Raw genomic sequence first — 55,190 nt, 5'->3', positions numbered from 1 at the left:
CCGTCGCTGTCGAGGAGGAGGCGGGTGTGCACGCCCCAGCCGCCGTCGGGGAGCGGTCCGGCCCGCAGCGTCCCCCCGTAGGCGGCGCAGCGCTCGCGCATGCCGGGGATGCCGTGGCCGGACGCGGCGGCCCCGGCCCGCCCGGCGGAGGCGCCCCCGGGGCGGCAGGCGGGGCCGCTGTCGGTGACGTCCACGGTCACGGTCGCGGCCGAGCACCGCACCCGGACCTCGGCGCGGGTGCCGGCGGGGGAGTGTTTGAAGGTGTTGGTCAAGGCTTCCTGCACCAGGCGGTAGACGGTCAGTTGGGCGGTGGCGGGCACGTGGGCGTGGCTGCCCCGCAGTTCGACCCGGGTCGCCATCCCGGCGGCCCGCATCCGCTCGGCCAGCGCCTCCAACTGGGCGATGCCGGGCAGCGGGTGGCGCTGGGCGTCCGGTTCGTCGGTGCGCAGGATGCCCAGCGAGCGCCGCATGTCGGTCAGGGCCTGACGGCCGGTCTCGGAGACCTGGACCATCGCGGCGGTGGCCCGGCCGGGCGAGCGGTGCTGCGCGTGCACGGCGGCGTCGGTGAGCGCGACCATGACGGACAGGTTGTGGGTGACGATGTCGTGCACCTCGCGGGCGATGCGGGTCCGCTCCTCGGCGACGGCCAGGCGCGCCTGCTGGTCCTGCCGGCGTTCCAGGTGCGTGGCCCGTTCCTCCAGCGCCGCGAGGTAGCCGCGGGTGGTGCGCGCGTTCGCGCCCAGGGCGGTGGCGGCGACGGCCGCCGCGCTCAGCGCGACGAAGGGCGCCAGGAACGCGCCCTCCGTCGCCCAGCGCAGGCACGCCAGCAGCGCCCCGCCCTCCACGACGGCGCCGGCGAGGACCGCGTCGCGCTTGCCCGCGTGCGCGGCCACCGCGTGCAGGGCCACCAACAGGCAGACGTCCGCCGGGAGTTGGACGCCCACCAGCCACTGGACGGCGGCCGCGCCGGCCACGGCGCCGAACACCGCGCGCGGGGCCCGGCGGCGCCACACCAGGGGCAGCGCGAGGGCCACCGTGAGGGCCGCGGCCACCGGGAGTTCCCGTGGCGCGCGGGTGGCCGCGGCATGGAGCAGGAGCAGCGCCAGCGGCAGCGAGTCCCGTACGGCGGGCGGTGGTCGGAGGCCGCGCAGCCGCGCGCTCCCCACCGCTCGCACCCATCGGCCCGTACCGGACCCCACGACCGCCCCGGTCATCCCCACGTCCCTGACGTCCCCGTCGATCCTGTCGATCCTGCCGAACGCGCCACGCCTGCTGAACGCGCCCCGCCACGGTAGGCGGCGGAGGCGGTGGCGCACATGAGTCCGCCGTCTGACGGCACCACCGACCGTGTACGACCACAGGAGGAGCCCGGTACCTCCTGCGGTCGCAGGGCACCCGCCCGTGCGGTGTGCCCGGCTGCGACCGCGGTGGCAGGCGAAGGCGGCCGGGGGGCGACCGGGGGTCGATGCGGCGTGCCGTGCCCCGCCCCGACGATGACGGCGTGACCGAGACCATCACGGGACTGTCCATGTCCCCTCCCGAGTTCCTCGCCGTGCTGGGCGCCCTCGCGCTGGTGGTGGCGCGCTGGCTTCCCGCCGCCGCCCGACCGCGTGTCACGATCGCCGCGGTGGCGGTCCTCGCCCCGTCCACGGCGGTGCTGGGCGTGGTGGGGATCCGCTGGCAACTGCTGCCGGTGCTGGCCGGGGCCGCCCTCGCGCTGCCCTTCGCCCTTGCCCCTCTGCTGCGACGGCTCCGCCATCACCTCAACCGCCCCGCCGCCGCCCCCGGCGACCCCGCCGCCCCCGGCCGGCCCGGGTGGCGGGCCCGGTGGTGGCTGGCGCTGCCGGGCTCCGCGGCCTGCGCCGGCCTGATCGCGGCGGGGCCGCTGGCCGCCTGGGTCTTCCCGGTGCCCGTGTTCCCCGAGCCGTCGGGCCCCTTCGCGGTCGGCACCCGGGTGGTGCAGTGGACCGACCCGCAGCGCCCCGAGACCTTCACCGCCGACCCCGACGACCGGCGCACCGTCGTCGTCCAACTCTGGTACCCCGCAGGCAAGAGCCCCGCGGACGCGCCGCGGGCCCAGTACCTCGGACGCACCGAGCAGGAGGCGCGCACCGTCTCCGACGCCCTCGCCCACGGCGTCGGCCTGCCCGGCTTCCTGGTCGACGGCGTCCCGCGGGCCCGCACCCACGCGGTCTTCAACGCCCCCGTGTCCGGCGGGGACGAACGCTTCCCGGTCGTCCTGTTCTCCCCCGGGGCGGGCGGCGTCCGCACCCAGAACACCGCCTGGGCGGAGGACCTGGCCAGCCACGGCTACGTGGTGGCCGCCCTCGACCACCCGTACGACTCCGCCGCCGTCGTCCTCGACGACGGCCGCACGATCCGCACCGCGACCACCTCCACCGGCGACCGGGACGCCGACGAGCGCCTCGCGGCCGACTGGACGGCCATCCGGGCCGCCGACCTCGGCTTCGCCCTCACCCAGCTGGAGACCCTGGACCGGGGCGGGAGCACCGACCCGCTGGCCGGACGCCTGGACACCGGCAAGGTCGCCGCCACCGGCCACTCCATGGGCGGCGCCGCCGCCCTCCAGGCAGCACGCCAGGACCCCCGGATCGACGCCGTCATCGACCTGGACGGCTTCCCCCACGGCCCCGCCGCCCCCGCCCTCCACCAACCGGTGCTCGCGCTCACCCAGGCCGTCACCCCCAGCACCGACCCGCGCTACCTGCCCCGCCTCACCGAGGCCCTCGCCCTCGACACCGCGACCAGCTACCGCCTCACCGTCCCCGGCGCCGCCCACCTCACCTTCATGGACGGCCCGCTGTACCTGCCGCCGGTGCCCCAGGTCGTCGGCTCCCTGGGCCGCACCGCGAGCCCGCGCCTCGTCGCCGCGACCACCCTCGCCTTCCTGGACACCACCCTGCGCCACGCGCCCGGCGACCTGGCCGGCACCCTGTCGGCCTACGGCAGCCTCGGCGTCCACCGGCCGGACGACCACCCCTGACCACCCCTGACCGTGCCGCCCGTCCCGCCGGTGCCGCCCGTCCCGCGTCCGTGCCGCCCGTCCCGTACGGACGTCGCCGTTCTGCTGCGCCGTTCGCGCGGGGCGGGGCGGGTGGGCCGCCGCCGAGGCGTCAGTCCGCCTCGCCCCCGGCGCCCCCGGCCGCCCCGTACTGCCGGTGCACGTCCAGGAAGGGCAGCCGCACCCGCTCCCGCCACTCGGCCACCTGCGCGTGCGCCGCCGGCCGCACCGCCGCCGCCTCGGCCGCGTCCTCGGCCCAGCCGTACGGGTACGGGCTGCCCAGGGCCACCGCCGCCACGGCCAGGTAGCGGGCCATCGCCGCGTCGTCCGCCACCGCCAGGGTCTCCACCTCGCCCCGGTCGAGCGCGATGCCGATCTCCCAGGCCCCCCGCGCCGTCCGCCGCGCGTCCCAGCCCCGCACCCACTGCACCTGCTCCGCCGTGACCTCACCGCCGGGCCGGGGCTCCAGCCCCGCGTCCCGCAGCGCCGGCACCACGGCGGCGGGGGAGTCCCAGGGGATCGGCAACCCCGCGCTCACCGCCACCCCGAGCACCGTGCGGCACGGATACGGCGTACCGCAGCACGCACAGCTCGGCTGCTCCGAACCGGCGCCACCGCCCTGCGCCCGGGCGGGCTCGTGCAACTGCACCACGCCACCCAGCAGGTACTGGTGCCGGCCGACCGGCTGCCCCGCCTCCTTCACGTCCCGCAGGAACAGCTGCAACAGCCGGTGGAACAGCCGCCCGGCCTCGTAGCCGCCCAACGGCGGCACCGGCACCTGCACCGCACCGTCACTTCCCAACCCGTCACGACCCATGCGGGCGAGCCTAGAACCTCCACTGTCGTGCCACGGTGCTGTACTGCTGCGATGAGCACCGCACACGACATCGGCCAGGTCATCGCCCACCGCGAACTGCTGCACACCGCCCCGGACGGGACACGGCACCCGGTGCTGCTCGAACTCGGCGCGCCCCACCGGGACCCGCAGGGCCCGGACTGGTCCTGCCCCTACCGGATCACCGGCCACCCGGACATCAGCGACCGGGTGACGGAGATCTTCGGCGTGGACCCGCTGCAGGCCCTGCAACTCGCCCTGGCCCGCTTCCCCGCCGAACTGAACGACGCCACCGGCCTGACCTTCCTGGGCGGCCCGGACCTGATGCTGGGCGACGGCACCCCGGCCCCCTGACGGCACCCGTGCACCTCCGGCCCCCGCCCCGACGCGCCCGCCCCCGGCGCGCTACCGGCTGACCGCGCCGGCCGCGCCGGCCGCCTCCAGCACCTGCGTCACCAGGGGCACATCGGCCTTGGGAATCAGGATCACGTGCTGCGCGCCGTCCGCCACCAGGTCGAAGCGCGCCATCTTCGGGTGCGGGGACCGCTGCTCCGACGCCGACAGGGCGAACGGCCCCCGGAGGGCGACGTCCTCGCCGGTGCGCCGGTTGCGCCAGGCCACCGAGCCGGCCGTCAGGTACAGGTAGCCGGAGGCCGTGTGCGCGACGGTGCGCCCCTTGCCGACCGACAGCATCCTGACCGTGCCCAGCGTCGGGCTCGAACAGGCCACCTGCAAGGTGGTGCCCGCCCGGAGGTCGGCCAGGTCCTGCTCCGCGCTCGGCCGGCGCAGGCCCACCATCGACAGCAGGACGTCGGAGAAGGTTCTGGTGCCCGCCGCGCGGCGGATGTCGGTCGTCATGGCGCAGATCCTCCCAGGTGGCACCGGCAGGCCTGTGACCAGGGGGGTTGTTCGTTCCGGCGGACGGGGACGGGCCGTCACGCGAAGCGGGAGCTGCGCACCGGCCCGGCGGAACGCACCCGGTCGCGCGGACCGGCGGCAGGCCAGCCGGCCGCGCGGGCGGCGAAGGCCGTGAGGACGTCGTCCGGGTCGGCCGGAGTCCCGCCGTCGCCCTCCGGCGCGTCCGGGGCGGCGGCCAGGATCGCCTCGGCGAGTTCCTCGGCCGAGCGCGGGTCGGGCCCGGCCTCCGCCGGTTCGCCGTCCTCGTCGAACTGCAGACCCGGCTCCCACGGCGCGTTCACGATCTGCCCCAGCAGCGTGGAGACATCGGCCGTCACGGCGGGCGGGTCCGTCCAGCAGGTGGCGTGCTCGAAGAGCAACTGGCCCGCCACCCGCTCGTTCAGCTGCGCCACCACGGCGGGATCGCACTCGTTCAGGTCGTACGCGACCACCAGCGCACCCGGCGTACCCGGTCGGAACGGCGCCGCCGGCACCCCGAGCAGCTGGGCCGCCGCCAGTCCGAGCGCCCGGCTGCCCCGGTCGGCCAGCAGCGCGACCGAGTCGGGCCGGCGGCCGGTGGCGGCCAGGACGGCGCGCAGCCGCTCCAGACCGTGACGGCAGTGCCCGAAGTCGTCCTGGAGGTAGGCCCAGCGGCCGGTCATGCCCTGCTCGAAGCCGTGCGGCGAGAGGGTGGTGAGCAGGCCGCCGGTGAGCACGTAGTGCCAACCCCGCAGGTCCTTCCCGTCGACCGGCGGCAGCTGCGCGGCCCGCTCCAGCATCCGCCCGACCCGCTGCCCCGGCCCCACCCAGATCCCCTCGGGGGCCGACATCGCCCCGAACACCTCACGCGCCAGCGCTGTTTGACCGTCCATCAGCGCGTTGTAGACCGTCAGGTACCGGTCCGGCCAGTCGCCGAGCCGCTCGTCGTGCTCACGCAGCACGGCCAGTGCCTCGCCGTGCCGCTCGCAGCCCTCCAGGGCCGAGACCAGCTCCAGCAGCACCTTGCGCAGCCCGAGCTGCGGGGCGGCCTGCGGCTTGGCCTTGCGGCGGAACAGGCCGGTGCGCGCCGCGGCGGCCGGCGGCGCCTGGACCAGCCGCAGCGCCTCCCGCAGCGCGGGAACGGCCAGCGCGTCGATGCCGCGCTCGACGCAGGCGTAGCCGTAGTCGTAGAGCCGCTCGGCCTCCCCGGGCCGGGCCGCCAGCGCCGTCGAAGCCTGCGCCAGGTCCTCGAAACCGGCGCCCCGGGCCAGCCGGGCCACCAGCGGCGCGACCTCGGCGGGCGGGAGCCGGTCCGCGGCGGAGCGCAGCACCCGCATCGATCCCTGCGAGTCGCCGGACTCGAGGAGCTCCCGGGCTTCGGACAGTTCGCTGGTCATGTGTCTCCGGAGGTCAGAGGGCGTGCGGGACCCCAGGATGATCCTCGACCGACCACCACCCGGGCAACCCGGTTTCCGCTGCCCGCCGCCCTACCGCCGCCCCATCGCCCGAGGAGGGCCCGGCCAACTTCCCCCCGGGGCTAGCCTGTTCCGCATGCCGACCAGCCGGCCCGCGAACCCGGGCCCCACCGTCCGTGACCGTCTGCTCGCGTTGGGCTCGCTGCCCGCGGCGGCGGCCGTGCTCACCGGCGTGAACGCCCTCTACCTGCTGCTCGTGGTCTTCGGGAACGTCACCGACTTCGCCACCAACCAGCACTTCGTCCAGCACGTGCTGGCGATGGACACCACCTTCCAGGACCGGGACCTGATGTGGCGCTCCATCACCTCACCCGGCCTGCAGAACGCCGCCTACGTGGCGATCATCGCCTGGGAGGCGCTGAGCGCCCTGGTGCTGACGGCGGGAACGGTCGCCTGGTGGCTGCGGCCGGAGCCGGCCCGCCGCCTCAGCACCCTCGGCCTGCTGCTGATGCTGCTCCTCTTCGGTGCCGGGTTCATCGGGATCGGCGGCGAGTGGTTCGCCATGTGGCAGTCGAAGGCCTGGAACGGCCTGGACGCGGCGATCCGCAACGTCACCCTGGCCGGGCTGGCCCTGGTGGTGGTGAACCTGCCGCACCACCGCGCACCCGCCCCGCCGGAGTGAGACACCCCCGTCACCGTGGCTGACGCCCGTACGACCGGCCCAACCTGCGTGGAAGCCGTCGGTGGCACCCCATAGAGTCCTTCTGGCGTTCTGGACTACTGGAAGAGGCATGGCGGGGTTGTGGGTGTGTTCGTGACGACGGTCGAGGAGCCGGTGGCCACCGGCGTGCGCGGGACGGGCCGCGAGGGGGAGCGGGCCTGATGGACCGCAAGACGTACACCACCGAGCTGGCCGGCCTGCGCGAGCTGCGCACCCGGATCACGGCCGCCGAGAAGCAGGTCGCGGCCGCGCAGAAGGAACTGGACAAGCTCACCGCCCAGCGCGCGCGGCAGGTGGCCGGGCTCGCGGGGTACGAGGGCGCCCAGGCCGCGCCGATCGCGAAGGCCTCCGGGCTGTCGGTCGGCGACATCGTGCGGATCGCCCCGCTGCTGGACCCGACCCCGGCAGCCGTCCGCACCGCCAAGACCGACGACCGGGCCGACGACCGGGCCGCTGCCGCTGCCGCTGCCGCTGCCGCTGCCGCTGCGCCCGTGCCCGCTGCCGCGCCCGCGCCCGTCGAGGTGCCGAAGCCCGCCCCGGTCGCCCCCGCCCCGGTCGCCCCCGCCGCGCCGCGCCCGGCGGCCGAGGCCGGTCCGCGTGAGCTGCCCACCCTCCCCGAGGGCCCGGCGGGCGCCCGGTTCGAGGCCGTGACCACCGGCCTGGCCTCCAAGCGCCCCAACTTCACCCAGCAGGCCCGCTCCACGGTGTTCCTGGACGCGGCGACCGGCCAGCTGGCCGTCCGCGACCGGACCGTGCGACTCGACCTCGGCGCCCGCACCCCGGGCGAGATCCTGGACGCCGTCCTGGCCGCCGCGCCCGGAACCGAGCGGATCTACGTCACCGCCGGCGCCCCCTGGCACGACGGCGCCGAACGCTACAGCACCCTCAAGGACGCGGTCGCGGCCTGGCTCAACACCCCGTCCGAGCGGTGGACCACCGCCGTCGGCTCCGGCCGCGACAGGCTCGCCGGGCACTTCGTCCACCAGCGCCAGCCCGTCGGCCGCTACGCCCCGGCCGCCGCCCCGGACGGGCCGGTCACCGAGCTCCGTTCGATGGGGGAGTGGTTCGACCCGGACGGCGCCGACGTCGTCACCTGCCGTCAGGCGTTCACGCTGCTGTGGCAGGCGCTGCGCCGGCACTGGGACGACGCGGTGCTGATGGGCTCCCCGAGCCAGACCGGCCGGGACCTGTGGTCGCGCACCGTCCCGACCAGCGGCAAGTGGGCCGGCGGCTACCCGGTGCTGTCCGAGGAGCTGCGCGGCCTGCTGCACGCCACCGGTGGCCAGGGCCGCACCGAGCTGATCCTGCCCCCGCGCGTCCCGGAGCAGCTGCCCGCCCTGGTGGAGTACGACCGCACCTTCGCCTACGCCAAGCACCTGTGGAAGTCGCCGGTCGGCACCCCGCGCCGGATCACCGCCGCCGCGTTCGCCGCGATGACCGAGCAGGAGCAGAGCAAGGCCCTGATGTCCTGCTCGCACTGGAACGTCAGGGTCACCGTCCCGGCCGGCTGGGACCACGTCGGCCTGCTGCCCGCCCCCGTCACCGGGGACCGCGCCTGGGTCTACCCCGCCGAGCCGGGTGCCGCCTTCACCACGTGGGCGGGCGGCGCGGAGGTCCACCTCGCCCTCGCCAACCACCTGGCCCCGTGGCGGATCGAGGTCCTGGGCGGCCTGCTGTTCGAGGACGGCAAGCCGTTGGACGAGTGGGGCAAGCGGTTGAAGGCGGCCTGGGCGGACCTGACCAACCTCTCCCGCGTCCACGGCGACGAGCGGCAGCGGCAGGCCGCCCACCTCGCCTCCCGCGCCGTCCGCAGCGTGCTGCTGTTCGGCCTGGGCGGTTTCGCCCAGCGCCCGCGCCTGGTCTCCGGCACCACACCCGTCGGGGAGGCGCTCCCGGCCGGGGTGGAGATCCTCGGCCAGGACGGGACGGTGGTGACCTGGCAGCGTCAGGCCGGTTTCTCCCGGGACCCGTACGCCCACCCCGAGTGGGCCGCGTACGTGTGGTCGGGGGCGCGGGCGGCACTGCTGGACATGAAGTACCGCCAGGGCAAGGAGGTCGTCGGCCACGCCGGCGCCCTCCACGCCAGGCCCGGCACCGTCGTCCACTTCGGCACCGACGGCATCGCCCTGACCGAGCGCCAGCCCTGGCCCTACCGGGGAGAGCCCGGCGACTACCTTCTCAAGGGCCACCTCACCGGCCCCGTACCGCACCCCACCAGCCAGGAGCAGTACCTGGACCTGCGCGCCCGGGGCCGCGCCGAACTCGCCGCGGAGGGAACCGAGCGCCAGTGAGCCCGGGCCGGGTCCTCGGCGCGGGCCGCTCGTTGAAACGGCGTGGAGGACGACAAGGACGGCGAGCGGGACCGGGCGCCGATGGTGTGGGCGCTGGCGGTGCGCGAGGCGGCGCAGGGGCCGCCGTTCGCGGAGCTGATCGTCGAGGTCGGGCCGGACCTGTACCCGGAGCTGGTGGAGGCCGCGCTCGACAGCGGCTTCACGCTCGCGGCGGGGGAGCCCCCGGACACCAGCGCGGCCGTCGAGGTCGGCGACGGCCGGGTGAAGCGCCTCGCGCTGGTCGGCGGGCGCCAGAACTGGGAGCCGGACACGCGCGTCGAGACGTCACCGGGCTGGCTGGCCGCCGCCGAGGACCGGAGCGCCGCCGTGGTGATCCTCGTGCCACCGGACACCTGGCCGCCGGGTCTGATCGAACTGGGCCCCGTCGGCCTCGACGTCTTCGCTCAGCGACTCGAACAGGAGCGCCGGGCCGGCCACGTCCTCCACGGAACCGCATCGGTGCAGGCGGGAGGGTTTCGCTCCTGACGGCCGCCGGCGACCGCGTCGACGAGGCGGCCGAGCAGGCCCGCTCCCGTCCCGACGGCGGCACCCCTGCGCGGCCGCGCACGGACGTCCTGGTCAGCGGTGGAGACGACCGCGCCGACGGGTGAGCCGAAGGCGTGGGGACGGCAGGAGGAAGCCGACGAAGCCGGCTTGGAACAGGATCAGGCCGATCAGCCACCACCAGCCGCCGAAGAGCCCGAAGAGTATCGCCGGTCCCGACAGCGCGACGGCGAGCACGGGCCTGTGATACTCGCCCTCCCGTATCGGGGCGGACAGCAGGAGGAGGACCAGCGACGGGAAGCCGACAAAGAACAGCAGGGCCAGTCCTAGAGCGGCGAACTCCCCGTCCACCCCTCCGAGGAGAGCGAACCCGCCGACCACCGCTGCCCAGCCGCACGCGAGGGCGATCAGGTATCCGGCTGCCGCGCGAAGGAACCACACCAGGACGCTCTCGGCTCTCAGCACCATCCCCATCGGTACCTGCCCCCTTGTTCCCTCCTGCGGGCGATATCGTCGCAGGAATATTGAACGCGTTCAATATTAGCTCGCCTCTGCTCGCGGGCGCCAGTGCGCGAGACGTGAGCCCGGGGCGGCGGCGTTCGTCGGCCCCCGGCATGCTCCGCCACTCAATCGAGGGGTCCTATCCATGGGGAATGGAAAATATCCATTCCTCATGGATAGGATGCGTGGCGTGGTGTTCAGTACGTTGGAAACCCTGCGGCTCACCGTCGCCGCGATCAGGCAGCGCACCGGGGAGAGTCAGCGCGAGCTCGCCGACGCCGTCGGGCTGACGCAGGACAAGGTCTCGCGCCGTCAGTCCGGGGCGCAGCCGTGGACCCTGGACGAGGTCGACGCCCTGGCCGGGCACTGGGGCATGGGGCCGCTGGACCTGCTCGCCGGCCCGACCCACGCCGCCCAGGCGCTCACCTGGCCCCGCCCGGCGGCACAGCCGGAGGTGACCGGTGAGTCCCGCTGACCCGTCCCGGCCGAACGAGGCCGCCCTGCTGACCCAGCAGCTGATCGACCAGGGCTTCACCAAGCGCCAGGTCGCCGGCCTGCTCGGCCGCGACGCCTCGCTCGTCTCCCAGTTCTTCACCAAGGGCAAGGGCGCGAGCATGGTCGGCGCGCTGCGCCAGCTGGTGCACGCGGTGCGCGGCGGCGAACGCGACCCCGAGGCACTGGCCGCCATCGCCGGGGCGAACACCACCCGCCGCCGTACGAAGGCCGGGCAGAAGGCGAGGGTGCGGGGCAAGGACACCGTCGGCGAGGCCGGCGGGTCGATGGCCGGCCGGGCGGGGAAACAGGCCATCAGGTCCGGCGCCTCCCACCTCGCCCCGGTCGTGCACGAGACCGGCCGGGCCGGCGGCCGCCTGGCCTTCACCGTCCGGATGAAGGCCGACCAGTACGTCTACTCCGCCGGATCGGAACAGGACTCCGGCGGCATCCGGCGCGGCTTCGTCCCGCGCTCGGACGGCACCGAGGAGCGCACCTACGGCAGCTCCTCCACCGGCGGCTTCGACGCCGCCGAGTGGTCGAGGCGGGTCGCCGACCACCACGGCGACGTCACCGAGGCCATGAAGGCCTGGCTGGTGGAGACCGGCCGCGCCGTCGCCGACGCCGACATCGCCTACCTCGAAGTCCGCGCCTGGGTCCCCGAAGAGCGCCGATGAGCACCGGACGCGAAGACGAGACAACACCGTGCTGAACCCGCTGCCGCTGCACCGGTTCCAGAAGGACGCGGTCGCCGCCGCGGTGAAGGCCGTGCGGGCCGGCGGACGGGCGACGCTGGTCGCGGCGACCGGCTCCGGCAAGACCCTGATCGCCGCCGGCTGCGCCCGGCGCCTGGCGGCACGCGGCTCGGTCCTGGTGCTGGTGCCGACGATCGAACTGCTGGAGCAGACGGCGCAGTCCTGGTCGCTGCGGGGCGGGCGCCGGGGCCTGGCGGTGGCGGCGTGCTCGCGGGAGGAGGCACTGGAGAGCGCGGAGGCCGGCGGCCGCGTCCACGCCGAGGTGACCACCCAGGCGGCCCGGACCGTCGGCCTGATCGCTGCGGCGAGGGCGGGCGAGCCGGTCACCGTGTACGCCACCTACGCGAGCCTGGAGCGGATCGTCCGGGCCCACCAGCTGCACCGGCTCCCGGCCTGGGACCTCGTCGTCATCGACGAGGCGCACCGCACCGCCGGCTCCGAGGGCAAGGCGTGGGCCGCCGTCCACGACGACGACCGCGTCCCCGCCGCCCGCCGGCTCTACTTCACCGCCACCCCCAGGATCGCCGACGACCGCCGGGCCGAGGACGGCCTGGCCGACCTCACCGCCGATACCGACGCCGAGAGCACCGAGGCGCTACCGGCGTTGTGCTCCATGGACGACGAGCGCGTCTTCGGCCCCACCGTCCACACCTGGACCCTCGCCCAGGGCATCGAGCACGGCTACCTCGCCGACTACCGCGTCCTGGTCCCCGTCGTCACCGACGAGGACCTGCGCGACCTCCTCACCCTCCCCGCCGTCGCCGACCTGCGCTCCCAGCGCACCAACGAGGAACTCCTGCGCCTGGCCCTGCAGATCGCCGTGCTGCGCGCGGTCGCCGACCTGGAGCTGCGCCGCGTCATCACCTTCCACTCCCGGGTGTCCGGAGCGCGGGAGTTCGCGAACACCCTGCCCGCGGCCGCCCGGCTGCTGCCCGACGCGGACCGTCCGGAACGGATCCGGGCGCGGGCGGTGGCCGGCACCGACCGCCTGCGCGAGCGCCGCGCCGCGTTCGCCGAGTTCCGGGCCTCCACCGGCGAGGACGGCGAGGAGTGCGGCATCCTGTGCAACTCCCGCCTGCTGACCGAGGGCATCGACGTGGCCGCCGTCGACGCCGTGTGCTTCGCCGACCCCAAGTCCTCGGTCATCGACATCGTCCAGGCCGTCGGCCGGGCCCTGCGCCAGTCCTACCGGCAGGGCAAGGTCAGCTGGGTCGTCATCCCGGTCTACCTGCCGACCCCCGCCACCGTCGACGACCCGGCGGCCGCCGACCCGGCCGAGGCCGAGGCCGAGGCCGACGCCGAGATCGAGGCCGAGATCGAGGCCTCCTCCTTCCGTACCATCTGGCGGGTCCTGCGGGCCCTGGCCGCGCACGACGCCCGGGTGGTGGGCCGCATCACCGAACTGCGCGCCCACCGTGTCCAGGCCTGGCACACCACCACGACGCCGGCCGGCGCGGAAGGCGCCGGCGCCGCCGGGGCCGAGGAGGCCGAGCGGCCGGCGCCGGTGGAGCCGACGGCGGGCTGGCTGCGGATCGACGCCCGGCGCCACGCCAAGCGGATCCTGCGGACCGTCAGGCTGCGGGCGTTCAACCCGCGCGCCACCGAGTGGCAGCGCATGCACGCCGTCGCCGCCGCCTTCCACACCGTCCACGGCCACCTCGACCCCACCGACCGCGCGAAGCACCCGGAGCTGATCTCCTGGCTCGCCCGCCAGCGCCACCTGGCCGGCCAGGGCCTGCTCGACGCGGCCCGGACCGGCGAGTTGGACGCGCTCGGCATGATCTGGTCCAAGCACGCCAACGCCTGGGAACGCGGCCACGCCCACGCCGCCGCCTTCCACCGCGTCCACGGCCACCTCGCGATCCCCGCCACCGCGAAGCTGGACGACTACGCGGTGGGCGCCTGGATGCGCCGCCAGCGCAAGGCCGAAGGCCTCACCCCCGACCAGGCCGCCGCACTCGACGCGCTCGACGAACTGTGGCGCCTGGAACCGGACTGGAACCGCTCCTACCGCCGCCTGCTCGCCTACCTCGCCGCCGGCGGCACCCTCGACGGCCCCGCCAACCGCACCGGCCTCGGCGACGACCCCGCCTTCCGTCCCGGCAGCTGGCTGCGCAAGCAGACGGCGGCCCGCACCGCCGGCCAACTGACCGACCAGCAGACCGCCCTCCTGGACGCCCTCCCCGACCGGGCGTCCGGCCACGGAGCCTCGTGCCACATCGGGCTACGTCCGCCCCGGTGAACCGGTCGGTGGCAGAGGTGATGTGACGGAGGTCTGCCCGGGGGCTCTCACTCGAAGTTCCGGGCAGCGGTGAGGCCTTCGATGAAGGACCGGAAGTCCGGGGCGAGGGCGAGCTCGGTGGCGAAGTCCGCATCGAACCAGGCGACGGAGGGTTCCCCGTGTCGGCCGCATGCTCGGTAGTCGAGCCCGATCCACCAGTGCCCGTCTCCCGAGAACAGCACCAACCCGGCTGGAAGTCCCCATTCCCTGACCAGGTACGGACTGTCGAGCAGGGAAGTCGTTCCCTCGCGACGGCCGATGCCCAGCATGCTGTCGAAGGGGACGTGGTCGGTGCTCCAGGAAGTCGGCCGGCTGGTGGGGAAGGCGTTCCAGTCGTCGGCGATCTCGCCGCCGTTCCGATGGCGCAGGAGGTCGAGCAGGGAGCTGGGGAGCGTGACGTCGAGCAGTCGCTGGGCCTCCACGACCGCCCGGTCGGTCAGCGCCGGCTGCACGGTGTACTCGGTACTGGTGTCCCACAGGGAGCGCTGGAGATCCTCAAAGCGTGCCATGGCCAGCATCGTAGGAGTGGAGTCCCACTGTTCCCCTCCCGCCCGCACGGGGCGCGGCACCTGTTCGCCGCCTACGGCCTCGCCGAGGACCAGCTCCACGGCCACGTCAAGGCGACCGAGAACCGGTCCAAGTTCCTGGAGTTCTGCCGCTGCCTGCGCTCGCTGCACCCGGCGGGCGTACGCACGCGATCAGCTGTGGCAACTGCTCGCCGCATCTGACGGCGAGGCGGTGCCGGCGGGTCGGAACGTGGGCTGCGGCGAACAACGCCGAGATCGCCTGCACCCCGACCAACAGCTCCCGGCTCAACCGGATCGAGGCCCGGTTCACCGCCTGCGCCACTCCGCCCCCGGCGGCACCGACCACCCCAGCCACAGGGCTCAGGGCAGCATGATCCGCCGCTACATCATCCGGCGGGGCGAGCACGCCGCCGACGAGCGCCTGTGCGAGGTCGTCACCAGGGCAAACGTTGCCTGATGCGGCACCAGTGGTCCCCGCCGCCCCGGCCGCCCGCTTCCTGCGGGGGAGGGACGACGGGGCGACGCGCCGCCGACGGTGCGGGGGCTCCTCGGTGGTGGCGGTCAGCATGGCCGGCATGAAGACCGTTCTGCGTTGTGCGGCCGCCCTCGTGCTGGCCGTGGGCCCGGCCGGCCTGGCCGCCCCGTCGGCCCGGGCCGACGCCGTACCGGACTGGGCGGTGCTCGCGCCCGGCGTCGGCTACCGGGAACTGACGGTGCGCACCCCGCACGGGCAGGCGCGGGTGTACGCCGTGCGGGCCGACCTGCGCGGGCCCGGTGTGCGGGCGGACCTGCTGTTCCCCGGCGCGGTGGCCGCCCGGGCGCCGCTGACCGCGCTGGTGGGCGCGAGCGGCGCGGTGGCGGCGGTCAACGGGGACTTCTTCGACATCAGCGAGGAGCAGCACCCGGGCGTGGCGGCCACCGGCGCGCCGTCCGGGCCGGAGGTGTACCGGGGGCGGGCGTTGAAGGCGGCGGTGCCGCAGGCGCAGCGGTTCGGGTGGCGGCCGCCCCCGGGGGACACCGACCGGGACGTGCTCGGGGTCGGGGCGGACGGGGTGGCCCGGCTGGGGCGCCTGGTGCTGCAGGGCACTGTGCGGGCCGCGGGCGGCGTGTGGCCGGTGGGCGGGCTGAACCAGTACGCCCTGCCGGTCGGTTCGATCGGGGTGTTCACGCCCGAGTGGGGTGAGGTCTCCCGGGCCCGCGCGGCGTGCGGGAACGACGAGTCCCGCGGGGCCCCCTGCACGGCGGACACCTGGGAGGTGACGGTCCGTCAGGGTCGGGTGGCGGCGGTCTCCCCGACCCCGGGCGCGGGCCCGATCCCGGCGGGCAGCACCGTGCTGCTCGGCCGCGAGGCCGGCGCCCGGGTGCTGGCGGGCCTGCCCGTCGGCACCCCGGTCGCGGTGGACCACCGCCTCGTGCCGGACGGGCCGGTGCCCTTCCGCTTCGCGCTGGGCGCCTACCGGCTGCTGCGGGGCGGGCAGGAGTCGGCGGGTCTGGACGCCAGGACCGTCGAGCCGCGCAGCGCGGTCGGCCTCGCGGACGGCGGGCGGGTACTGACGCTGCTGTCCACGGACGGGCGTGAGGGCACCTCCACCGGCCTGACGCTCACCGAGCTCGCCCGGGTGCTGCGCGAGCTCGGCTGCCCCGACGGCGCCTACCTGGACGGCGGCGCCTCCGCCACCCTCGTCACCCGCGACCCCGCCACCGGCGGGCCCACCGTGCGCAACCACCTCGACCACGGCCTGGAACGCAGGATCCCCAACGCCCTCGGCGTCTTCGCCGGACGGCCCGGCGTGCGGCCCCCTCCCGGGGGCGTGTCGCGGGCGGCCGGTAGCGGCGGCTGACTAGCAACTGCCGTGGGTCACGGCCGCCCCGACGGCCTGTGTCGCCGCCTCCGCGTCGGCGATGCGGCCGCGCAGCATCGCGTCCATGACCGCCATGTACCGCTGGGTGCGGGGGCCGCCGAGGAGGAAGGGGTTGGCGGCGCCGGGCGGCTGGTGCCGCAGTTGCTCGGCCCGTTCCAGACCGTGGTCGTTCGGGTGGTTGGAGAGCTCGACCTCCACGTTGGCCCGGCGCATGACGGCCCGGAAGGAGTGGACGGAGGCGAGGAAGGTGCGCAGCTCCGCGACCGTCGAGGGCGGGTTGAGGCCGCCCCACAGCATCGCGCTGTGGTGCCGGCGGCCCGCCCGGACCGGGATGACCGGGGAGACGGTGCCGGGGGTGTGGCCGGGGGTGTGGTGCAGCTCGATCGTCGTGCCGCCGAGGGTGAGCTGCGCGCCGTCCGCGATGTCGAGGCCGCGGGCGGGGGCGTCGGCGGGGCGGGTGCGGGCCAGGAGGTCCCAGTCGGCGGCGGACATGTGCACCCGGGCGCCGTAGCGGTCGGCGAGGGTCTGCGCGCCGCCGAAGTGGTCCGGGTGGCCGTGGGTCACCACGACGTGCCGGATCGCCGCCGGGTCGGCTCCGACCGCCCGCAGCCCGGGGACGATGAGGCCCTCGGCGTCGGCGGGTGAGGTGAGCGCGTCGATCAGCACGATGCCGTCGTCCGTGAGCACCGCCATCGCCGAGACCCAGCCCGCGCTCAGCAGCACGAGGTTGTCGAACAGCTTGACGGGCGCGGGCGCGGGCAGTCGGGGGAGGGCGGAGCCGGGCGTCAACGCCGTCACCAGGGCCCGCAGCACGGGGTCGTCACCGGCGAGGCGGCGCGCGCGGTCCTCGTGCGCGCGGGCGGCGGACGGCGCCTTCGCCGCGGGGCGCGGGTTTGACGGCGCCTTCGCCGACGAGCCGGTGGCGGCCGAGGCCGGGCCCGGCAGGGCGGCCGGCGCGGCCCCGGCGGCGAGACCGAGGGCGGCGAGCTGGGCGAGCCGGCGCCGGGTGAAGTCGGCCTCCGTGGCGGCGCGGCGGGTGGGGCGGATCATCGGGGTCGGGCTCCTGGTCGGTCGGGAAGGGACGCTCCTGCGCACGTCAGCCGAGGGTGCTGACGACGGTCTTCGTCGCCTCGGCGATCAGGGCGTCGTCGGACTTGGCGCCCGCCGTGCCGCGGTCGGACAGGACGACGATCACGATCGGGGCGCGCCCGCCCGGCGGCCAGGCCACGGCGGCGTCGTTGCGGGTGCCGTAGCCCGCGTTGCCGGTCTTGTCGCCGATCCTCCAGCCGGCGGGCACCCCCGCGCGGACGTACGGGCCGCCGGTCGTGTTGCCGACCAGCCAGTCCGTCAGCAGCCCGCGCCGGTCCTGCGCGAGGAGGTCGCCGAGCACGTAGCGGCGCAGGTCGGTGGCGAACACCCGCGGCGTGCTGGTGTCGCGGGTGTCGCCCGGGGTCGCCTCGTTGAGGGTGGGCTCGGTGCGGTCGACGCTGGTGGTCGAGTCGCCCAGGTCCCGCAGGGACTTCTGGACGGCCGCCGGGCCGCCGAGCTCGGCGGTGACCAGGTTGGCGGCCGTGTTGTCGCTGTACTGGATGGAGGCGGAGGCCAGGTCCCGCAGCTTCATGCCGGTGGCCACGTGCTGCGAGGTGACCGGCGCCCACTCCAGCACGTCCTCCTGGCGGTAGGACACGACCTTGTCCAGGTCCGCGTCGGACGCCGTCCTCAACAGCGCCCCGGCGGCCAGCGACTTGATCGTGGACGCGAACGCGAACCGCTCGTCGGCCCGGTGGGTGACCTCCCGGCCGCTGCCGGTGTCCACCGCGAACACGCCGAGCCGGGCGCCGAAGCGCTGCTCCAGCGCCGCGAAGGAGGTCTCCGCCGCGTCGGCCGGGGCCGTCCCCGCCACCGGTGCCGCCGACACGGCGGACGCCGCCGCGCCGGAGGCCGTCGAGGTGCCGCCCGCCCCGCCGCACCCGCCGACCAGGGCGGCCGTCACCAGGGCCACGGCGGGCAGTGCGATGCGGGGGCGGTGGAGGTCGGACGTCATCAGTGCTCTCCCAGGTGGTTCGTACCGTCACGGCCGCGCCGTCGTGGTCGCGCCGTCGCGCCCAGCCAACCAGGCCGCCGGCTCCCCAGTCCAAGACCGCAATCGTGAAATGGACGATAAGAAAACACCTATGATGGCTGGCCATGGACCTGCTGGGGCACCTCCGCCACTTCCGCGCCGTCGCCGAGGAACGGCACTTCGGCCGCGCCGCCGAGCGCCTGCGGATCGCCCAGCCCTCGCTCTCCCAGCGGATCCAGCGCCTCGAACGCGAACTCGGCGTCACCCTCTTCGACCGCGGCCCGCGCGGCGTCGACCTCACCCCGGCGGGCCGGCTGCTGCTCGCCGAGGCCGAGGAGACGCTGGACAGCGCCGCCCGCCTCCTCGCCACCGCCGCCGACCTGCGCAGCGGACGGGCCGGCACCCTGCGCGCGGCCGTCCCGCCCGACCTCGGGCCGGCCACGCTCGCCGCACTGCTCACCGGCTTCGAGGCCGCCTCCCCGGGCACCCGGCTCGAGCTGCGGGAGCTGCCCGTGGCGGCCGTGGTGCGCGAACTCGCCCAGCACACCGTCGACGTCGCCGTCGTCCGCCACCCCTGCCCGGCCGACGGACTGGCCTTCGGCCCCGTCCTGCACCAGCCGCTCGGGGTCCTGCTCGCCGAGCGCAGCCCGTACGCCGACCGCCCGGAGCTCGCGGTGGCCGAACTCACCGGCCTGCGCCTGGTCCTCTTCCCGCGCGCCACCGCCCCGGCCCTGTACGACGAGGTGCTCACCACGCTGACCAGGCACGGCTGCACCCCCGAGGCCGTCGTCGACCCGCCGGGCCCCGACGTCGCGGGCGCGCTCGTGCTCACCGGCAGCGCCATCGCCCTGGTGCCGCGCACCGCGCCGCCACCGGGTACAGTCTGGCGTCCGCTCACCGGCACCCCGCTGGCCTGGCGGACCTCCACGGCCTGGCCGACCGGGCGCGGCGGGCCCGCCGTCCGGTTGTTCGCCCGCACCGCCCACGAGGCGCTGACCGGACCGGGCGGCCTGCTGCCCCCACCGCCCCACCGCCCGCTCTACCCCCGGCCCGCAATGGAGTTCCCGCTGTGACCAGCGACCGCACCGGAGCCGACCGCACCGGAGCCGACCGTCCGGCCGCCGTCCGGACAGCCGCCGAGCGCCCGGCCGCCGAGCGCCCGGCCGCCGACCGGACCCCGCACAGCCGAGCCGCGCGCACCCGCATCACCGCGGCCTTCGCCGACGCGGGCGTCACCGGCTGGCTGCACGCGCGCGACCTCGACACCGGCGCCGAGATCGGCCTCGGCGCCGACACCGCCGTCAGCACCGCCAGCGTCCACAAGGTCTGCCTGCTCGTGACGCTCTACCGCGAGGCCGCCGCCGGACGGATCGACCTCACCCGACAGGTCGAGGTCCCCGCCACCGGCCGCACCCCCGGCGGCACCGGCCTCGCCGCCATGCTCGACCCCGCCCGCCTCTCCCTGCGCGACCTCGCCTACCTCACCGTCGCCGTCAGCGACAACACCGCCGCCGACACCCTGTGGGACGAGATCGGCCTTGACGCCGTCAACCGCACCATGGCCGACCTCGGCCTCACCCGCACCGTCGCCGTCCACAAACTCCGCGACCTCATCGCCGCCCTCGCCGAGGACACCGGCCCGGACTCCCCGGTCGACCCCGCCGTCGTCGCCCGCCTCAGGGTCCTCGACCCCGCCTTCACCAACCACAGCACCCCCCGCGACATGACCACCCTGCTCGCCGCCCTCTGGCACGGCGACGCCTGCCCCGGCGACCACGGCGCCGCCCTGCGCCGCCTCCTCGGCCTCCAGGTCTGGCCGCACCGCCTGGCCTCCGGCTTCCCCTTCGACGACGTCCGCGTCCACGGCAAGACCGGCACCCTCCCGACGCTGCGCCACGAGGTCGGCGTCGTCGAGTACCCCGACGGCGGCCGCTACGCCCTGGCCGTCTTCACCCGCGCCGCGGCCACCACCATCACCCTGCCCGCCGCCGACGCCGCCATCGGTACCGCCGCCCGCCTCGCCGTCGACGCCCTCCGGGCCCGCGCGGCCACCGGCCCGACGGGCTGACGGGCCGGCGGAGCGTTCGCGCGGCCACCGACCCGGGCGGGCCGGATGAAAAACCGGTTGTCCGCGCCGCCGGGGGTCCGGCACAGTGGGCACATCGCGCCGCACAGGCCCAGGAAGGAGCGCCGCCGTGAACACCACCACCCGTGTCCAGTCGTATCAGCGCTCCTCCAGTCACCGGTTCACCGGGACGTCCTCGTAGCGCGCTGACCGGCTTCCCGCCGGGCCGCCCCGGGGCCGCGTCCCCGCCCGGGCGGCCCTTTCGCGTGCCGCCCACCATGCCGGATGGTGCAACAGGCAGCACACCTGACTCTGGATCAGGCGATCGGGGTTCGAATCCTCGTCCGGCAGCGCAGTACCAGGAGAGTTGGCCGAGTGGTAAGGCAGCGGCTTGCTAAGCCGTCGTCGGGTGACAGCCCGCGCGCGTTCGATCCGCGCACTCTCCGCGCACCACCGAGCAGTTCGACGGGCGAGCCGGGCACTGGAGAGCCCAAGGGTCTGTAACACCCCCGCTTCGGCTGTGGCGGTTCGAATCCGCCCTCGCCCACCCGACCACCGTGCCCACCACGCACCGCCCACCACGCACCGCCCACCGCGGGCGCGGGGTGGGCCTCAGCGCAGCACCGACTCCAGGAAGTCGCTGCCGATCCGGGACACGACGGAGATGTCGAGCTGGTGGAGGACGTAGCGGCCCCGGCGCCGGGTGACGAGCAGCCCGGCCTTGCGCAGGACGGCGAGGTGGCGGGAGATCTCGGGGGCGGTGAGGCCGTAGGCGTCGGCCAGCTCGTTCGTCGAGTACGCGGCGCGCGCCAGGTTGCGGCACAGGTTCATCCGCATCGGGTGGGTCAGCGCGTCCAGGCGCAGCCTGACCGTCTCCACCGGCTCGGCGCCGCCGATCTCGTGGGCCGCGGCCGGGTACTGGATCACGGGCCGCCAGCCCGGCCCGTACAGGGTGAACAGGTGCGGCCAGCCGAAGACGCTGGGCAGCAGGGTGACGGCGGTGTCGCGGGCGTCGGTGCGCCCGTGCAGGAGTTTGTCGACGACGATGCGGCTGCCGTGCTCGTCCTCCTCCAGGCTCAGCGCCGGTGACGCCGCCGTGAGGGCCTGCGCCAGGCCCTTGCGGCGCAGCAGTTCGGTCTTCTGCCGGGCGTCGGCCGCGAGTTGGACGCGGACCCGGCGCCAGGTGTCGGCGAAGAACGCCCGGTCGCAGTCCTCCAGGAGGCGCCGGATCCACGTCCGGGTGCCGGTGGGGTCGTTGAGCATCCGTTCGACGAACGCCGCCTGGTGCGGGCCGCGGGCCGCTGCCAGGCCGAGGGCGCGGCGCCGGGACCACGCGTCGACCAGGGGCGAGGGCAGGCCCTGGGGGTAGTGGCTGGTGCTGCAGGAGATCTCCAGGGCGGCGCCGACGAACCTCTCGTCCGGCATCCGGTCGAGGTCGTCCAGCTCTTCGGCGAGGGTCTGCCGGGGGCTTGCGGGCATCAGGAGGTCGGAGCGCGTGGAGCGCCACATGAAGTCGGCCTCCAGCATCCGGCCGGCCAGTTCCGGTTCGAGCGTGCCGGCGGTCGCGGTCGTCCACGCGTGCAGCCGGGGGTGGTGGGCGGGCTCGGCGAGCGCGTGCAGCGCGTTGCCGAGCTCGGCCAGCGGCGAGGGGTGGAAGGCGATCCGCTCGTGCGGCAGTCCGGTGATGTCGATGGTCACGCTCACCCCTCCATGGTGCCTGGCCTGCTGATCACGTCATTTGACGGGGGTCGTCAATCGGCGGGACCGGTGGGGCGGCCCCGGTGCAGGGTGGGCGCATGAACGCACTGCAGCAGCACCTCCTGGACAGCTACCGCGCCGCCCAGCACGCCGAACCGGCCCCGCCCGCCCCCGGCACCCACGACCTCGCGGTGCTCCGGGCGGCCCGTGACCACCGCCGCTTCGAGGCGGTCGTCGCCGGCCGCCCCACCCCCGGCCGCCTGCGCTTCGCCTTCCGCCGCCGGCTGGGCGCCCAGGGCTGACGGGCCCTGCGCCCACGGGCCGGCCAGCACCGGGGCCAGTACCGGGGCCGTGGCCGTGGCCGTGGCGCGGTCGCCGTCACCCGCCCGGCCCGCCACCATGGGAAGTGGACCAGGGGGGACGTACCGGTACGCACCCGGGAGGTTTCCAGTGGACGTACTCGTCGTGGGCGCCGGACCGGTCGGCCTGACCGCAGCCGTGGAACTGCGCAGGCGGGGGATCGGATGCAGGCTCGTCGAACGGCTGCCGCAGCGGCTGCCGTTCGCGAAGGCGGTCGGAGTCCAGCCGCGCACGCTGGAGATCTGGGACCGGATGGGGCTGGTGCGGGCCGCGCTCGACGCCGCCGTCCCGATGCGCGGGCAACTGTTCTACGTGAACGGCACCGAGCAGCTCCGGACCGACCTGGCGCTGCCGCCCGAAGTGCCGTACGGCTTCGCGGCGCTGCCCCAGTACGAGACCGAGCGGATCCTGGAGGAGCACCTGATCCGCCTCGGGGGCCGGATCGAGCGCCGCAGCGAACTGCTGTCGTTCACCCAGGACGACGACGGCGTGACCAGCCGCCTGGCCACCTCCGAGGGGGAGGAGGAGGTCCGCTCCCGGTACCTGATCGGCTGCGACGGTGCGCACAGCACCGTCCGCAAGGGGCTCGGGCTCGGCTTCCGGGGCGGGGCGTTTCCCGAGGAGTACATGCTCGCCGACGTCGAGGTCGACTGGGACCTGCCGTCCGGCTACGGCGTGCGCGCCGTGCACCGGGCCGAGGACGGCCGCGTCGACGACCTGCTGGTCTGCATCCCGCTGCCCGGCCGGGGCCGCTACCGGATGTCGATGCCGGTGCCGCCCGAGCTGTCGGCGGCACCGGCCGCTTCCGGCGTCGCGCACGGCCTGGAGGCCGGCCGGGGCCCGGCGCTGTCCGACGTCCAGGCGGTCCTGGACCGGCTCTCCCCGCAGCCGACCACCGCCTCCGCCATGCGCTGGTCCTCGGTCTTCCGGATCAGCCACCGGCTGGTGGACCGGTACGGGGAGGGCCGGGTCCTCGTCGCCGGGGACGCCGCGCACATCCACCCGCCCACCGGCGCGCAGGGCATGAACACCGGCATCCAGGACGCCTACAACCTCGCCTGGAAGCTCGCCCTCACGATCGGCGGCGCCGCCCGGCCGAACCTCCTCGCGAGCTACGACGCCGAACGCCGCCCGGTCGGCGAGGAGGTGGTCGGCCGCACCGTCCGACACGCCGCCGAAGGCGTCCAGGCCGACCCGGAGGACCCGGCGACCCTGCTGCTGCGCGAAGCCCAACTGCTCGTCGGCTACCGGGACAGCCCGATCGTCGGCCCCCCGGACGCAGACGCCGATGCCGATGCCGACGCCGATGCCGACGCCGGGCCGGCCCCCCGCCCCGGCGACCGGGCCCCCGACTGCGCCGGCCTCACCGGGGAGATCGCCACCTACCCGCAGCGCCTGTACGACGTGCTGCGGGTGGGCGAACACGTGCTGCTGCTGTACGGCACCGGCCGGGAGTCGACCGCCGGGTTCGACGAACTCGCCTCCCTCGCCGTCGAACTGACTCGTCATCAGATATCTTCCTGCGTGATCCTCGCCGACGGCGCACGGCACCCGGCCGGCGGGACGCAGCTCCCGGTGTACCGCGACACCCGCGGCGAGTTCGCCCGCGCCTACGCGACCCAGGGCGGCCCGACGGCCTTCGTCATCCGCCCGGACGGCTACCTGGGCGCCCGCCTCCACCCACCCACGGCCGAGGGCCTGACCGCCCACCTGGCCCGTGTCTTCCGCACCCCAGGGGCGCGGTGATCCCGGCGATTCCGCGATAGGCCTTCCGTACGCGCGGGTCGGGACCCCGCCTGCCCGGAACCCGCGCCCTGGACCCGCGCCCCGAACCCACCGCCCCCGGTGCCGTCCGCCCTCTTGTCAGATGTTAGGGAACTTTCCTAACTTGATGTCATGTCCGAGACACCACAGCACCTCCGGCACACCCGGCGCTCCCTCCTGCGTGTCGGCGCGGCGGGCGGAGCGGCCTTCGCCGGCGGCTTCCTGCTGCCCGGCACCGCCCGGGCCGCCGCCCCGCGCCCCACCGCCCCCGACACCCCCTCCTCGCGCCCCACCGCCCCCGACACCCCCTCCTCGCGCCCCACCGCCCTCGACCTCCCCGGCCCCGGCACCCCCACCCTGCCGTCGCCCCGCGGCGAGCGGACCGCCGGGTCCGCGCTGCGGCCCTTCGGCCGGCACCTCGCCTACGGGGCCGACCCGTCCCGTCAGGTCGTCGTCTCCTGGCAGGTGCCGGACGCGGTGACCGCCCCCTTCGTCCGGATCGGCCTGCAGCCCGGCGACCTCGGCGCCCCGGTCCCGGCCGAGGTCCGCACCCTGGTCAGCAAACTCGCCTGGCAGCACCCGGTCGAGGACCAGCCCCTGGTCAGGCCCACCACCGTCACCCAGTACTACCTGCACGCGCAGCTGGACCAGCTGATCCCGGACACCACCTACTACTACGTCGTCGGCCACCAGGGCCACGACCCGGCCGGCCAAGGCGGCCAGGCCGGCCGGCTCGGCGACGTGGCGAGCTTCCGCACCGCACCCGCCCCCGGACGCGGCGCCGGGTTCACCTTCACGGCCTTCGGCGACCAGGGCATCGGGTACAACGCCGCCGCCACCGGCCACCTGATCGCCGGCCTCGACCCCGCCTTCCACCTCCACATGGGCGACCTCTCGTACGCCAACAGCGGCGGCAGCGGCAAGACCGACGACGCGTACGACGCCCGCCTGTGGGACTCCTTCTTCGTGCAGAACGACCCCGTCGCCGCCCGCACCCCGTGGATGGTGGCGGTCGGCAACCACGAGATGGAGCCCTGGTACGGCGGCGACGGCTACGGCGGCGTCCGCGCCCGCTTCACGATGCCCGACAACGCCTGGGACCAGTCGACGGGCATCTACTCCTGGCGCTACCAGAACGTCGGCCTGATCAGCCTCGACGGCAACGACCTCTGCTTCAACACCCCCGCCAACCTGGACCGCACCAAGGGCCGGCAGAAGAAGTGGCTGGAGGCCCGGCTCGCCGCCCTGCGCACCGAGCCCGGTATCGACTTCATCGTCGTCTACCTGCACCAGTGCACGTACTCCACCTGCCACGACAACGGGGCCGAACTCGGCGCGCAGCAGGACTGGGCCCCGCTGTTCGACAAGTACCAGGTGGACCTGGTGCTCAGCGGCCACAACCACGTCTACGAGCGGACCGACCCGATCCGGGCCGGCAAGGCCACCCGCAAGGTCGCCTCCGGTGACACCGTCAACCCGGTGAAGGACGGCACCACTTACGTCGTCGCGGGCGGCGGTGGCGGCGGGCTCTACACGTTCCCCGCCTCCGACACCTACCTCGGGCACGAGACCAGGAACGACGCCCCGGTCCCGATGGTGGTCTCCGACCGGAGCGGCCACGAGCAGACCGTCAAGGTCACCTGGTCCAGGGTCCGTTACACCGGCTACTGCCTGGTGGCGGTCGACGTGACGCCCGCCGCCGCCGGCGCACCGGCCCGGATGGAGGTGCGGTCCGTCACCGAGGACGGCACGGCCGTGGACCGCGTCACCGTGCAACGCGGCTGACCCGGGCCCGAGCGGTCACGGGCCGGCCTTCGCCCAGCACCGTCGGCCTCCGTATCCTTGCCTGGTCACCACGTGGTGCGCACGAACACGAAAAGGAGAGACCCCTCGTGGCCAGCCCGACCGAGACGCTGGAATTCCAGGCGGAGACCCGCCAGCTGCTGCAGCTGGTGATCCACTCGATCTACTCGAACAAGGACATCTTCCTGCGCGAGCTGATCTCCAACGCCTCCGACGCCCTCGACAAGCTCCGCCTGGAATCCCTCACCGACACCGACCTCCAGGCCGACACCTCCGACCTGCACATCACCCTGGAGGTCGACCGGCAGGCCCGCACCCTGACGGTGCGGGACAACGGCATCGGCATGACCCGCGAGGACGTCGTCGACCTGATCGGCACCATCGCGAAGTCCGGCACCGCCGGCCTGCTGGCCAGGATCAAGGAGGCCAAGGACGCGGAAGCGGCGCAGAACCTGATCGGCCAGTTCGGGGTCGGCTTCTACTCGGCGTTCATGGTCGCCGACAAGGTCACCCTGCACACCCGCCGCGCCGGCACCGAGCAGGGCACCGCGTGGGAGTCCGACGGCGAGGGCACCTACACGATCGCACCGGCCGACGGCCTGCCGGCGGGCACCTCGGTCACGCTGCACCTCAAGCCGGCCGACGGCGAGGACGGCCTCGGCGACTACCTCGCGGGGTGGAAGATCCGCCAGATCGTCAAGCAGTACTCGGACTTCATCCGCTGGCCCATCCGCATGGCCGCCGAACCCGCCGCCGAACCCACCGCCGCGGACGGTGGCGCGGACGGTGCCGAAGACGAGACCGAGACCGTGGACGGCGCCGCACCCGCCGCCGCGCTGGAGACGCTGAACTCGATGAAGGCCCTGTGGGCCCGCCCGCGCAGCGAGGTGACCGAGGCCGAGTACCACGAGTTCTACCAGCAGATCAGCCACGACTGGCAGGCCCCGGCCGAGACCGTCCACATGCGCGCCGAGGGCACCTTCGAGTACGAGGCGCTGCTGTTCATTCCCGCCCACGCGCCGTTCGACCTGTTCTCCCGGGACACCAAGCGGGGCGTGCAGCTGTACGTCAAGCGGGTGTTCATCATGGACGACTGCGACGCGCTCATGCCGAACTACCTGCGCTTCGTCAAGGGCGTCGTCGACGCCCACGACCTGTCGCTGAACGTCTCCCGCGAGATCCTGCAGCACGACCGCCAGATCACCGCGGTCCGCCGGCGACTCGTCAAGAAGGTCCTCGCCGCCCTCAAGGACATGCAGGCCACCAAGCCCGAGGCCTACACCACGGCGTGGGAGCAGTTCGGCCGGGTGATCAAGGAAGGCCTGATCGAGGACCGCGACAACACCGACGCGCTGCTGCCGCTGGTCTCGGCCGCCTCCACCCACGACCCGGAGAAGGCGACCACGCTGCGCGAGTACGTGGAGCGGATGAAGGACGGCCAGGACACCATCTACTACCTGACCGGCGAGAACCGCCAGATGGTGGAGAACTCCCCGCACATGGAGGCCTTCACCGCCAAGGGCTACGAGGTCCTGATCCTCACCGACCCCGTCGACGAGGTCTGGACCGACCAGGTCCCCGCCTTCGAGGGCCACCGCTTCCAGTCCATCGCCAAGGGCCAGGTCGACCTCGGCGACGACGCCGAGACCGACGGCGACGACGAGGCGAAGGCGCAGAAGGCCCGGCGCGAGGAGGAGTTCGCCGACCTCCTCACCTGGCTGCAGGGCACCCTGGCCGAGCACGTCAAGCAGGTCCGCCTCTCCACCCGGCTCACCACCTCCGCCGCCTGCCTGGTCGGCGACGCCCACGACCTGACCCCCACCCTGGAGAAGATGTACCGGGCCATGGGCCAGGAACTCCCCACCGTGAAGCGGATCCTGGAGCTCAACCCCACCCACCCCCTGATCACCGCCCTGCACCGGGCCCACGGGGCGAAGTCCGACGACCCGGCCCTGGCCGACATCGCCGAACTCGTGCACGGCAGCGCCCTGCTCGCCGAGGGCGGCGACCTGCCCGACCCGGCCCGCTTCACCCGCCTCCTGACCGACCACCTCACCCACAGCCTGTAACCCCCGCAGCCTGTCACCGCGGCGGCCGGCCCCACTCCGGGCCGGCCGCCGTACGGTGTGTCACCTTGTGACCGGTCACAAACCGCGTCCGGAATCTCTGTGCCCCGCCCAGAGGACACTGCGCCGGGCCGCCGACATGATGTTCTCCGGGGCACTACCTACCAGTTGGTAACCCGCGTTCTCCGACGGACCACCAGGAATCCCACGACCCGGGGGAACCATGCGCACCTGCACGTCCCGGCTGCTCGCCGCCGCCGTCACCGCCGCCCTGGCCGCCACCGCCGCGGCCGCCACGGCCGGCCCGGCCGGCGCTGTCACGACGGCCCCGGCGGCCTCCGCGGCCGCGCGCTCCACCGCCGCGAGCGACCCCTTCTACGCCTACGACGGCAGCACGCCACTGGCCTCGCTCGCCCCGGGCGCCGTGCTCAAGACGCGCACCCTGCCGTACCACGTGCTCGGGCTGCCCACCCCGGTGACGGCGGTCCAACTGCTCTACCGCACCACCGACGCGCAGGGCCGCCCGGCCGCCAACGTCACCACCGTGGTGCGCAGCCTGGCCGGGGACGGCAGCAAGGCCGTCTCCTACCAGTCCTTCTACGACTCGCTCGACCCGAAGGACAGCCCCTCCCGGGCGGTGGCCGGCGACCTCAGCCTCGGCGGCGTGATCCCCAACGTCGAGGCGCTCTTCCTGGTGCCGCTGCTCGCCCAGGGCTACAACGTGGTCCTCCCCGACACCGAGGGCCAGAACGCCGACTTCGCGGCCGGGCCGGAGTACGCGACCAACACCCTGGACTCCATCCGGGCCGCGACCCGGTCCCCGGCCACCGGCATGGGCCCCGACACCCGCTTCGGGCTGATGGGGTACTCCGGCGGCGCCGTCGCCACCGGCTGGGCGGCCGCGCTCGCGCCGGGCTACGCACCCGAGGTGAACGCCAAGCTGGTCGGCTACACCGAGGGCGGACTGCTGGTGGACCCGGCGCACAACCTCAAGTACGTCGACGGCTCGCTGGCGTGGAGCGGGATCACCCCGCTGGCCGTGATCGGCGCCTCGCGCTCCTTCGGCGTCGACCTGACGCCCTACCTGAACGACTACGGCCGCTCGGTCTACCAGCAGCTGGAGCACGGCTCGATCGTCGACGCCCTGGGCCACTACCCGGGACTGACCTGGAAGGCGATGGTCAAACCCCAGTACGCCGACCCGAACTCCGCGCCGCCCTTCGTCGAGGCCGTCAACCGGAACAACCTCGGCTCGGCCCCCACCCCGACCGTGCCCGGCTCCATCGCCCAGGGCAACGGCGGCTTCCTGGAGGGCACCTTCGCCAACCCGCCCGGCATCGGCACCGGCGACGGCGTGATGGTCGCCGGGGACGTCCGGGCGCTCGCCCGGCAGTACTGCGCGACCGGCACCAGCCCGGTCGCCTACCAGCAGTACGACCTCCTCAGCCACTTCGGCGTCCCCGTCGTCTGGGCCCCGCAGGCCCTCGCCTGGCTCGACGACCGCTTCGCCGGCCGCCCCGCCCCCTCCGACTGCGGCCACATCCCGCCCGGCAACTCCCTCACCCCGGAACAGCCCACCCCCAGCCACTGACCCGGAAGGGAACAGGAAGCACCCGCGGCACCCAACACCGTCATACCGGAGTACTACAGCGGGACTTGGCACCCCGGTACGACGGTTTCCGCCCCTCCTCGCCCGTACCGTCGCCCGTGCCGGAAGCGACCACGGGAACGAACGAGGAGGAACGGCGATGAGCAGGCGAGGACGGGCCGCGGCGGCCGCGGCGGCGGTGCTGCTGGCGGCGACGGCCACGGTGGGCGCGGCCGGGGCGCCGGGCGCGGTGGCGGCGCCGGAGCGGGCCGCCGGGCGGCAGGCCAGGGCGTGGCTGCCGCAGCCCACCGGGCCGTACCCGGTCGGCACGACCGCCCTGCAGCTCACGGACGAGGGCCGGGACGACCCCTGGAAGCCCGGACAGCACCGCAAGCTGATGATCAGCCTCTGGTACCCGACCACCCGCCCCGCCACCGGCGACGACCGCGCGCCGTTCATGCTCCCCGCCGCCGCCGACCACTTCGACAGCGCCGGGAGCATCGGCCGGCGCGAGAACGGCTTCGAACCCGGCCGCACCGACTGGGCGGGCATCCGCACCCACGCCCGCGCCGACGCGCCCGCCCTCCCCGGCGGCGAACGGCCCGTCGTGCTCTACTCGGCGGGCTTCGGCGCCCCGCGCACCTGGGGCACCACCCTGGTGGAGGACCTCGCCTCCCGCGGCTACGTCGTCGTCACCGTCGACCACACCTACGAGGCCTCCGAGGTCGCCTTCCCCGACGGGGACCTCGCCGCCTCCGTCTTCCCCGCGCTCATGGACCAGCCCGGCCTCGACCTGGGCGCCCTCCTGCGCAAGATGCTGCAGACCCGGGTCGACGACACCCGCTTCGTCCTGGACCGGCTTGCCGGGCTGCGCCACGACGAGCAGCTGCCGGCCGGCCTCGCCGCCTCCCTCGACCTCGACCGGATCGCCATGGTCGGCCACTCCGGGGGCGGCTCCGCGGCCCTGCAGACCATGCACGACGACCCGCGCCTCAAGGCCGGCGTCGACCTTGACGGCCAGCTGCACTTCCCCGGCCCGGACGGCAGCGGCGTCCAACTGCCGCTGCCCACCGTCGCCGCGGACGGCCTGGCCAGGCCCTTCCTGCTGATGGGCACCCAGGAGGCCGACTCCGGCAGCTACCACCAGCAGCCCGGCTGGGACGCCCTATGGCAGCACAGCACCGGCTGGCACGCCGACGTGACCCTCACCGGCTCCCGCCACGGCTCCTACACCAACGCCCAGGCCCTGCTGCCCCAGCTCGCCCGCCAGGGCGCCGTCACCCCGGAGGCCCTGACCGCCGCCGTCGGCGACGTCCGCCCCGACCGCGCCGTCCTCGCCACCCGCTCCTACGTCGCCTCCTTCCTCGACCGCTGGCTGCGCGGCCACGACGACCACCTCCTGGACGGCCCGTCACCACGCTTCCCCGAGATGCGCTACGAGCGGTAGCCGCCCGCACCGGCACGGGGGAGTCCGCGCCCGGGGCGGTGTGCGACCCGAAAGTAGTCAAAGTTCTTGACTGTCAAAGTCTGTGACTGCTTCACTTGGTCCGTCACCACCCCGCCGCACCCACGTCACGCCGCACCCACGGAGGAACCGCCATGCACAGCACCGCCGCCGCCGGGACCAGCCGCTTCACCGAGAAGCTCACCGCGGACAACGCAGCCCTGCTGCTGGTCGACCACCAGATCGGCCTGCTCGCCGCCGTCCGCGACTACAGCGTCGCCGAGTTGAAGCACAACGTCGTCGCGCTGGCCCGGGCCGCCCAGGTGCTCGGGGTGCCGATCGTGGTGACCACCACGGCCGCCGAGACCCTGTGGGGGCCGCTCGTGCCGGAGCTGGCCGCCGCGCTGCCGCCGGAGCTGGAGGTCATCGACCGCAGCACGGTGAACGCCTGGGACGAGCCGCGGGTGCGGGCCGCGGTCGAGGCCACCGGCCGCAGCAAGCTGATCGTCGCGGGCATCTCCACCGAGGTCTGCCTCACCCTGCCCGCCCTGTCGGCCACGGCCGCGGGCTACGACGTGTACGGCGTGGTCGACGCCTCGGGCACCTTCAGCGACACCAAGCGCACCACCGGCATCCTGCGCATGCAGCAGGCGGGCGTGATCGCGGTCGACTACGCCTCGGTGGCCGTCGAGATGCTCGCCGACAACGCCGACCCGCTGGCTGGCCCGCTCTACGAGGCCGTCGGCATGGACTTCGGCATCCTCAACGGCCAGCTCCGCCAGGCCTACGGCAAGCAGGCCTGAGCACGGACGCCACTGTGGACTCCATCCCTCGCCGCCACCCCTCGCCACTGCCCCTCAAGAGCCCCTCACCCGCCGGGCGCTATCGTGAACCCCGACCACGGTGACCAGCCCGGATACGAGGAGCGGCCGCGATGCAGGGACAGGACCCGGCCGGCGGGCGGGACCTCGGGATGCTGATCTCCGTCGTCTTCCGCGCCCTGCAGGACGAGCTCTGGCGCGAGATGGCCCGGAACGGCTTCGACGACCTCAACCCGCGGCACGGCGCCGTCCTGGCCAACCTGCGCCCCGAGGGCGTGCGGCCCAGCGAGCTGTCCCAGCGCGCGGGCGTGCACAAGCAGATCATCGGCAACATGGTCGACGAGCTCGAAGCCCTCGGCTACGTCGAACGCCGCCCCGACCCCGCCGACCGCCGCGCCAAACTCGTCGTCCCCACCGCGCGCGGCACCGCCGAGATCGCCGAGGCCCGCCGGGTCGTCGCCGACCTGGAGGCCCACTACGCCGAGGGCATCGGCCCCGAGCAGTACGCCGACTTCAAGCGCGGCCTGGCCATGATCGCCGACCTCCAGCGCCAGGCCACCCCGGGCCACTGAGCGGACGCCCTGCGGGCCGGCGGGGGCGCGCTCGCCGGCCTGTCCGGGCGGCTCGTGAACAGCGGGCGGACCGCCCTACCGCCGTACCCGGTTGTCGGTCGCCAGTACGTCGCCCGGCACCGTCGAGCCCACCCGGCGCCGCAGCGCGCCGATCGCCGGGTCGGCGATGGAGACGGTGAGCCGGTAGGGCGGCTGGCCGGTGACGGTGTTGTTCGAGTCGGTCGGGGCCATCAGGCGCTGCTGGACGGCGAAGCCGTCGAAGCCCGGGCACAGCGCCTCGGGCGGGAGCGTCACCCGTACGGACGCGCCGCCCTCGGACCCGACGTGGACGGTGCCGCCCGGCTCGGCTGGGGCGTCGTCGTTGCCGTCGCCGTGCGTGAGCGGGCGGCCGTGGGCACGGCGCCGCCGCCCGGCTCGGCCGCCGCCCGCGGTGTCGCCGGCCGCCGGCTGCTGGGTCGATGCCCGGAGCCCGTGGTCGGGTGAACGGTCCCGGGCCCGGTTTCGTCAGGGCAGGTAGCGTTCGAGCGCGGCGGCGCCCTTCTGCTCGATCTGCTGTCTGGCCCACTCGACCCGCGCGGGGGTGATGTCGTGCCCGGAGGCCATGACGAGGTCCTCGGGGTCGAAAGGCCGCTCGCCTCCGGTGAACAGCCGTCGCGGGGACGCCTCGGCGTCCGTGCCCGTCTCGCCCGTGGGATCGCTTCCTGCGATCGGACTACCCATGGCTACCTCCCTGGTCGGCCTCCTCCAAGAGTGCCGCCGATCCGCCACCACCGCTTCCCGTCCCGTACGGGCCGCCCCTCCGCCGCGCTCCGGCCGGCGGACGTTCGGCCCATCGGCCGCGCCGCCGGGTCGACGCCCGGTCGGCCGGCACGGGTTCCGCGCGCGCCCGCCGGCAGGACGTCGAGCTCCTCGACCACCGGCGCAGCCTCCTCCGACCGCCCGGGGCCCACCCGCGCCACCCCGTCCGAGCCGGTGTCGGAGCTCCCTGCGAAGATCACCGCCATGGAGCTCCCCACCGCCCTCGCCGGCCTCGACGCCCACCCCTGGGCCGCCGTCGACCACGCCTACGGCCCCGCCGAGGACCTGCCCGAGCTGTTGCGCGCCTTCGCCGAGGGCGGTGAGGACGCCGAGGAGGCACTGGACGAGCTGTACGGCTCGATCGTCCACCAGGGCACCGTGTACGCGGCCAGCGTCGACGCCGCCCCCTACCTCGCCCGGATCGCCGCCTCCGGCCGCCAGAGCGTCGACGCGCTCCGCCTGCTCGGCTGCCTCGCCGAGAGCGAGGACGAGCACGGCGTCGAGCCGGGCGCCGTCCGGGCCGCCGTCACCGCCCAACTGCCGCTGCTCATACCGCTGCTGGCCGATGAGGACGCCGACGTGCGGCAGGCGGCCGGCTGGACGGTCGGCCACACCCGGGACACCGGCACCGCCCTGCCCGCCGTCCGGGCCCGTCTCGCCACCGAGACCGAACCCGCCGTCCGGGCCGAACTCCTCACCGCGTACGGCCGGTTGGACCGTCAGGGCGCCGCCGGCGAGGCCCGCGCCCTGCTCACCCCGGACACGCCCGCGCCGCTGCGCCTGGCCGCCGTGTTCGCCGCGCTGGACGCCGACGAACCGTGGCTCGCCGCCCACCACGACACCGTCCTCGGTCTGCTGCCCGCGTGCGAGACCGCCCGGTCCGGCCACGCGGACGAGCACCGGGAGCCACTGCGCAGGATCGTCGGGCTCCTGCTCGGACGGGACACCGACGCCGACCGCGCGGGCGCCCTCGCCCTGCTCGACGCCGCCCTGCGCGACGAGCGCCCCGAGGTACGGGCCGAGGCCCTGTGGGCGGCCGACCGCGCCTGCACCCTGTCCCGCAGCGCCCCGCAGCGGCTGATCCCGGCGATCGCCCCGCTCGCCGCCGACCGGGCGGCCGCCCAGCTGCTGGCCAAGCTCGGCCCGGCCGCCGCCGAGGCCGCGCCCGTCCTCGCCGAACTCGCCGCGCGGCCGGACGACGAGGCGGCCGACCAGGCCCTCGCCGCGCTCGTCCTGGTGGCGCCGCGGGCCGCCGCCCCGCTGCTGGCCCGGGCCCTCGGCCGGCGCCCGCGCGCCATGCAGAGCGCCGCCGGGTCCTACGCCCCGGCCGGCGTCCCCTTCCCGTTCGACCCGGAGCTGTTCGCCGCGGTCCGCGCCCGCCTGGCGGCCAAGGCCCTGGAGCGTCCCGCGGAATGCAAGGACTGCGGCTGCACGACGGCCGGGGACAACAATGACATCGCCGGCCTGGTGCACCTGCTGCGGCAATGGGGCCCGCAGGCCGTCGAGGCGCTGCCCGAACTGTGTGCCGTCCTGCCCCGGTTCCACTACGCCGCCACCGCGATCACCGCCGTCGCCGCCGGCAGCGGAGCGGAGCGGCGCGCGCAGGCCGCCGCCGCCCTGCGCGCCGACGCGGGGAAGCTCCTCGTGGCGCAGGCACTGCACGAACTGACCGGCGAGACCGGACCGTTGCTGGCCGCTGCCGAGGCGGCGTTCGCCACCGGTGTGCGCGGCGCCGGCGACGGCGCCCAGGCCGCGGCCGCCCTCGGCCCGGCGGCCGCCCCTCTCGTCCCGGCCCTGCGGGAGGCGCTTGGCCGCACCACCGACCGCGACACCACCCCGCAGGTGGACGCGGACCTCGCCCTGGCGCTCGCCCTGTGGCGGATCACCGGGCAGGCGGCCGAAGTCGTCCCGGTCCTGGCCTCGGTACTCGACAACAGCCGGGGCCGGCAGTGGTTCCACTGGACCGCCGCCCGTGCCGCCCGCGAGATCGCCGCCCTCGGCCCGGCCGGACGCCCACTGACCGCCCGCCTCGAGTCCCTCCTCGACGACCCGACCCTGGCACCCTCGGCCGTCCTCGGCCTGCTCGCCGTCGCCGACCCGGCCGGCCTCGACCGCACCCGCCTCGCCGAAGCGGCCCTGCGCTCCGCCGAGACCCACGCCGACCTCGAGCACGCCCGCGACGCCCTGCGGGCCCTCGGCACCTCGGCCCTCACCCCGGAACAGCACGAGCGCCTGACCGCGCTCGCCACCGGGGACCGCCGCCTGGTCGTCTCCGGGGCCGACCACGCGATGATCCGCGAGGACGAACACCTGCGCACCGCATTGACGGCCCTCCTCGACCCGGCCGCCTGAGGAGCGCACCCCCGGCACCCCGGCACCCCCAGGCCGGGGCCCGCGGTCAGCCACGCGCTGCGGCTCCGGTGCTCCCCCCGCTGCTGCCCTCCGGGCCCCGGGGCCCCGCCCGGGCGGGGGAGCGGTCAGCGCGTGGCGTCGACGGCGATGCCGACGAGCCGGAGGACGGCGTGACCCCAGGTGGTGGCCGGACGCCGACAGCCGTGCCGGCGTGCGGGCACGCCGTCGGCGAGGATCCCGTAGGCCACCTCGACGCCGTCGAGCAGGCTCCGGCGCGACGCGCCGTGGACGGCCCTGCTCGACGGTGTGCTCGCCCTGGCCGAGCAGGCGCCCTACGAGATCGCCTTCGCCACCCGCACGGTCACCGGCGGCAGCGGCTGAGAGGCACCGCTCACCCGGCCGAGGCGACCGTCCCCGCCGCGCCGGGCCGCGAGTGCCGGGACGCGGCGAAGCCCCGCCGGTGCTCGGCGGGGCTGCTGTCCGCGTGGGGGCGGCGGGTTCCGGGGGAGGGGTGTCAGGCGCGGGCGTCGATCTTGCCCTGGAGGGCGGCGAGCAGGTCCTTGAGGATGCCGGCGGTGCCCTCGTCGGTCAGCTCGCCCTGCTCGTCGAAGCGCTCGTGCGAGCGGAAGGCGACCAGCTCGGGCTTGACCACGACGTCGCTGTCGGTCCAGACGAAGACCTGGCGCAGCGCCAGCTGGGCGCGGACGGAGCCGAAGTTGGTGGGGGCGGCGCCCATGATCGCGGTGGGCTTGCGGTGCAGCGGCAGGCCCTCGCTCTTGGTCCAGTCGGTGCTCAGCCAGTCCAGGGCGTTCTTGAGGACGCCGGGGACGGAGTAGTTGAACTCCGGGGTGGCGATGAGCAGTCCGTCGGCCTCGGTGACCTTGCGGCGCAGCTCCTCGACGGCGGCCGGGCGCTTGCCGGGGTGGTCGAGGTCGTAGTCGTACGGCGGGATCTCGCGCAGGCCGTCGTAGATCTCGATCTCCATGCCGGCCGGGTTGAGCTTCCGGGCGGCGCGCAGCAGCGCGGTGTTGTGCGAGTCGGCGCGAAGCGAGCCGGAGATGGCGAAGACCTTGGACGCGCTCATGACGGTGCTCCTTGCGGTGTGCGTGTGGCTGTGGGTGTGGTGCGGGTGGTGCCCGACAGGCCAGGACAGGCCAGGCCGGGCCCGGTGCGGGTCGGCTGCCGGGGCGGCGGTGGTCGTTCCGACGCCGAGAAACCTAAACCGTTCAGTTCAATGCGTCAACCAGACAGTTCAGTCTTGACTCTGAACTGGCTCGTGTAGTTCAGTCTTCGGCATGACGACGACCCAGCTCGCCGCGGCCCAGGCCGCCCCCATCCGCTCCACCACCACCGTCATCGACCCCGTGCACACCTTCGAGGGCGCCGGCTTCCCCGTCCGCCGCCCGTTCCCGGTGGCCGAACTCCCGATGCTCGACCCATTCCTGATGGTCGACCAGACCGGTCCGCTGCTGCTCGCCCCCGGCGAGGCCAAGGGCGCCCCCGCCCACCCGCACCGCGGCTTCGAGGCGGTCTCCTACCTCATCGAGGGCTCGATGGACTGGGCCGACTCGACCGGCCGGCGCGGCACCAGCGTCGCCGGCGAGGTCGAATGGCTCACCGCCGGCGCCGGCATCGTCCACTCCAACGAGCCGACCGCCGAACTGCTCGCCCACGGCGGCCGCCAGCACATGCTCCAGATCTGGGTGAACCTGCCCGCCCGGCTCAAGGACCTCCCGGCCCGCAGCCAGAACCAGGGGCCCGACACCATCCCGGTGGTGCACACCGAGGACGGCACCCGGGTCAAGGTGATCGCGGGCCGCAGCCACGGCGTGGCCGGACCCTTCGAGACGCACCTGCCGGTCCTGCTCGCGCACGCCGTGCTGCCCGCCGGCGGACGGGCCGACTTCACCGCGCCGACCGGCCACAACGCCGCCGTCTACGTGCTCTCCGGCGCCGTCGAACTGCCCGACGCGCCGCTGGCGGACGGCCAGCTCGCGGTACTGGCACACGACGGCGAGCGGATCACCGTCGCCGCGCCGCACGGACCGGCCGAGGTGCTGGTCCTGGCCGGCGAGCCGATCGGCGAGCCGGTCGCCCGCGGCGGCCCGTTCGTGATGAACACCGCCGCCGAGCTCCGGCAGGCCCAACTCGACTTCTCCAACGGGAAGTTCGGGCGGATCCCGGAATGAGCCCGGGAGCACTGAACACGGCGGCAGGGGCGGGCGCGCCCCCTGCGGAGCCGTCGGCGGGCAGCGCCGGCCGGGGCATACGGGGGTCGCTCCGGACCGGCCTGCTGCTCGCGGCGCTCGCCGCCCCGGGAGCCGCCGGACTCTCCAGCCCCAGCCTCGTCCTGCCCGCCATCGCGCGGGAACTGCACACCGGCCCCGGCCCCGCCGCCTGGCTGATGAGCGGCTACGGGCTCGGCATGATGCTCGGCACCCCGCTGCTCACCGCCACCGCCGGGCGGCGCGACCCCCGGACACTGCTGCTCGCCTCCGCGGGGGCGCTGCTGCTCGGCGTACTGGTCACCCTCGCCGCCGGATCGGCCCTCGGCCCGCTGGTCGCCGGGCGCGCCCTGCAGGCGGTCGGCGCGGCCGGATTCAACGTGGCCGCCTTCCAACTGGCCGCGCGTCAGCCGGACGGACGCGCCTCCGGGGTCGTCGCGATCGGTAGCGCGGCGGGCGGCACCGCCGGCCTGTTCGTCGGCGCGGCGGTGGCGACCGGGCTGGGCTGGCGGGCCTGCCTGGTGCTGCCGGTGCTGACCCTGGCCGTACTGCCGGCCGTCCTGCGCGGGTGCGCCGGACCGACGCCGGAGTCGACACAGGATCCGGTACGGGATTCGGTACGGGAGCCGACCCGGGGCCCCGGCGCACAGACGCCGCGCCGCTCGTTCCTCGGCCTGGACGCCCTGACGGTGCCGCGCTTCCGGGCCGTCGCCGCGGTGATGCTGGTCCTGGCGACCGTCAACTTCGGCCTGGTCTACGGCGCACCCCGGCGGGCCGCCGCGCTCACCGGCTGGAGCACCGTCGAGACCGGCGCCGTCGGCTCGCTCGCCACCCTGACCGGCGCGCTGCTCTCCTGGTCGCTGGTGCGCGCCGCACCCCGGCTGGGCCTGCGGCGCACCACCGGCCTGCTGCTCGGCGTCTCGTTCACCGCACTCGCGCTCGCCGCGTTCGGCCCCTGGACGCCGCTGGTGCTGCTGGGCGCCGGAGCCAGCGCCTGCGTCAACGCGGGCGGCCAGGGCATCCTGACCGGCGCCGCCGCCGGGGCCGTGCCACCGTGGCGGCGACCGGAGGCGATCGGGCTGTTCAACCTGGTGTTCCTGCTCGGCGCGGCGCTCGGCCCGCAACTGGCGGTGCTCGCCGAGCGGATCACCGGGCCGACCCCGTAGCCGCCCCCCGCCGACGCTCCGCCGGCCCCCGCCGACGCCCGGGCCCGCGCCGGGCCCGACCCCAAGCGCGCCGACCGAACAGTTCAGTTTCATATACTGGCCCGTACCGTCTCCCCCCGAGCACCCCGAGGAGAACCCGATGGCCGCCGCCCCCCAGCCGATCGACGAGTTCGGCATCCCGATCATCCCGAGCCCGGTCGACGCCGCCCAGCGCCGCCGGCAGGCCATCATCGACGCGGCCCTGGTCGAGTTCCTGAAGGAGGGTTACTCCGCCGCCTCGATGGACGCCATCACCGCGCGCTCCGGCGTCTCCAAAGCGACCATCTACAAGCACTTCGGGAACAAGGAACGGCTCTTCCTCGCGGTGATCGGCGGCATACTGCCCACCACCTACGAGGACCTCAAGCCGTGGAACTCCACCATCGCCGAGGCCGACGACCTGCGCTCCGCGCTGATCACGCTCACCCTCGACTGGACCCGCATCCTGTTGCGCCCCGACATCATGTCGCTGCGCCGGCTGGTGATCGGCGAGATCGACCGCTTCCCGCAGCTGGGCCAGCTCTGGTACCGGGTCAGCTACGACATGAACAACGGCCCGCTGATCGAGGCCTTCGCCGAACTGGACCGCCGCGGCGTGCTCACCGTGGAGGACCCGGCGCTGGCCGTGCAGCAACTGGTCGCCTGCACGGTGGGCGTGCCCCAACTGGTGCGCACGTTCCGCCCGGAGGCCGACCTGGACGAGGCCGAGATGCGCCGGATGATCAGCTCCGGGGTCGACCTGTTCCTTGCGCGGTACGCACGGGAGCAGTGACCGCGGCGCCCGCCGCTGCCGTGGCCGTCGCTGCCGCCACCAGTGCCGGTGCCGTGGCCGGACCGGCGTCCGGACCGCGCCGGTACCGCCGCAGCCCGGCCACCACCAGCAGCACCGCCGTCCACGCGCCGGTGCAGAGCACCTGGCTGCGGCTGCCCGGGTCCACCAGCATGAACACCAGCACCCCGGCCATCGCCGCCAGCGCCACGTAGCCCAGGGACGGGAAGCCCCGCATCGAGGCCGCCTGCTCCGGCTCGTGCCCGAGGAGCTCCTGCCCGCGTTCCTGCTCCGGCCCGTCCGTACGCCGCCGTCGGCCGTGCAACCGCAGGTAGGAGGCGGCGATCAGGATCCAGACCACCAGGATCGCCGTCCCGATCGAGTTCAGCAGGAACGGGAAGACGGTCCGCGGCCACAGCAGGCTGAGCACCACCGACCCGAAACCGAACGCGGCCGAGGCGAGCACGGCCCGCCCGGCCCCGATCGGGGCGCCGCCCGTGCTGCCCGCGCTGCCCTCCCCGCCCGCACCGCCCGAGCCCGCACCGCCCGAGCCCGCACCGCCCGAGCCCTCCCCGCCGGGCCCGGCCGACCGGCCCCGGCCGGTCAGCAGGCGCGGCGCGTCGCCGCGGCCCGCGAGGGCGTGCAGCATCCGCGAGGAGCCGTAGATGTTGGCGTTCATCGCCGACAACAGCGCCACCAGCACGACGGCGTTCATCAGCTGCGCCGCGCCCGGCACCCCGATCCGGCCGATCGCCGCCGCGTACGGGCCGCCGGCGACCGCCGGGTCGTCCCACGGCACCACGGCGACGATCACCGCCATCGAGCCGATGTAGAACAGCGCCACCCGCCACAGCACCGTGCGCACCGCCCGGCGCACCGCGGCGACCGGGTCCGCACACTCGGCGGCGGCGATGGTCACCGTCTCCAGCCCGCCGTACGCGAACACCGCCGCGATCGTGCCCACCGCGACCCCGTGCCAGCCGTGCGGCAGCAGGCCGCCGTGCGCGGTCAGGTTCGCCGCGGCCGGCGCCCGGCCGGTGAGCACGGCGGCGGCGCCGAGCAGGATGAACGCGCAGATCGAGGCCGCCTTCACCCCGGCGAACCAGAACTCCAGCTCGCCGAAGTGCCGCACACCCGCCAGGTTCGTCCCGGTGAACAGCGCCATGAAGGCCGCCACCCACACCCAGGCCGGCACCTGCGGCAGCCACCCCGCCACGATCCGGGAGGCCCCGATCGCCTCCGCGGCCACGCTCACCACCAGCAGCGCCCAGTACATCCAGCCGGCCAGCAGCCCGGCCCACGGCCCCCAGGCGCGGGTGGCGTGCGCGGCGAACGACCCGGAGCCGGGGCGGGCGGCGGACATCTCGCCGAGCATCCGCATGACCAGCACCGTGAGCACCCCGGCCACCACGTACGACACCACGATCCCGGGCCCCGCCGCGGCGATCCCGACGCCGGAGCCGACGAACAGCCCGGCTCCGATCGCACCGCCCAGCGCGATCATGGCGATGTGGCGCTGTCTCAGCCCACGACTGACCGACCGGTCCTCGGACATCACGGCTCCCCCCGTTGTGATCCAACCGGGGGAGATCTTGGACCCGACCACCCGTCATGATCAAGTCCCCGGTCCGGTCCGACCGATGCGTGGACACCCGTCGGTCCGAAACCGGGACGGCCGGCGGCCCGGCTCCGGGGTGAAACCCCCGGTGAAACCGCCCCCGTCCGGCGGGTGTCGGCGACGAGGGCGCCGCGGATCCGGCCGACCCCCGGGCGGGTGCTACCAGTTGGCCCAGAGGAGGTTCCAGCCGCCGAGGCCGTTGTCGGGGGCGACGGTCTTCTCCTTGGTGTGCACGACCGTGACGACGTCGCCGATCAGCGAGCTGTTGTAGAACGACCCCGCCGGGGAGGTGTCGCTGCCGCCCTCCACGTCCTTGAGCGAGACGCAGCCGTGACTGGTGTTGGCCGTGCCGAACGGGTCGCCCTTGTACCAGTAGTTCCCGTGGAGGTAGGTGCCGCTCGTGGTCAGCCGCATCGCGTGCGGGGCGGCGGGGATGTCGTACTCGTTTCCCATGCCGACGGTCTGGGAGTTCATGTGGGTGACCTTCTCCTTGGACATGACGACCATGGTTCCGCCCCAGGAGGGGTGCTGCTCGTCGCCGAGGGTGGCGGGCACGGTGGTGGTCCTGCCGTCCCGCACGATCGTCAGCTGGTGCGTGGCCGCGTCCGCGGTGGAGACCTGGGAGCGGCCGATGGTGAACGGTTCGTCCTTGTCGAGGTCGCCCCAGACCCCGGGGGCGACCTCGACGTTCTTCAACCGGTAGTGGATGGTGACCTTGGTGTTCGGCTTCCAGTAGTCCGCCGGCCGGAAGTCGATCCGGTTGTCGCCGAACCAGTGGCCCTTCACCTCGGTGCCGTTGTCCGTCTCGAAGGTGATGGCCTTGGCGACGGCGTCCTTGTTCACGACCCTGCCGCCGAAGTCCACCTTGACGATCATGCCCACGCCGTAGGTCTGGCCGTCGGCGATGTTGTCGTTGGCGGACATCCGCTTGCCGGGCGAGGCGGTGGTGAACGCGCTGGTGGCCGCGGAGACCAGGCCGTCGGCGTCCTTCGCCCGGGCGTTCACCGTGTACGCCGTGCCGGGGGCGAGCGAGGCGGCGGGCTTCCAGCCGGTGCCGTCCGGGGTGATCGAGCCCTGGACGGGCTTGCCGTCCTTGTCGGTCACCTCGACGGCGGTGAGCGTGCCGTGGGAGACGGACACCTGGAGCGCGGCCGGTGCGACGTTCTGGGCCCCGTCCTTCGGCTGCACGTCCAGCACGGCGCTCGACGTCCTCGGCGTCGCCGCGGCGGCCGCCCCGCCGGGAGCACCGGAGGCAGGGGAGGCGCTGGAGGCAGGGGAGGCAGCGGAGGGGGCGGAGGCAGCGGACGCGGCGTCAGCGCTCTTGTCCTGGCCGTCGCCGCAGCCCGCGGACATCAGCAGGACCCCACCCATCGCCAGTGCCACCGCCCCGCGGTGGAGACGGTCGTCGGTGCGTATCGCGGCCCGTGCCGCTCGAACAGTGCTCACAGTTGCTCCCTCTCGGTGTTCGCCGTCAGCTTGTGCGCCGGTTCGTCCCAGCGGCAACGGTGGGCCGGTGATCAGGGACGCGGGGACGCGTTTACCCTCTTTGAGCTGGGAGGACGTAACCTTCCTGGAACGCCCCGCGGGGCGTGCCGGGATGCCGGGCCCGGTGCAGCAGCTCTCCCCGGCGGCGGTTCGCCGAGCGGGGTGGAGGAGCAGTGCCAGAGGGGGCCGGGGAAGTGCGGGACGCGGACGAGGTCGCGCGACTGCTCCAGGAACTGAAGAGCCGGTCGGGGCTCAGCTACGGCGCGCTGGCGAAGCAGCTGCACGTGAGCACGTCGGCCCTGCACCGCTACTGCAACGGCGATGTGATGCCGGTGGAGTTCACCCCGCTGGAACGCCTCGCGCGGCTGTGCCGGGCGACGCCGGAGGAGCGCGCCGAGCTCTACCGGCTGTGGGTCATCGCCCACACGGCGCGGGGCGACCGGCAGCCGTCCGTTCCCGCCCCCGCGGCGAACACTCCGTCAACGCCTCCGTCAACGGCTCTGCCGACGCCTCCGGGAACGGCTCCGTCAACGGCTCCGGTGATCGCGACGGTCGTGGAAGGCATCGCGCAGGACAGGACGGCCGCCCCGGCGCGCACCCCCGCCGAGCCGCGGCGGCGGGTGCGGCGCAGTGTGCTCGCCGCCGTGACGGCCGCCGCGGTGCTCGCCACCGTCGGGGCCGTCGCCGCCGGTCTCCGGACCCGTACGGGAGGTGACCCCGCCTCCGTTCCCGCCCCGGCGGCCGCCGCCGGCGTGACCGCGGGCGCGACCACGTCGGGGCCGGCCGGCGCCGCGGACCGGGGGGCGAGCGCCCCGGTCACCGTCGTGGTCCGTCCGTCCGGCTGGGACGACGAGTGCGACCAGTACGTGGTCGACCGTCCGCCCTCGGCAGTCCCCCGCCCGCCCGCACTGGCGGACGTCCCCGCCTGGGTCTCCGAGGTCGGCGCGGTCCCCGGCCACTACCAGTCGATCGAGCTCGTCGTGCAGGGCACCGGCGACGACACCGTGGTGCTGACCGCCCTCGACGTCCGCGTCGCCCGGACCGCGGCCCCGCTGGCCTGGAACGCCTACTCCATGGGCGAGGGCTGCGGCGGCGGAGTCGACGTCCACTCGTACGACCTCGACCTGGACGCCGCCCGCCCCCGCCCGGTCGTGACCGAGGGCAGGACCGGCCTGCCGGTCACGGTGAGCGAGCGGGACCCGCAGGTCATCGAGGTCAGCGCCGAGACCACCTCCCACGACGTCAGCTGGTACCTGGAACTGGAGTGGTCCAGCGGCGACCGGAAGGGCACGCTGACCATCGGCCCCGGCGGCGGCGCGCCGTTCCGCACCAGCGCGGTCAAGGGCCGGCCGCTGTACAGCTACCCGGTCGGCGGGAAGGCCTGGGAACCCAGCCCCTTCCAGCAGTGACGACCGCGCCCGGCACCGCACCGCAGGCACCCTCCCCGGCCGGAGGCGCTCCCCGCGAAGCCCTGGCGCACACCCCCGGCCGGTCCGCTAACTCACCTGCAGCTGCCTTCCGTTGGCCGTGGTGGAACCGGCCGGTCAGCGCGGGCGGTAACGCAGGTAGCGGACGTACAGCACGACGCACGTGATCGCGCCGACCGCGCACACCGGCAGGCTCAGCCCGACCGCCATGATCACGCCGTCGCCGACGCCCTGCACGGTCTCCTCCCTGACCATCCCGTTCGCGTCGGTGATCGTGCGGGTGGTGTCCGCGTGGCTCGCGAGATAGGCGACCATCGCGACGCCCACCGCCAGGAACACCGCAGCCCCGGCCAGGAACCAGCCGCCCGCGCGCTCCTGCCACTCGTCCCCTTGCAGCCGCCGCGCGCGGGGGCTGTGCTCCAGCACCGCGCGGCCCAGGCCGGAGGCCCCGGCGGCGTGCCCGTCGATGTGCAGGCGCGCGCCGCCGTCGAGGGCGAGGCGGCAGCGGTAGTCGTTGCCCAGCCGGCGGGCGAGGCCGTGGATCCTCGGGGTGCCGGGGGTCGTGATCGACACGACCTGGCTCCACTCCCAGCCCACCGCGCCCCGGCGCGAGCCGTGGACGAGCCCGCGCTCGCGGACCTCGAAGTACTCGCCCGACCCGCCCCGCACCGCGCGCCACGCCTGCGTCACGGCGACGTACAGGGCGCCCAGGGACAGGCCGATCACCAGGCCGATCGTCCGACCGCCGCCCGGGCGGCCGTCGTCCGCGCTGAGCAGCGCCCACAGCCCGAGCCAGCCGGTGGGCACGGCCAGCACCAGCGCCCACACGGCGTTCCGCCACCGTGCCCGGGTGTCCACCCGGTGCCTGCTGAGCACGGCGCCGAACAGGTCAGTCATCTCGGCCTCGCTGATCATCCGCACAGTGAAGCACCAACACCGGCTCCGCTCAAGGGCGTTCGCCCATCCCCGACCGCCTGCGGGCGAGCACGGACACGGCGCCCGCCCGCAGGCCCCCTTCCGCAGGCCTCCCGCCCGCCCCGACCGCTCCCGTCAGCGCTGGCCGACGCGTTGCTGTCCGGTCCGGCGGGAGTCGGCGACGATCGGGAAGGCGTAGTCCCGCATCCGCCTCTCGTACGCGCCCACGGCCCGGACCAGGCCCGTGCCCGGACCGGTGGCGCCGGCCAGGGCGCGGCTGAGTTCGGCGGCGTCGCGGAGGGCGGTGTTGGCGCCCATCGCGAGGACCGGGCTCATCGCGTGGATCGCGTCGCCGATCAGCGTCACCGGGCCCGGCTCCCAGGGCGGCACGGGGGCGGCGGTGGAGATGCGCAGCGGGAACAGCGAGGCGGTGTCCCACCGGGCGAGCAGGCGGTGGACGTCCTCGTGCCAGCCCTCGCCCAGCAGCCGCAGCGCGAGCTCGCGCAGGGCGGCGGGCGGCAGCGTGCCCAGGTCCGCGGGAGCGGGCATGGCGGGGTGGTCGGCGGGTGCGCCGACCATGCACGCGATGTAGTCGTGGGCCGGGGGCAGTTCGACGGCGGGGGTCCGGGCCCGCCCGGCCCGGTCGGGCCGGGTGGTGAACTCCACCGGGCCCAGGCCCAGATGGGCCCTGCCCGGGCCGTCGGTGACCACGGTGAAGATGCTCTCGAAGACCCAGTCCGGCAGGGCTTCGCGGGCCCGTCCGGCCAGCGGGATCCGGCCGTAGACCAGCCGCAGGCCGGCGTCCTCGACCCGGGCCGCGGGCAGCAGGAGCCGGCGCACCGCCGAGTTGACGCCGTCGGCGCCGACGATCAGGTCGCCGGTCGCGGTCCGGCCGTCGGTGAAGCGGGCGGTGACCCGCCCGTCGGCCTCGTGCCGGTAGGCGGCCAGCCGTGCACCGCGGTGCACCCGGTCGCCCAGGCCGAGGAGCATGATCCGACGCAGCGTCGGCCGGTCGAAGGCGCGCGGACCGTCGCCCGCCGTGCCGTCGCCCGCCGTGTCGACGCCCGCCTTCGGGTTCGCGGTCCGGTCCGCCAGGACCTCCAGGCGACGGTTGCGGACCGAGACCCGCGCCGGCGGTGCCCCGGCCGTGGCCAGGCAGAGCTCGTACAGCTCGGCGGGCAGGCACTGCCGGAGCGCGGTGAGGCCGGGCTCGTCGAGCTGGACGCGGTAGCCCTGCGGCCGGGCCCCGGGGTGGGCGTCGCGCTCGTGGACGGTGACGTCGACGCCTCGCTCGCGCAGGCCGTGGGCGAGCGCGAGCCCGCCCAGTCCGGCCCCGATGATGATCACACGGTACGGAAAATGCACAGTCCTCTGCCTTCGTTCAGGACGACGAAGGAAGCACCGGGTTCCTCGCAGAGGAACGAACACCGTGTGAGGCGCCGCTCGGAAACACCATTCGGGAGCGGATTTTTCGCGCATTCCAGCCAGCGCCGACGACCGTAGCACACCCCTGAACGGCCCGACCCCGACCACCCGCGCTCCCGCAGGCGCCGTGGACGCGGACGGCTCACGCGGGCCTGGACGCCTTGCCGTCCAGCCAGAGCGTGTCGGAGGCGTCGCGGTGCGAGCCCGTGGTGCCCACGTGCTTGGCGTCGATCCTCGCGCCGTGCTTGAAGACGTGGACGAGGGCCATGCCGTGCCCGCGGCCCAGGCCGTACTCCTCCTTGAGCCAGGCGAGGACCACCCCGGCCTTCGTGGACGGGGCGTCGAAGCCGCGCTGCTCGGCGAGCGCGACGAACTCACGCGGCGTCAGGCCGGTCCTGGTCTCGATGGTGTCGAGGTACGCCTGGAAGGACATGTGTTCTCTCCTGCTCGTGTCGGTGTTCAAGGGGTAGACCGGCCCCGGCGACGAAACTCATCGCTCGACCGCCGGGGACTTCCCAGACCGGGCCCGCCGCCCGGGCGCCACCCGGTGTCCCCTTCACGTACACCAGCGTTTGTTAACATCGCGGCCCGCGCGGACACTTGGGGGGCCGCGCACGGGGAGACGGAGCGAGATCCATGAGCGTGCCCACCGACGTCGCACGGTTCCGCCTGGGCCACCGGACGAGCATGACCCGCACCGAGGGGCTGCGCAGCACGACCTATCACTCGCAGTGGCACCTGTTCCCGCTCGGCGCGAGCCGGCGCCCGGAAACGGGGTCCGTCGTCCTCGACGCGTTCTGCGGCGACTGCCGCCTCCCCATCAAGGTCGTGCTGGAATCCGAGCCGACCGCCACGCAGAAGCAGCGCACCCGCACCACCTCCGGCTGGCTCCTGCTCGCGGCGGGCATCGCCCTCGTCGCCGTCGCCTGCCTCATCGGCGGCGGCGGAGCCGCCCCCGGCCTGTCAGGCGTGACCGGCCTGATGGCCGTGCTCATCAGCTTCGCCGTACGCAACGCGGGAAAGACGTACCCGGGCGTCCACCTGGAGCGCAACCAGCCCGCCACCAAGAACACCCCGCACCGGATCTTCGTCCACTGACACCACCGGACGCCGACACAGCTCCCGGCGATCCCGGCGATCTCCCGGCCGCGGTCGAGGCCCTCCCCGCTGCCTACGGCCCCGTGGGGCCGGCCCGCAGGATCAACCGGAGGGTCAGCGGCGGGACGGGGCACACGTTCCGGGCCGTCAGAACCGCGCATGCCGCCGGGGCTCGGTGCTGCCAATTCCAATGCCCGCTCTTGGGCAGCAACCCCTTCCACGTGAAAGATCGCTCGCAGGCGAACGCCGGTCAGAGCAGCTGGGAGAAGTGGTGCCTGTCCTCTTCGACCGGCACCGGCCGACAGCGATTGGGGGGGCGAGGGCGAACGCGAGGTGGAACTCGACGCGCCGACAGGCTGCGTGGTCATCCGCGCGTTCTCACCCGAGATCGCCGGCGACTTCCGGCTGCCGCGCCCAGGAGTCTACGAACGACGCATCTCCTGGAAGGGGCGCCAGGTCGCCGAGGACCAGCAGGGCAGACTGCATGCCCAACTCGCTGCGCCCGAAGGCCAACTCCACTCGGGGGCCTTCTTCGCGGCCCACCACGAGACTCTGGAGACCTACCCGATCGACCTGCGGTGGACTGCGGAGTCCGAGGACGACGAGGACGACGAATAGCACTACTGGGTGTGGCGCCGCCAGAGCGGTGCCACACCCAGTAGTGCAGATCCCCATCGGAACAGCACCGGGTCTCCCAGGAGGAATCCGTAGACCTCGCGGCGGGTAGCCGGTGTCTCACGGCTTCCGGAGAGGCACCGGCTGGGTGCGTTCGGTGCTACGAAGGGCACCGGGGGATGTTGGGGTCTCGGTTGACGGAGCGAGCGTTGCCGTCCGCATACCCGGCGAAGACGTAGACGGTGGGTAGGACGTTGGTCCATCCATTGCCGTCGTTCCAGAAGATCCGGTTCGTGCGGTACCAGGTGTCGCCGTAGTTGCCGATGCTCTCGCCGACGGTCCAGCACTGGGCGATGATCGCGCCGCCGGGAGGCACGTCGGCCCACCCGTCCTTCGAGCTGGTGTTGGGAGCGTCGTAGAGGCCGACCCAGTGGCCGACATTGATCGGGACGTAGTCGTCGGCGTGAGCATTCCCGGCGGCCGAGACGAGCGCGCCGACACTCAAAGCCGCAGCTGTCGCGACCGCCGCCGTACGGCGGCCGACCCTGAACCTCATGCAGTTCCTCCTGGTGTCCGGCCCTCTGCCATGCAGACGGCAGCGCGGTTGGAGCGGGAGCTCTCCCGAGCAGGTTGCCTCTCCACAGCCACCGCAGGGAACGACGTTTGCTGGACGTTCCCCTGACACTTCACCTCACAGCTCCACGGCTGCGCCCGGCAGTCACCCCCCGCTGCACCAGCCGTGGCGCGCCGTACGACCAGCACGGACGCGAGCCGCCTGGCTGCGCCCGCACGCCCTTGACTGGTCGTCAGCACTGCGGAACGGTGACGCGCAAGTGACCGCAACCGGCTTGGTTCTGGAGGGTGTCGTGGGGCTGGATTTCGTGGGGATCGACCCCGAGACGGGGAAGGAGAGGTCGCCCATGGTGCTGCTGGACTGCGACCTGGCGTTGCCCGGCGCCGACTTCTGGCTGTTCGACGGCCGCGTCGTGCGGTTCAACCACTTCACCGGTGACGGCGACTGGGCCGACCCGCGCACTTGCGACACCGAGGACCCCGCCGTCGCGAAGCTCTGCGCCACCGCGTTCGAAGCGGTGTGGGAACGGGCCGTCCCGCACGACCGGTACACCGTCTGAGCCCGCCCGCGCCGAGCAGACAGCCATGCCCGCCTCACCCTCATCCAGCGCCCGGGCCGCCCGCGCCGCGCTCGCCACCCGGCTGCGCGAGCTGATGCTGGACGCCGGGCTCGACGGCAAGGAGCTGTCCGCCCGGTGCGGCTGGCACCCCTCCAAGACCTCCCGGATCCTCAGCGGAAAGTCGGCGCCGTCCGAGACCGACCTGTGCGCCTGGTGCACCGCGTGCGGCGCGGCCGACCAGACCGGCGACCTGATCGCCTGGCTGCGCGCGGTGGAGCTGATGTACCTGGAGTGGCGCCGCGTACACCGCACCGGCATGCGGCAGGTGCAGCAGGAGTCGCTGACCTTGCACCACCGGACCGCCGTGTGCCGGGCCTACGTCTCCAACGTCGTCCCCGGCTTCCTCCAGACCGCCGCCTACGCCACCGCCCTGCTGCGCTCGATCACCGAGTTCCAGGGCACCCCCGACGACGTCGCCGACGCGGTCACCGCCCGCACCGAACGCGGCCGGCTGCTCCACGACGGCCGCCACCGGTTCGTCGTCCTCATCGAGGAGACGGTGCTCCGCTACCGAATCGGCCACCCGGAGACGATGGCCGGCCAGCTCGGCCACCTCCTCGCCGTGATGCCGCTGCCGTCGGTCTCCCTCGGCATCATCCCCTTCACCGCGCAGCGCCGGATCTGGCCGCTGGAGGCGTTCTACCTCTTCGACAACGACCAGGCCTGCGTGGAGACCCTGACCGCCGAGGTCACCGTGACCCAGCCTCGCGAACTCGCCGACTACCACCGCGCCTTCGCCGAATTGGCGAGGCCGGCCGTCCACGGCGCAGCGGCCCGAGCCCTCATCACCACCGCGATCGACACCCTCGGGTGAATCCCTGCAATCATCCGCAATCGCGTTGAACACGCCTGCGGCGACTCCCTACCGTCGATCCGTCGCCCGCCGTGACGGACCGGACACCCGGCCCTGGCGAGCGAGCCAGCGACGATGAGGAGGTCGGCATGGATCACGACGGAGGTCACGGCGGCGTGGGCCCGGGTGGCGGTGGCGGCGAGGGGGACGGGCACCCGGGCACCCCGTGGACGCCGCCGTCCGACCCGCCGTCGCCGGACGGCACCACCCCGCCCGGGGACGGGGGACACCGCAAGTGACGCTCGCACCTGAGCAGGAGGACCGCCCCACGCCGGGGCGGTCCTTGCCCGTGGCCGACGCGTGGGCGACCGCCTTCGACGCCGTCCCGCGCTCGCTGTTCCTGCCGGACCTGATCTGGGCCCACGACATGGCCACCGGGAAGAGTCGGCCCGTCGATCGGACCACCGACGAGTCCGGCTGGTTGGCGGCGGCCGCCGCGGACATCCCCGTCGTCACGCAGTGGGACGACGGCGAACACCAGGGCGCCGAGCCCGGCACCGTGCCCACCAGCTCCGCCTCGATGCCCTCCCTGGTCGCCTCCATGCTGGACGCCCTCCGGGTGGAGCCGGGGATGCGGGTGCTGGAGCAGGGCACCGGCACCGGTTGGAACGCCGCGCTGCTCGCTCACCGGCTCGGCGACGCGAACGTGACCACGGTCGAGATCGACCCCGGGATCTCCGCCCGGGCCCGCACCGCGCTCACCAGCGCCGGCTACCGGCCGACCGTCGTCCGCGCGGACGGGGCGCACGGCCACCCGGCCGGCGCCCCGTACGACCGGATCATCGCGACCTACGGGCTGCGCGAGGTCCCGCGGGCCTGGATCGAGCAGACCCGGCCCGGCGGGCTGATCCTGGCGCCGTTCGGCACCCACTACTCCAACGCCGACGCCCTGGTCCGCCTCACCGTGACCGGCGACGGCACCGCGAGCGGCCCGCTCCTCCGGCCGGTGGAGTTCATGAAGATGCGCTCCCAGCGCCTGCGACGGCCGCAGAACCCGCCCGGTGGCGGGACCGTCGCCGAGACCACCACCACCGCCGTCCTGCCGCCGCACGGCAGGTTCGACCCGTTCCCGCTCGCCGCCGGCCTGCGTCTGCGCGACGTCGTCCACGCGATCCAGCCGCACGACGACGGCGCCCGCACCCTGTGGCTCTACTCCCTCACCACCCCGGCCTGGGCCGCCGCGACCTTCCGCGACGGCGAGGACGCGCACCCGGTCCGCCAGTACGGCGGCCGCCGCCTGTGGGAGGACTTCGAGCGAACCCTCGCCTGGTGGCACGAGGAGGGCGAGCCCGGCATCGCGCGCCTCGGGCTGACCGTGACCCCAAACGGCTGGCACGCCTGGCTGGACGGCCCCGGCCGGCCGATCTGAGGAGCCCGCCGCCCAGGACGCCCTACGCCGTGGCCGGCCGGCGTGCTCCTGGGCCTGCTGGAATTCGTCGCGGGTCCCGGTGGACCGGTTCGGGACGTCGCGGCCGGTGGCCCGCTCACGGGGCCGGGCGACGGGTCGTTGCCCTCCCTGCCGACCCTACCGAGCGGCGGCGGAGCGCCTGAGGCCGAGCTCGACGGAGCGGCCCAGGCTCAGCGCGTCCTGCGGGTCGTCGGCCCGGTGGCCGAACCGGCGGATGAGCACCACCGAGTCGAGGGTGGCGCCTTCGCGGGCCAGTACGAACAGCAGGGTGAGCAGGGCGGCGCGGGCGTTGCCGTCGTCGAACGGGTGGAAGAAGCAGACGTCCAGGTGGGCCCGGGCCGCCCTGGCGGCCAACGAGGACCGGTCGTCGGCGGCCTGCGCCAGACAGGCGTCGAGCCGGCTGCGGGTGTCGGGGCCGATCCCGTAGCGCTCCTCGCCGCCCTTGGCGAAGGCGGGGCGGGTGCGCAGCGGCGGCGGCTCGGGTGTGCCCAGGACGTGCTGCTGCCAGCCGCGCAGCAGCTCGAAGTCGAGCACGGCCCCGCGTGCCGCGTCGGCCCGCACCAGCTCCAGCGCGGTGAGCAGGCCGGCGGCGCGGGCGGGGTCCACGGCGGCGTCGAAGGAGCGGAAGTCCTCCGCCGCGCCGTCGCGGGCGGGGGCCGCCGGTCCGCGGTCCGCGTCGGCCCCGCCGTCCGGCCACGGCACGCTCCCGCGTATCGCGAGCCAGCGCTCCAGGTGGTCCGGGAGCTCGCCCGGGTCCGGTGACCAATGGGTGTCCTGCGGGCGCAGCGGGCCGACGAGCCGCTCGGCGACCTCCTCCGCCAGGACGCTGTCCGGCGCGGTCCAGCTCTTGAACCGGCCGCCGACCGCCTGTCCCACCAGCTGCTCGGCCACCTCGGGGTCGACACCCCAGCGGCTGAGGAACCAGCCCAGGACCTGCCGGCAGTGCCCGTACCAGCCGCTCTCGGCGCCTGTCCGGTCGGCCACGTGCAGGATCAGGTTGCGGGCGGTGCGCTCCCACAGGATCCGGTCCGCCGCCAGGGTCTCCGGGTCCAGGGGGTAGGCCTCGAACCACCGCGCGAGGTGCTCCAGCCAGTCACGCCACTCGCACAGCGACGCCACGACCCGGTCGAGGGTCTGCTCCGGAGTGGTGATCGAGTGCGACCCGCAGCACCAGTTGCCTACCGGCCCGCCGTCGACGTCCGCCTCGCCGACCGACCAGCGCCACCCCGCCGCCCACCGGCCGTAGTGCTCGATCAGCACGTGCGTCATGGCATCGGTCCAGGGCCTGGCCACCTCCCACGCCCAGGTGCCGCCGGTCGGACCGACGGCGGGGTCCGGCCGGGAGGGCACCCGCCGGGCCGGGCCGAGGGAGTGGACCACCTGCGCCGCCGAAGCCGGGTCGAAGGGGTGGCGGGCGGGGTCGACCTCGTCCCAGGCCAGGCCGGCGGGGTAGAGCGCGTTGGACATCCGGTCAGGGTGCCACGGGGCCCGGGGGTCCGAGCAACGCCATTTCCGCCCGCACTGCCCGCATCCCCCGGCCCGCCCGTACCGCCCGGACCACCCAGGACTCCACCCCCGCCGGGCCGCCAGGCCCACCCGCGGGGCCACGCGCTCGTCGCGCTGGACCTACCGGTCCCGGGAGGGGGGCGACGCGGCCCCGTCCGTGCTGCGAGACTGTCGATCATGACAGACCACCGTCCCCTCGCGATGCCCACCTTCTCCGCGACCGCCGCCGACACGCCCCTGCCCGCCCAGCCCGGCGCGCGCCGGCCGCCGCTCGAGCAGGGCGCCGACTTCCGACAGCCACCCGGCGAGACCGCCGCAGTGCCCGCCCCGGCCCGGCGCCCGCTCGCGGCCGGCGGCCTGACCTTCTCCGACCCGGACCGCCAGATCTGACCACTGGGCCGTTGACCACCGGGCCGTTGACCGCCCGGCCGTTGTACCGCAGGCCTCGCGACCGCACCGGCGGATTCCACCGCGCACCGATCGGCCAGGCATGCCTGCTGACGGTGTTCCTCGCGATCACCTTCCTGCTGCCCGACAAGGGCCGCCCCGACGGCGAGCCGCACGGCAGCGCCACCGAGCCCGCCACCGGCTCCGACGCGAAGCAGCACCACGCCGTGTGAAAGACGACTGGGGGAGGCCGCCGACGGGAGCGGCCTCCCCGGCACGGCCCAGCACGCCGGCCAACCGTGCCGGTCGGGCCGGTCCCACTGGGCCGCGGCCCGGGGTCCGGGTCAACGCTCTTCCCGCGTCCGCCGCCGCGCCGACGCACCCGGCCGAGCGGTTCCTCATCGCCACCGGCGGTGCGTTCGGCCTCGGCGCGGCAGGTACCGCGGAGAGCCGCAGCCATCCGGGCGTCCGCTTCCTCCCGGTCCCCGACGCCCCCGGCGCCGTCGTCTACCTCGCCCACCCCGCTCACCCCACCCATCCCACCCATCCCCGGGCGGAAGACTTCCTCACGGTGATCCGGGAAGTGGTGAGCGGCCAGTAGTACTCCGTCAGGTCTGGTGTGGGCAGGTCGGGTCAGTCCGCTCGGTGGGCGGCGGGACGGTTCCACGACCCGGGCGCGCCGGCGCACTACGCCGACTGGATCACCTGGCACCCGAATCAGGTCCGCACGGCCACCGACCGGGACGACATCTTCGGCTGATCGTGAAGCACGACCGGGCGATCCGGTGAGCCGAGCGGCTGAGCGGGCTGCCTCCCCGGTGTCGGTCCCCGCCGCTGCCGCTGCCGCTGCCCGCCGTACCGGTTGCGTCCCGTTCCTCACGAGGTGGTGAGCGTGCCCAGGGCGTCCCGCGCCGCGGCGGTGGCGGCGGCTTCGGCGTCGGAGGGCGGGACGTCCTTCAAGGTGTAGCCGGAGCGGGTGGCCGCCTGGTAGTTGACGGTGACGACCGCGTTGCGCTGGAACGCCACGAGTTCGACGCGGCCGTACCCGCTGACGACGGTGTAGAGGAGGGTCGCCTTCGCTCCGACGTCGGGGACCGACCGGTCGTCGGTGATCTTCATGCCGGTGGTGGCCGCCAGCGTCCGGGTGCTGCTCAGCATCCCCTGGTAGACGCTGTCGGCGTTCGGGGTCAGGGTGACCACGACCTGCAGCATGATCAGGCCGGAGTCCTGGCCGTTCCAGCTCCCGGTCGACGTCACGGTCCCGGCCGGCTTCTGCTCGGTGCAGGAGGCGCCCTTGGCGTAGCGGGCGACGGTCTCGGGGCGCACCAGCGCGCAGCCCGCCGCCGAGGCGGTGTAGAGCGCCGCGGCCGGGGACGACGCGCCGGAGGACGCGGCCGCCGCCGAAGCCGCCGAAGCCGTCGAAGCCGCCGGAGCGTTCGTCGCGCCGGCGGTGGCCGAGCCGGCCGAGGCGGTCGTGGTCGGCGTGACGAGGTTGGCCACCAGGCCCAGGACGAGCGCGGCGGTGCCCGCGCCGGCCGTGATGCCTC

The 55,190-nt window shown here is 74.7% G+C and carries 52 protein-coding genes, 3 tRNA genes and 1 pseudogene (1 of these 56 running past the window's edge); 36 read left to right on the top strand and 20 right to left on the bottom strand.

Annotated features, from left to right (window positions below):
- A protein-coding gene (locus ACZ58X_RS32305) for a sensor histidine kinase (RefSeq protein ID WP_470337122.1) crosses the window boundary here: on the bottom strand, window positions 1–1,175 show its 5' portion. It extends 16 nt beyond the left edge of the window; only the first 1,175 of its 1,191 coding nucleotides appear in the window; its start codon is at window positions 1,173–1,175; its stop codon lies off the left edge, out of view.
- Window positions 1,176–1,465: 290 nt separating this feature from the next.
- Here ACZ58X_RS32305 and ACZ58X_RS32300 point away from each other — a divergent pair, with 290 nt between their 5' ends.
- Entirely contained in the window at window positions 1,466–3,004 is a 1,539-nt protein-coding gene (locus tag ACZ58X_RS32300; RefSeq protein ID WP_470337121.1) for an alpha/beta hydrolase family protein, read from the top strand.
- Between the two features lie 130 nt (window positions 3,005–3,134).
- On the opposite strand, the gene ACZ58X_RS32295 is transcribed toward ACZ58X_RS32300, so the two are convergent.
- Window positions 3,135–3,839 (bottom strand): hypothetical protein, encoded by a 705-nt coding sequence (locus ACZ58X_RS32295; RefSeq protein ID WP_470337120.1) that lies wholly within the window; start codon window positions 3,837–3,839, stop codon window positions 3,135–3,137.
- Window positions 3,840–3,890: 51 nt separating this feature from the next.
- Between ACZ58X_RS32295 and ACZ58X_RS32290 the strand changes: the two genes are divergently transcribed.
- Complete coding sequence (locus tag ACZ58X_RS32290; RefSeq protein ID WP_470337119.1) at window positions 3,891–4,211, top strand: DUF6968 family protein; 321 nt, start codon at window positions 3,891–3,893, stop codon at window positions 4,209–4,211.
- 51 nt (window positions 4,212–4,262) lie between these two features.
- Here ACZ58X_RS32290 and ACZ58X_RS32285 read toward each other — a convergent pair whose 3' ends face one another.
- Together ACZ58X_RS32285 and ACZ58X_RS32280 are read right to left on the bottom strand one after the other, a co-directional pair.
- Window positions 4,263–4,715 carry a hypothetical protein gene (locus tag ACZ58X_RS32285; RefSeq protein ID WP_470337118.1) on the bottom strand — a complete coding sequence of 151 codons (453 nt, stop codon included), beginning with the start codon at window positions 4,713–4,715 and terminating at the stop codon, window positions 4,263–4,265.
- 77 nt (window positions 4,716–4,792) lie between these two features.
- Window positions 4,793–6,130 carry a hypothetical protein gene (locus ACZ58X_RS32280; RefSeq protein WP_470337117.1) on the bottom strand — a complete coding sequence of 446 codons (1,338 nt, stop codon included), beginning with the start codon at window positions 6,128–6,130 and terminating at the stop codon, window positions 4,793–4,795.
- Between the two features lie 154 nt (window positions 6,131–6,284).
- Here ACZ58X_RS32280 and ACZ58X_RS32275 point away from each other — a divergent pair, with 154 nt between their 5' ends.
- The 3 genes from ACZ58X_RS32275 (at window position 6,285) to ACZ58X_RS32265 (ending at window position 9,685) form a co-directional block, all read left to right on the top strand.
- Window positions 6,285–6,830 carry a DUF2165 domain-containing protein gene (locus ACZ58X_RS32275; protein ID WP_470337116.1) on the top strand — a complete coding sequence of 182 codons (546 nt, stop codon included), beginning with the start codon at window positions 6,285–6,287 and terminating at the stop codon, window positions 6,828–6,830.
- A 200-nt stretch (window positions 6,831–7,030) separates the two neighbouring features.
- Complete coding sequence (locus tag ACZ58X_RS32270; RefSeq protein WP_470337115.1) at window positions 7,031–9,160, top strand: hypothetical protein; 2,130 nt, start codon at window positions 7,031–7,033, stop codon at window positions 9,158–9,160.
- Window positions 9,161–9,202: 42 nt separating this feature from the next.
- Window positions 9,203–9,685, top strand: a complete 483-nt coding sequence (locus ACZ58X_RS32265) for a hypothetical protein (protein ID WP_470337114.1) — start codon at window positions 9,203–9,205, stop codon at window positions 9,683–9,685.
- 93 nt (window positions 9,686–9,778) lie between these two features.
- On the opposite strand, the gene ACZ58X_RS32260 is transcribed toward ACZ58X_RS32265, so the two are convergent.
- Window positions 9,779–10,177 carry a hypothetical protein gene (locus ACZ58X_RS32260; protein ID WP_470337113.1) on the bottom strand — a complete coding sequence of 133 codons (399 nt, stop codon included), beginning with the start codon at window positions 10,175–10,177 and terminating at the stop codon, window positions 9,779–9,781.
- A 208-nt stretch (window positions 10,178–10,385) separates the two neighbouring features.
- Here ACZ58X_RS32260 and ACZ58X_RS32255 point away from each other — a divergent pair, with 208 nt between their 5' ends.
- From ACZ58X_RS32255 to ACZ58X_RS32245, 3 genes are read left to right on the top strand one after another with little or no spacing between them, the layout of a single operon-like run.
- A complete protein-coding gene (locus ACZ58X_RS32255) occupies window positions 10,386–10,679 on the top strand; it encodes a helix-turn-helix domain-containing protein (protein ID WP_470337139.1) in 294 nt (97 codons plus the stop codon).
- Complete coding sequence (locus tag ACZ58X_RS32250; RefSeq protein WP_470337112.1) at window positions 10,666–11,373, top strand: helix-turn-helix domain containing protein; 708 nt, start codon at window positions 10,666–10,668, stop codon at window positions 11,371–11,373. The genes ACZ58X_RS32255 and ACZ58X_RS32250 overlap by 14 nt, the downstream gene beginning before the upstream one ends.
- Before the next feature lie 28 nt (window positions 11,374–11,401).
- On the top strand, window positions 11,402–13,693 hold the full coding sequence (locus ACZ58X_RS32245; protein ID WP_470337111.1) for a helicase associated domain-containing protein: 2,292 nt from the start codon (window positions 11,402–11,404) through the stop codon (window positions 13,691–13,693).
- 47 nt (window positions 13,694–13,740) lie between these two features.
- Here the strand turns inward: ACZ58X_RS32245 and ACZ58X_RS32240 are convergent, their stop codons facing one another.
- Window positions 13,741–14,241, bottom strand: a complete 501-nt coding sequence (locus ACZ58X_RS32240; RefSeq protein ID WP_470337110.1) for an SMI1/KNR4 family protein — start codon at window positions 14,239–14,241, stop codon at window positions 13,741–13,743.
- A gap of 36 nt (window positions 14,242–14,277) precedes the next feature.
- On the opposite strand from ACZ58X_RS32240, the pseudogene ACZ58X_RS32235 reads away from it, so the two are divergent.
- Both ACZ58X_RS32235 and ACZ58X_RS32230 read left to right on the top strand, forming a co-directional pair.
- A pseudogene (locus ACZ58X_RS32235) lies at window positions 14,278–14,716 on the top strand (hypothetical protein); the annotation flags it as partial.
- Window positions 14,717–14,834: 118 nt separating this feature from the next.
- Entirely contained in the window at window positions 14,835–16,100 is a 1,266-nt protein-coding gene (locus ACZ58X_RS32230; RefSeq protein ID WP_470337109.1) for a phosphodiester glycosidase family protein, read from the top strand.
- On the opposite strand, the gene ACZ58X_RS32225 is transcribed toward ACZ58X_RS32230, so the two are convergent.
- Together ACZ58X_RS32225 and bla are read right to left on the bottom strand one after the other, a co-directional pair.
- Window positions 16,101–17,171, bottom strand: a complete 1,071-nt coding sequence (locus tag ACZ58X_RS32225; protein WP_470337108.1) for an MBL fold metallo-hydrolase — start codon at window positions 17,169–17,171, stop codon at window positions 16,101–16,103.
- A gap of 46 nt (window positions 17,172–17,217) precedes the next feature.
- Entirely contained in the window at window positions 17,218–18,165 is a 948-nt protein-coding gene (gene bla / locus ACZ58X_RS32220; RefSeq protein ID WP_470337107.1) for a class A beta-lactamase, read from the bottom strand.
- A gap of 143 nt (window positions 18,166–18,308) precedes the next feature.
- Between bla and ACZ58X_RS32215 the strand changes: the two genes are divergently transcribed.
- The 5 genes from ACZ58X_RS32215 to ACZ58X_RS32195 all read left to right on the top strand — a co-directional run bounded on the left by ACZ58X_RS32215 (window position 18,309) and on the right by ACZ58X_RS32195 (window position 20,795).
- Window positions 18,309–19,256, top strand: coding sequence for a LysR family transcriptional regulator (locus tag ACZ58X_RS32215; protein ID WP_470337106.1), 948 nt, complete (start codon window positions 18,309–18,311; stop codon window positions 19,254–19,256).
- 131 nt (window positions 19,257–19,387) lie between these two features.
- Entirely contained in the window at window positions 19,388–20,251 is an 864-nt protein-coding gene (locus ACZ58X_RS32210) for a serine hydrolase (protein ID WP_470337138.1), read from the top strand.
- 276 nt (window positions 20,252–20,527) lie between these two features.
- Window positions 20,528–20,599 (top strand) — tRNA-Gln (locus ACZ58X_RS32205).
- A 10-nt stretch (window positions 20,600–20,609) separates the two neighbouring features.
- A tRNA-Ser gene (locus ACZ58X_RS32200) sits at window positions 20,610–20,694 on the top strand.
- Between the two features lie 21 nt (window positions 20,695–20,715).
- A tRNA-Tyr gene (locus ACZ58X_RS32195) sits at window positions 20,716–20,795 on the top strand.
- Window positions 20,796–20,860: 65 nt separating this feature from the next.
- Here ACZ58X_RS32195 and ACZ58X_RS32190 read toward each other — a convergent pair.
- The gene (locus ACZ58X_RS32190; RefSeq protein ID WP_470337105.1) at window positions 20,861–21,952 is read right to left on the bottom strand and encodes a DUF5937 family protein; all 1,092 of its coding nucleotides are present in this window, start codon (window positions 21,950–21,952) and stop codon (window positions 20,861–20,863) included.
- 92 nt (window positions 21,953–22,044) lie between these two features.
- On the opposite strand from ACZ58X_RS32190, the gene ACZ58X_RS32185 reads away from it, so the two are divergent.
- From ACZ58X_RS32185 to ACZ58X_RS32150, 8 genes are all read left to right on the top strand, one after another.
- On the top strand, window positions 22,045–22,248 hold the full coding sequence (locus tag ACZ58X_RS32185; protein WP_470337104.1) for a hypothetical protein: 204 nt from the start codon (window positions 22,045–22,047) through the stop codon (window positions 22,246–22,248).
- A 97-nt stretch (window positions 22,249–22,345) separates the two neighbouring features.
- Window positions 22,346–24,052, top strand: coding sequence for an FAD-dependent monooxygenase (locus tag ACZ58X_RS32180; RefSeq protein ID WP_470337103.1), 1,707 nt, complete (start codon window positions 22,346–22,348; stop codon window positions 24,050–24,052).
- Window positions 24,053–24,202: 150 nt separating this feature from the next.
- A complete protein-coding gene (locus ACZ58X_RS32175) occupies window positions 24,203–25,855 on the top strand; it encodes a purple acid phosphatase family protein (RefSeq protein ID WP_470337102.1) in 1,653 nt (550 codons plus the stop codon).
- Between the two features lie 107 nt (window positions 25,856–25,962).
- On the top strand, window positions 25,963–27,942 hold the full coding sequence (gene htpG / locus ACZ58X_RS32170; RefSeq protein ID WP_470337101.1) for a molecular chaperone HtpG: 1,980 nt from the start codon (window positions 25,963–25,965) through the stop codon (window positions 27,940–27,942).
- Between the two features lie 220 nt (window positions 27,943–28,162).
- Entirely contained in the window at window positions 28,163–29,530 is a 1,368-nt protein-coding gene (locus ACZ58X_RS32165) for a lipase family protein (RefSeq protein WP_470337100.1), read from the top strand.
- A 157-nt stretch (window positions 29,531–29,687) separates the two neighbouring features.
- The gene (locus tag ACZ58X_RS32160) at window positions 29,688–30,974 is read left to right on the top strand and encodes an alpha/beta hydrolase family protein (RefSeq protein ID WP_470337099.1); all 1,287 of its coding nucleotides are present in this window, start codon (window positions 29,688–29,690) and stop codon (window positions 30,972–30,974) included.
- Window positions 30,975–31,126: 152 nt separating this feature from the next.
- Window positions 31,127–31,774: an isochorismatase family protein gene (locus tag ACZ58X_RS32155; protein WP_470337098.1), complete on the top strand. Its 648-nt coding sequence runs from the start codon at window positions 31,127–31,129 to the stop codon at window positions 31,772–31,774.
- A 131-nt stretch (window positions 31,775–31,905) separates the two neighbouring features.
- Window positions 31,906–32,364: a MarR family winged helix-turn-helix transcriptional regulator gene (locus tag ACZ58X_RS32150; protein WP_470337097.1), complete on the top strand. Its 459-nt coding sequence runs from the start codon at window positions 31,906–31,908 to the stop codon at window positions 32,362–32,364.
- A 75-nt stretch (window positions 32,365–32,439) separates the two neighbouring features.
- On the opposite strand, the gene ACZ58X_RS32145 is transcribed toward ACZ58X_RS32150, so the two are convergent.
- Together ACZ58X_RS32145 and ACZ58X_RS32140 are read right to left on the bottom strand one after the other, a co-directional pair.
- Window positions 32,440–32,658 (bottom strand): hypothetical protein, encoded by a 219-nt coding sequence (locus ACZ58X_RS32145; protein ID WP_470337096.1) that lies wholly within the window; start codon window positions 32,656–32,658, stop codon window positions 32,440–32,442.
- Between the two features lie 210 nt (window positions 32,659–32,868).
- On the bottom strand, window positions 32,869–33,084 hold the full coding sequence (locus tag ACZ58X_RS32140) for a hypothetical protein (protein WP_470337095.1): 216 nt from the start codon (window positions 33,082–33,084) through the stop codon (window positions 32,869–32,871).
- 282 nt (window positions 33,085–33,366) lie between these two features.
- On the opposite strand from ACZ58X_RS32140, the gene ACZ58X_RS32135 reads away from it, so the two are divergent.
- A complete protein-coding gene (locus ACZ58X_RS32135) occupies window positions 33,367–35,514 on the top strand; it encodes a HEAT repeat domain-containing protein (RefSeq protein WP_470337094.1) in 2,148 nt (715 codons plus the stop codon).
- A 514-nt stretch (window positions 35,515–36,028) separates the two neighbouring features.
- On the opposite strand, the gene ACZ58X_RS32130 is transcribed toward ACZ58X_RS32135, so the two are convergent.
- Window positions 36,029–36,598, bottom strand: coding sequence for an NADPH-dependent FMN reductase (locus ACZ58X_RS32130; protein ID WP_470337093.1), 570 nt, complete (start codon window positions 36,596–36,598; stop codon window positions 36,029–36,031).
- 211 nt (window positions 36,599–36,809) lie between these two features.
- Here ACZ58X_RS32130 and ACZ58X_RS32125 point away from each other — a divergent pair, with 211 nt between their 5' ends.
- The 3 genes from ACZ58X_RS32125 (at window position 36,810) to ACZ58X_RS32115 (ending at window position 39,716) form a co-directional block, all read left to right on the top strand.
- Window positions 36,810–37,703 (top strand): pirin family protein, encoded by an 894-nt coding sequence (locus ACZ58X_RS32125; protein WP_470337092.1) that lies wholly within the window; start codon window positions 36,810–36,812, stop codon window positions 37,701–37,703.
- Window positions 37,700–38,905, top strand: coding sequence for an MFS transporter (locus tag ACZ58X_RS32120; RefSeq protein WP_470337091.1), 1,206 nt, complete (start codon window positions 37,700–37,702; stop codon window positions 38,903–38,905). The genes ACZ58X_RS32125 and ACZ58X_RS32120 overlap by 4 nt, the downstream gene beginning before the upstream one ends.
- A 139-nt stretch (window positions 38,906–39,044) precedes the next feature.
- Window positions 39,045–39,716, top strand: a complete 672-nt coding sequence (locus ACZ58X_RS32115; RefSeq protein ID WP_470337090.1) for a TetR/AcrR family transcriptional regulator — start codon at window positions 39,045–39,047, stop codon at window positions 39,714–39,716.
- Here the strand turns inward: ACZ58X_RS32115 and ACZ58X_RS32110 are convergent.
- Window positions 39,667–41,268 (bottom strand): amino acid permease, encoded by a 1,602-nt coding sequence (locus ACZ58X_RS32110; RefSeq protein WP_470337089.1) that lies wholly within the window; start codon window positions 41,266–41,268, stop codon window positions 39,667–39,669. The genes ACZ58X_RS32115 and ACZ58X_RS32110 overlap by 50 nt on opposite strands.
- A gap of 222 nt (window positions 41,269–41,490) precedes the next feature.
- Window positions 41,491–42,777 (bottom strand): L,D-transpeptidase, encoded by a 1,287-nt coding sequence (locus ACZ58X_RS32105; RefSeq protein WP_470337088.1) that lies wholly within the window; start codon window positions 42,775–42,777, stop codon window positions 41,491–41,493.
- A 233-nt stretch (window positions 42,778–43,010) separates the two neighbouring features.
- On the opposite strand from ACZ58X_RS32105, the gene ACZ58X_RS32100 reads away from it, so the two are divergent.
- Entirely contained in the window at window positions 43,011–44,225 is a 1,215-nt protein-coding gene (locus ACZ58X_RS32100) for a helix-turn-helix domain-containing protein (RefSeq protein WP_470337087.1), read from the top strand.
- Between the two features lie 135 nt (window positions 44,226–44,360).
- On the opposite strand, the gene ACZ58X_RS32095 is transcribed toward ACZ58X_RS32100, so the two are convergent.
- The 3 genes from ACZ58X_RS32095 to ACZ58X_RS32085 all read right to left on the bottom strand — a co-directional run bounded on the left by ACZ58X_RS32095 (window position 44,361) and on the right by ACZ58X_RS32085 (window position 47,016).
- Entirely contained in the window at window positions 44,361–45,158 is a 798-nt protein-coding gene (locus tag ACZ58X_RS32095; RefSeq protein WP_470337086.1) for a hypothetical protein, read from the bottom strand.
- Between the two features lie 135 nt (window positions 45,159–45,293).
- Entirely contained in the window at window positions 45,294–46,505 is a 1,212-nt protein-coding gene (locus ACZ58X_RS32090) for an FAD-dependent oxidoreductase (RefSeq protein WP_470337085.1), read from the bottom strand.
- Window positions 46,506–46,725: 220 nt separating this feature from the next.
- Window positions 46,726–47,016: a DUF4287 domain-containing protein gene (locus tag ACZ58X_RS32085; protein WP_470337084.1), complete on the bottom strand. Its 291-nt coding sequence runs from the start codon at window positions 47,014–47,016 to the stop codon at window positions 46,726–46,728.
- Between the two features lie 203 nt (window positions 47,017–47,219).
- Between ACZ58X_RS32085 and ACZ58X_RS32080 the strand changes: the two genes are divergently transcribed.
- Window positions 47,220–47,681, top strand: a complete 462-nt coding sequence (locus ACZ58X_RS32080) for a hypothetical protein (RefSeq protein ID WP_470337083.1) — start codon at window positions 47,220–47,222, stop codon at window positions 47,679–47,681.
- 333 nt (window positions 47,682–48,014) lie between these two features.
- Complete coding sequence (locus ACZ58X_RS32075) at window positions 48,015–48,299, top strand: hypothetical protein (RefSeq protein ID WP_470337082.1); 285 nt, start codon at window positions 48,015–48,017, stop codon at window positions 48,297–48,299.
- A gap of 157 nt (window positions 48,300–48,456) precedes the next feature.
- Here the strand turns inward: ACZ58X_RS32075 and ACZ58X_RS32070 are convergent, their stop codons facing one another.
- On the bottom strand, window positions 48,457–48,852 hold the full coding sequence (locus tag ACZ58X_RS32070) for a hypothetical protein (RefSeq protein ID WP_470337081.1): 396 nt from the start codon (window positions 48,850–48,852) through the stop codon (window positions 48,457–48,459).
- 364 nt (window positions 48,853–49,216) lie between these two features.
- Between ACZ58X_RS32070 and ACZ58X_RS32065 the strand changes: the two genes are divergently transcribed.
- From ACZ58X_RS32065 to ACZ58X_RS32050, 4 genes are all read left to right on the top strand, one after another.
- A complete protein-coding gene (locus ACZ58X_RS32065) occupies window positions 49,217–49,429 on the top strand; it encodes a DUF6879 family protein (protein ID WP_470337080.1) in 213 nt (70 codons plus the stop codon).
- 25 nt (window positions 49,430–49,454) lie between these two features.
- Window positions 49,455–50,303, top strand: coding sequence for a helix-turn-helix domain-containing protein (locus tag ACZ58X_RS32060; protein ID WP_470337079.1), 849 nt, complete (start codon window positions 49,455–49,457; stop codon window positions 50,301–50,303).
- A 128-nt stretch (window positions 50,304–50,431) separates the two neighbouring features.
- Window positions 50,432–50,581: a hypothetical protein gene (locus tag ACZ58X_RS32055; RefSeq protein WP_470337078.1), complete on the top strand. Its 150-nt coding sequence runs from the start codon at window positions 50,432–50,434 to the stop codon at window positions 50,579–50,581.
- Entirely contained in the window at window positions 50,578–51,711 is a 1,134-nt protein-coding gene (locus tag ACZ58X_RS32050) for a methyltransferase domain-containing protein (RefSeq protein ID WP_470337077.1), read from the top strand. Before ACZ58X_RS32055 ends, ACZ58X_RS32050 begins: the two co-directional genes overlap by 4 nt.
- A gap of 156 nt (window positions 51,712–51,867) precedes the next feature.
- Here ACZ58X_RS32050 and ACZ58X_RS32045 read toward each other — a convergent pair whose 3' ends face one another.
- The gene (locus ACZ58X_RS32045; RefSeq protein ID WP_470337076.1) at window positions 51,868–53,217 is read right to left on the bottom strand and encodes a Fic family protein; all 1,350 of its coding nucleotides are present in this window, start codon (window positions 53,215–53,217) and stop codon (window positions 51,868–51,870) included.
- A 216-nt stretch (window positions 53,218–53,433) separates the two neighbouring features.
- On the opposite strand from ACZ58X_RS32045, the gene ACZ58X_RS32040 reads away from it, so the two are divergent.
- Window positions 53,434–53,646, top strand: coding sequence for a hypothetical protein (locus ACZ58X_RS32040; protein ID WP_470337075.1), 213 nt, complete (start codon window positions 53,434–53,436; stop codon window positions 53,644–53,646).
- A gap of 11 nt (window positions 53,647–53,657) precedes the next feature.
- Window positions 53,658–53,876 carry a hypothetical protein gene (locus ACZ58X_RS32035; RefSeq protein ID WP_470337074.1) on the top strand — a complete coding sequence of 73 codons (219 nt, stop codon included), beginning with the start codon at window positions 53,658–53,660 and terminating at the stop codon, window positions 53,874–53,876.
- Window positions 53,877–54,519: 643 nt separating this feature from the next.
- On the opposite strand, the gene ACZ58X_RS32030 is transcribed toward ACZ58X_RS32035, so the two are convergent.
- Window positions 54,520–55,190 (bottom strand): hypothetical protein (locus ACZ58X_RS32030; protein WP_470337073.1); only part of this gene is annotated, 671 nt, incomplete at its 5' end.

The organism is Kitasatospora sp. NPDC040550 (genome assembly GCF_055594965.1).
The sequence above is the reverse complement of the archived record's forward strand: the minus strand, read 5'-3'. Positions and strand labels throughout refer to the sequence as shown.

Coding starts and splice junctions, on each gene's coding strand:
- ACZ58X_RS32300 (WP_470337121.1), top strand. CDS start 1,466: ATGCGGCGTGCCGTGCCCCGCCCCGACGATGACGGCGTGACCGAGACC.
- ACZ58X_RS32295 (WP_470337120.1), bottom strand. CDS start 3,839: ATGGGTCGTGACGGGTTGGGAAGTGACGGTGCGGTGCAGGTGCCGGTG.
- ACZ58X_RS32290 (WP_470337119.1), top strand. CDS start 3,891: ATGAGCACCGCACACGACATCGGCCAGGTCATCGCCCACCGCGAACTG.
- ACZ58X_RS32285 (WP_470337118.1), bottom strand. CDS start 4,715: ATGACGACCGACATCCGCCGCGCGGCGGGCACCAGAACCTTCTCCGAC.
- ACZ58X_RS32280 (WP_470337117.1), bottom strand. CDS start 6,130: ATGACCAGCGAACTGTCCGAAGCCCGGGAGCTCCTCGAGTCCGGCGAC.
- ACZ58X_RS32275 (WP_470337116.1), top strand. CDS start 6,285: ATGCCGACCAGCCGGCCCGCGAACCCGGGCCCCACCGTCCGTGACCGT.
- ACZ58X_RS32270 (WP_470337115.1), top strand. CDS start 7,031: ATGGACCGCAAGACGTACACCACCGAGCTGGCCGGCCTGCGCGAGCTG.
- ACZ58X_RS32260 (WP_470337113.1), bottom strand. CDS start 10,177: ATGGGGATGGTGCTGAGAGCCGAGAGCGTCCTGGTGTGGTTCCTTCGC.
- ACZ58X_RS32255 (WP_470337139.1), top strand. CDS start 10,386: ATGCGTGGCGTGGTGTTCAGTACGTTGGAAACCCTGCGGCTCACCGTC.
- ACZ58X_RS32240 (WP_470337110.1), bottom strand. CDS start 14,241: ATGGCACGCTTTGAGGATCTCCAGCGCTCCCTGTGGGACACCAGTACC.
- ACZ58X_RS32230 (WP_470337109.1), top strand. CDS start 14,835: ATGAAGACCGTTCTGCGTTGTGCGGCCGCCCTCGTGCTGGCCGTGGGC.
- ACZ58X_RS32225 (WP_470337108.1), bottom strand. CDS start 17,171: ATGATCCGCCCCACCCGCCGCGCCGCCACGGAGGCCGACTTCACCCGG.
- bla (WP_470337107.1), bottom strand. CDS start 18,165: ATGACGTCCGACCTCCACCGCCCCCGCATCGCACTGCCCGCCGTGGCC.
- ACZ58X_RS32215 (WP_470337106.1), top strand. CDS start 18,309: ATGGACCTGCTGGGGCACCTCCGCCACTTCCGCGCCGTCGCCGAGGAA.
- ACZ58X_RS32185 (WP_470337104.1), top strand. CDS start 22,045: ATGAACGCACTGCAGCAGCACCTCCTGGACAGCTACCGCGCCGCCCAG.
- ACZ58X_RS32180 (WP_470337103.1), top strand. CDS start 22,346: ATGGGAAGTGGACCAGGGGGGACGTACCGGTACGCACCCGGGAGGTTT.
- ACZ58X_RS32175 (WP_470337102.1), top strand. CDS start 24,203: ATGTCCGAGACACCACAGCACCTCCGGCACACCCGGCGCTCCCTCCTG.
- ACZ58X_RS32165 (WP_470337100.1), top strand. CDS start 28,163: ATGCGCACCTGCACGTCCCGGCTGCTCGCCGCCGCCGTCACCGCCGCC.
- ACZ58X_RS32160 (WP_470337099.1), top strand. CDS start 29,688: ATGAGCAGGCGAGGACGGGCCGCGGCGGCCGCGGCGGCGGTGCTGCTG.
- ACZ58X_RS32155 (WP_470337098.1), top strand. CDS start 31,127: ATGCACAGCACCGCCGCCGCCGGGACCAGCCGCTTCACCGAGAAGCTC.
- ACZ58X_RS32150 (WP_470337097.1), top strand. CDS start 31,906: ATGCAGGGACAGGACCCGGCCGGCGGGCGGGACCTCGGGATGCTGATC.
- ACZ58X_RS32140 (WP_470337095.1), bottom strand. CDS start 33,084: ATGGGTAGTCCGATCGCAGGAAGCGATCCCACGGGCGAGACGGGCACG.
- ACZ58X_RS32135 (WP_470337094.1), top strand. CDS start 33,367: ATGGAGCTCCCCACCGCCCTCGCCGGCCTCGACGCCCACCCCTGGGCC.
- ACZ58X_RS32130 (WP_470337093.1), bottom strand. CDS start 36,598: ATGAGCGCGTCCAAGGTCTTCGCCATCTCCGGCTCGCTTCGCGCCGAC.
- ACZ58X_RS32125 (WP_470337092.1), top strand. CDS start 36,810: ATGACGACGACCCAGCTCGCCGCGGCCCAGGCCGCCCCCATCCGCTCC.
- ACZ58X_RS32120 (WP_470337091.1), top strand. CDS start 37,700: ATGAGCCCGGGAGCACTGAACACGGCGGCAGGGGCGGGCGCGCCCCCT.
- ACZ58X_RS32115 (WP_470337090.1), top strand. CDS start 39,045: ATGGCCGCCGCCCCCCAGCCGATCGACGAGTTCGGCATCCCGATCATC.
- ACZ58X_RS32110 (WP_470337089.1), bottom strand. CDS start 41,268: ATGTCCGAGGACCGGTCGGTCAGTCGTGGGCTGAGACAGCGCCACATC.
- ACZ58X_RS32095 (WP_470337086.1), bottom strand. CDS start 45,158: ATGATCAGCGAGGCCGAGATGACTGACCTGTTCGGCGCCGTGCTCAGC.
- ACZ58X_RS32085 (WP_470337084.1), bottom strand. CDS start 47,016: ATGTCCTTCCAGGCGTACCTCGACACCATCGAGACCAGGACCGGCCTG.
- ACZ58X_RS32080 (WP_470337083.1), top strand. CDS start 47,220: ATGAGCGTGCCCACCGACGTCGCACGGTTCCGCCTGGGCCACCGGACG.
- ACZ58X_RS32070 (WP_470337081.1), bottom strand. CDS start 48,852: ATGAGGTTCAGGGTCGGCCGCCGTACGGCGGCGGTCGCGACAGCTGCG.
- ACZ58X_RS32065 (WP_470337080.1), top strand. CDS start 49,217: ATGGTGCTGCTGGACTGCGACCTGGCGTTGCCCGGCGCCGACTTCTGG.
- ACZ58X_RS32060 (WP_470337079.1), top strand. CDS start 49,455: ATGCCCGCCTCACCCTCATCCAGCGCCCGGGCCGCCCGCGCCGCGCTC.
- ACZ58X_RS32055 (WP_470337078.1), top strand. CDS start 50,432: ATGGATCACGACGGAGGTCACGGCGGCGTGGGCCCGGGTGGCGGTGGC.
- ACZ58X_RS32045 (WP_470337076.1), bottom strand. CDS start 53,217: ATGTCCAACGCGCTCTACCCCGCCGGCCTGGCCTGGGACGAGGTCGAC.
- ACZ58X_RS32040 (WP_470337075.1), top strand. CDS start 53,434: ATGACAGACCACCGTCCCCTCGCGATGCCCACCTTCTCCGCGACCGCC.